51 protein-coding genes and 3 tRNA genes (1 of these 54 running past the window's edge) are annotated in these 56,054 nt (G+C 68.3%); 29 read left to right on the top strand and 25 right to left on the bottom strand.

The features are described 5' to 3' along the window. The 12 genes from urtB to FO470_RS10330 all read left to right on the top strand — a co-directional run. Window positions 1–507 carry the end of an urea ABC transporter permease subunit UrtB gene (gene urtB, locus FO470_RS10385; RefSeq protein WP_144342898.1) on the top strand. Its footprint begins 1,092 nt before the window's first position, so only the last 507 of its 1,599 coding nucleotides appear in the window; its start codon lies beyond the left edge, outside the window; it ends in the stop codon at window positions 505–507. Further along, on the top strand, window positions 504–1,661 hold the full coding sequence (urtC, locus tag FO470_RS10380; RefSeq protein ID WP_144342897.1) for an urea ABC transporter permease subunit UrtC: 1,158 nt from the start codon (window positions 504–506) through the stop codon (window positions 1,659–1,661). The genes urtB and urtC overlap by 4 nt, the downstream gene beginning before the upstream one ends. Before the next feature lie 10 nt (window positions 1,662–1,671). Beyond that, window positions 1,672–2,487, top strand: coding sequence for an urea ABC transporter ATP-binding protein UrtD (urtD, locus tag FO470_RS10375; RefSeq protein ID WP_246659549.1), 816 nt, complete (start codon window positions 1,672–1,674; stop codon window positions 2,485–2,487). A gap of 4 nt (window positions 2,488–2,491) precedes the next feature. Beyond that, window positions 2,492–3,187, top strand: a complete 696-nt coding sequence (gene urtE / locus FO470_RS10370; protein ID WP_144342896.1) for an urea ABC transporter ATP-binding subunit UrtE — start codon at window positions 2,492–2,494, stop codon at window positions 3,185–3,187. Further along, window positions 3,162–4,031, top strand: a complete 870-nt coding sequence (locus FO470_RS10365) for an urease accessory protein UreD (protein WP_144342895.1) — start codon at window positions 3,162–3,164, stop codon at window positions 4,029–4,031. Before urtE ends, FO470_RS10365 begins: the two co-directional genes overlap by 26 nt. Window positions 4,032–4,071: 40 nt before the next feature. After that, complete coding sequence (locus FO470_RS10360; protein WP_144342894.1) at window positions 4,072–4,695, top strand: urease subunit gamma; 624 nt, start codon at window positions 4,072–4,074, stop codon at window positions 4,693–4,695. A 75-nt stretch (window positions 4,696–4,770) separates the two neighbouring features. Further along, window positions 4,771–6,483 (top strand): urease subunit alpha, encoded by a 1,713-nt coding sequence (gene ureC / locus FO470_RS10355; protein ID WP_144342893.1) that lies wholly within the window; start codon window positions 4,771–4,773, stop codon window positions 6,481–6,483. A 54-nt stretch (window positions 6,484–6,537) separates the two neighbouring features. Beyond that, window positions 6,538–7,332 (top strand): urease accessory protein UreE, encoded by a 795-nt coding sequence (locus FO470_RS10350; protein WP_144342892.1) that lies wholly within the window; start codon window positions 6,538–6,540, stop codon window positions 7,330–7,332. Window positions 7,333–7,340: 8 nt separating this feature from the next. Beyond that, window positions 7,341–8,048, top strand: a complete 708-nt coding sequence (locus tag FO470_RS10345; protein WP_144342891.1) for an urease accessory protein UreF — start codon at window positions 7,341–7,343, stop codon at window positions 8,046–8,048. Between the two features lie 32 nt (window positions 8,049–8,080). Next, a complete protein-coding gene (gene ureG, locus FO470_RS10340; protein ID WP_144342890.1) occupies window positions 8,081–8,725 on the top strand; it encodes an urease accessory protein UreG in 645 nt (214 codons plus the stop codon). Window positions 8,726–8,875: 150 nt separating this feature from the next. Then, on the top strand, window positions 8,876–11,164 hold the full coding sequence (locus FO470_RS10335; RefSeq protein ID WP_144342889.1) for a putative bifunctional diguanylate cyclase/phosphodiesterase: 2,289 nt from the start codon (window positions 8,876–8,878) through the stop codon (window positions 11,162–11,164). A gap of 79 nt (window positions 11,165–11,243) precedes the next feature. After that, the gene (locus tag FO470_RS10330; RefSeq protein WP_144342888.1) at window positions 11,244–13,061 is read left to right on the top strand and encodes an ArnT family glycosyltransferase; all 1,818 of its coding nucleotides are present in this window, start codon (window positions 11,244–11,246) and stop codon (window positions 13,059–13,061) included. A gap of 38 nt (window positions 13,062–13,099) precedes the next feature. Here FO470_RS10330 and metC read toward each other — a convergent pair whose 3' ends face one another. Continuing rightward, window positions 13,100–14,290, bottom strand: coding sequence for a cystathionine beta-lyase (gene metC, locus FO470_RS10325; protein ID WP_144342887.1), 1,191 nt, complete (start codon window positions 14,288–14,290; stop codon window positions 13,100–13,102). A gap of 282 nt (window positions 14,291–14,572) precedes the next feature. On the opposite strand from metC, the gene FO470_RS10320 reads away from it, so the two are divergent. The 4 genes from FO470_RS10320 to FO470_RS10305 all read left to right on the top strand — a co-directional run bounded on the left by FO470_RS10320 (window position 14,573) and on the right by FO470_RS10305 (window position 19,096). After that, window positions 14,573–15,595 carry an amino acid ABC transporter substrate-binding protein gene (locus FO470_RS10320; protein WP_186291920.1) on the top strand — a complete coding sequence of 341 codons (1,023 nt, stop codon included), beginning with the start codon at window positions 14,573–14,575 and terminating at the stop codon, window positions 15,593–15,595. Between the two features lie 111 nt (window positions 15,596–15,706). After that, window positions 15,707–16,900 (top strand): amino acid ABC transporter permease, encoded by a 1,194-nt coding sequence (locus FO470_RS10315; RefSeq protein ID WP_144342885.1) that lies wholly within the window; start codon window positions 15,707–15,709, stop codon window positions 16,898–16,900. 9 nt (window positions 16,901–16,909) lie between these two features. Further along, a complete protein-coding gene (locus FO470_RS10310) occupies window positions 16,910–18,286 on the top strand; it encodes an amino acid ABC transporter permease (protein ID WP_144342884.1) in 1,377 nt (458 codons plus the stop codon). 12 nt (window positions 18,287–18,298) lie between these two features. After that, window positions 18,299–19,096, top strand: a complete 798-nt coding sequence (locus FO470_RS10305; protein ID WP_144342883.1) for an amino acid ABC transporter ATP-binding protein — start codon at window positions 18,299–18,301, stop codon at window positions 19,094–19,096. 105 nt (window positions 19,097–19,201) lie between these two features. Here the strand turns inward: FO470_RS10305 and sseA are convergent, their stop codons facing one another. The 4 genes from sseA to FO470_RS10285 form a co-directional block, all read right to left on the bottom strand. Next, a complete protein-coding gene (sseA, locus tag FO470_RS10300) occupies window positions 19,202–20,050 on the bottom strand; it encodes a 3-mercaptopyruvate sulfurtransferase (RefSeq protein WP_144342882.1) in 849 nt (282 codons plus the stop codon). 71 nt (window positions 20,051–20,121) lie between these two features. Beyond that, window positions 20,122–20,835 (bottom strand): alanyl-tRNA editing protein, encoded by a 714-nt coding sequence (locus FO470_RS10295; RefSeq protein WP_144342881.1) that lies wholly within the window; start codon window positions 20,833–20,835, stop codon window positions 20,122–20,124. After that, the gene (locus FO470_RS10290; RefSeq protein ID WP_144342880.1) at window positions 20,835–21,866 is read right to left on the bottom strand and encodes a cysteine synthase A; all 1,032 of its coding nucleotides are present in this window, start codon (window positions 21,864–21,866) and stop codon (window positions 20,835–20,837) included. The genes FO470_RS10295 and FO470_RS10290 overlap by 1 nt, the downstream gene beginning before the upstream one ends. A gap of 77 nt (window positions 21,867–21,943) precedes the next feature. Further along, window positions 21,944–23,386, bottom strand: a complete 1,443-nt coding sequence (locus FO470_RS10285; RefSeq protein ID WP_144342879.1) for a cryptochrome/photolyase family protein — start codon at window positions 23,384–23,386, stop codon at window positions 21,944–21,946. A gap of 153 nt (window positions 23,387–23,539) precedes the next feature. On the opposite strand from FO470_RS10285, the gene FO470_RS10280 reads away from it, so the two are divergent. Then, entirely contained in the window at window positions 23,540–24,355 is an 816-nt protein-coding gene (locus tag FO470_RS10280; RefSeq protein ID WP_144342878.1) for an SDR family NAD(P)-dependent oxidoreductase, read from the top strand. A gap of 7 nt (window positions 24,356–24,362) precedes the next feature. Here the strand turns inward: FO470_RS10280 and FO470_RS10275 are convergent, their stop codons facing one another. From FO470_RS10275 to FO470_RS10245, 7 genes are all read right to left on the bottom strand, one after another. Further along, window positions 24,363–28,622 (bottom strand): translocation/assembly module TamB domain-containing protein, encoded by a 4,260-nt coding sequence (locus FO470_RS10275; protein ID WP_186291919.1) that lies wholly within the window; start codon window positions 28,620–28,622, stop codon window positions 24,363–24,365. After that, entirely contained in the window at window positions 28,622–30,598 is a 1,977-nt protein-coding gene (locus FO470_RS10270; protein ID WP_144342877.1) for an autotransporter assembly complex protein TamA, read from the bottom strand. Before FO470_RS10270 ends, FO470_RS10275 begins: the two co-directional genes overlap by 1 nt. A gap of 384 nt (window positions 30,599–30,982) precedes the next feature. After that, window positions 30,983–31,228 carry a hypothetical protein gene (locus tag FO470_RS10265; protein WP_144342876.1) on the bottom strand — a complete coding sequence of 82 codons (246 nt, stop codon included), beginning with the start codon at window positions 31,226–31,228 and terminating at the stop codon, window positions 30,983–30,985. Window positions 31,229–31,504: 276 nt separating this feature from the next. Continuing rightward, the gene (gene parA / locus FO470_RS10260) at window positions 31,505–32,146 is read right to left on the bottom strand and encodes a ParA family partition ATPase (RefSeq protein WP_144342875.1); all 642 of its coding nucleotides are present in this window, start codon (window positions 32,144–32,146) and stop codon (window positions 31,505–31,507) included. A gap of 84 nt (window positions 32,147–32,230) precedes the next feature. After that, window positions 32,231–32,944 (bottom strand): L,D-transpeptidase, encoded by a 714-nt coding sequence (locus tag FO470_RS10255; RefSeq protein WP_144342874.1) that lies wholly within the window; start codon window positions 32,942–32,944, stop codon window positions 32,231–32,233. A gap of 84 nt (window positions 32,945–33,028) precedes the next feature. Continuing rightward, the gene (locus FO470_RS10250) at window positions 33,029–33,628 is read right to left on the bottom strand and encodes a flavin reductase family protein (protein ID WP_144342873.1); all 600 of its coding nucleotides are present in this window, start codon (window positions 33,626–33,628) and stop codon (window positions 33,029–33,031) included. A 4-nt stretch (window positions 33,629–33,632) separates the two neighbouring features. Next, complete coding sequence (locus tag FO470_RS10245) at window positions 33,633–34,220, bottom strand: nitroreductase family protein (protein WP_144343252.1); 588 nt, start codon at window positions 34,218–34,220, stop codon at window positions 33,633–33,635. A 145-nt stretch (window positions 34,221–34,365) separates the two neighbouring features. Between FO470_RS10245 and FO470_RS10240 the strand changes: the two genes are divergently transcribed. After that, complete coding sequence (locus FO470_RS10240) at window positions 34,366–35,511, top strand: hypothetical protein (protein ID WP_244616582.1); 1,146 nt, start codon at window positions 34,366–34,368, stop codon at window positions 35,509–35,511. Between the two features lie 109 nt (window positions 35,512–35,620). Then, complete coding sequence (locus FO470_RS10235) at window positions 35,621–36,742, top strand: DUF2336 domain-containing protein (protein WP_144342872.1); 1,122 nt, start codon at window positions 35,621–35,623, stop codon at window positions 36,740–36,742. A 24-nt stretch (window positions 36,743–36,766) separates the two neighbouring features. Here the strand turns inward: FO470_RS10235 and FO470_RS10230 are convergent, their stop codons facing one another. Further along, window positions 36,767–37,585, bottom strand: coding sequence for an NAD kinase (locus FO470_RS10230; RefSeq protein WP_144342871.1), 819 nt, complete (start codon window positions 37,583–37,585; stop codon window positions 36,767–36,769). A 62-nt stretch (window positions 37,586–37,647) separates the two neighbouring features. Between FO470_RS10230 and cutA the strand changes: the two genes are divergently transcribed. Continuing rightward, window positions 37,648–37,953 (top strand): divalent-cation tolerance protein CutA, encoded by a 306-nt coding sequence (gene cutA / locus FO470_RS10225; RefSeq protein ID WP_246659547.1) that lies wholly within the window; start codon window positions 37,648–37,650, stop codon window positions 37,951–37,953. 154 nt (window positions 37,954–38,107) lie between these two features. Here the strand turns inward: cutA and FO470_RS10220 are convergent, their stop codons facing one another. The 8 genes from FO470_RS10220 to FO470_RS10185 form a co-directional block, all read right to left on the bottom strand. Then, on the bottom strand, window positions 38,108–38,356 hold the full coding sequence (locus tag FO470_RS10220) for a DUF3297 family protein (protein ID WP_144342869.1): 249 nt from the start codon (window positions 38,354–38,356) through the stop codon (window positions 38,108–38,110). Between the two features lie 102 nt (window positions 38,357–38,458). Beyond that, entirely contained in the window at window positions 38,459–39,451 is a 993-nt protein-coding gene (locus FO470_RS10215) for an MBL fold metallo-hydrolase (protein ID WP_144342868.1), read from the bottom strand. A gap of 112 nt (window positions 39,452–39,563) precedes the next feature. Continuing rightward, window positions 39,564–40,157 (bottom strand): outer membrane beta-barrel protein, encoded by a 594-nt coding sequence (locus tag FO470_RS10210; protein ID WP_144342867.1) that lies wholly within the window; start codon window positions 40,155–40,157, stop codon window positions 39,564–39,566. 122 nt (window positions 40,158–40,279) lie between these two features. Beyond that, window positions 40,280–41,077 carry an ABC transporter permease gene (locus tag FO470_RS10205; RefSeq protein ID WP_144342866.1) on the bottom strand — a complete coding sequence of 266 codons (798 nt, stop codon included), beginning with the start codon at window positions 41,075–41,077 and terminating at the stop codon, window positions 40,280–40,282. Window positions 41,078–41,153: 76 nt separating this feature from the next. Continuing rightward, window positions 41,154–42,191 carry an ABC transporter permease gene (locus FO470_RS10200; RefSeq protein ID WP_144342865.1) on the bottom strand — a complete coding sequence of 346 codons (1,038 nt, stop codon included), beginning with the start codon at window positions 42,189–42,191 and terminating at the stop codon, window positions 41,154–41,156. Then, on the bottom strand, window positions 42,184–43,272 hold the full coding sequence (locus tag FO470_RS10195) for an ABC transporter ATP-binding protein (protein WP_144342864.1): 1,089 nt from the start codon (window positions 43,270–43,272) through the stop codon (window positions 42,184–42,186). The genes FO470_RS10200 and FO470_RS10195 overlap by 8 nt, the downstream gene beginning before the upstream one ends. Window positions 43,273–43,446: 174 nt before the next feature. Further along, window positions 43,447–44,571: an extracellular solute-binding protein gene (locus tag FO470_RS10190; RefSeq protein WP_244616585.1), complete on the bottom strand. Its 1,125-nt coding sequence runs from the start codon at window positions 44,569–44,571 to the stop codon at window positions 43,447–43,449. Window positions 44,572–44,710: 139 nt separating this feature from the next. Next, window positions 44,711–45,820: a transglycosylase SLT domain-containing protein gene (locus FO470_RS10185; protein WP_144342863.1), complete on the bottom strand. Its 1,110-nt coding sequence runs from the start codon at window positions 45,818–45,820 to the stop codon at window positions 44,711–44,713. 199 nt (window positions 45,821–46,019) lie between these two features. On the opposite strand from FO470_RS10185, the gene FO470_RS10180 reads away from it, so the two are divergent. After that, a complete protein-coding gene (locus tag FO470_RS10180) occupies window positions 46,020–46,751 on the top strand; it encodes a TerC family protein (protein ID WP_144342862.1) in 732 nt (243 codons plus the stop codon). A gap of 93 nt (window positions 46,752–46,844) precedes the next feature. Next, entirely contained in the window at window positions 46,845–47,570 is a 726-nt protein-coding gene (locus tag FO470_RS10175; RefSeq protein ID WP_144342861.1) for a sulfite oxidase-like oxidoreductase, read from the top strand. Window positions 47,571–47,649: 79 nt separating this feature from the next. Here the strand turns inward: FO470_RS10175 and FO470_RS10170 are convergent, their stop codons facing one another. Next, window positions 47,650–48,552: a hypothetical protein gene (locus tag FO470_RS10170; RefSeq protein WP_144342860.1), complete on the bottom strand. Its 903-nt coding sequence runs from the start codon at window positions 48,550–48,552 to the stop codon at window positions 47,650–47,652. Window positions 48,553–48,749: 197 nt separating this feature from the next. Next, a tRNA-Thr gene (locus tag FO470_RS10165) sits at window positions 48,750–48,824 on the bottom strand. Window positions 48,825–49,038: 214 nt separating this feature from the next. On the opposite strand from FO470_RS10165, the gene FO470_RS10160 reads away from it, so the two are divergent. From FO470_RS10160 to FO470_RS10145, 4 genes are all read left to right on the top strand, one after another. Then, window positions 49,039–50,265, top strand: a complete 1,227-nt coding sequence (locus tag FO470_RS10160; RefSeq protein WP_186291918.1) for a class I SAM-dependent methyltransferase — start codon at window positions 49,039–49,041, stop codon at window positions 50,263–50,265. A 366-nt stretch (window positions 50,266–50,631) separates the two neighbouring features. Continuing rightward, entirely contained in the window at window positions 50,632–51,051 is a 420-nt protein-coding gene (locus FO470_RS10155; protein WP_144342858.1) for a hypothetical protein, read from the top strand. Window positions 51,052–51,085: 34 nt separating this feature from the next. Next, the gene (locus tag FO470_RS10150) at window positions 51,086–51,712 is read left to right on the top strand and encodes an OmpA family protein (protein WP_144342857.1); all 627 of its coding nucleotides are present in this window, start codon (window positions 51,086–51,088) and stop codon (window positions 51,710–51,712) included. A 111-nt stretch (window positions 51,713–51,823) separates the two neighbouring features. Then, window positions 51,824–52,165, top strand: coding sequence for a RidA family protein (locus FO470_RS10145; RefSeq protein WP_144342856.1), 342 nt, complete (start codon window positions 51,824–51,826; stop codon window positions 52,163–52,165). A gap of 131 nt (window positions 52,166–52,296) precedes the next feature. Here the strand turns inward: FO470_RS10145 and FO470_RS10140 are convergent, their stop codons facing one another. Continuing rightward, on the bottom strand, window positions 52,297–53,970 hold the full coding sequence (locus FO470_RS10140; protein WP_144342855.1) for an MFS transporter: 1,674 nt from the start codon (window positions 53,968–53,970) through the stop codon (window positions 52,297–52,299). Window positions 53,971–54,338: 368 nt separating this feature from the next. Further along, window positions 54,339–55,160: a 23S rRNA (guanosine(2251)-2'-O)-methyltransferase RlmB gene (gene rlmB, locus FO470_RS10135; protein WP_186291917.1), complete on the bottom strand. Its 822-nt coding sequence runs from the start codon at window positions 55,158–55,160 to the stop codon at window positions 54,339–54,341. Between the two features lie 214 nt (window positions 55,161–55,374). Between rlmB and FO470_RS10130 the strand changes: the two genes are divergently transcribed. From FO470_RS10130 to FO470_RS10120, 3 genes are all read left to right on the top strand, one after another. Then, window positions 55,375–55,459 (top strand) — tRNA-Tyr (locus FO470_RS10130). A gap of 30 nt (window positions 55,460–55,489) precedes the next feature. Beyond that, window positions 55,490–55,563: transfer RNA gene (locus tag FO470_RS10125), tRNA-Gly, on the top strand. A 162-nt stretch (window positions 55,564–55,725) separates the two neighbouring features. After that, window positions 55,726–56,054: GTP-binding protein (locus FO470_RS10120; RefSeq protein WP_186291916.1), on the top strand; the 329-nt coding region annotated here is incomplete at its 3' end.

Below are 56,054 nucleotides of genomic sequence, written 5' to 3'. Positions count from 1 at the left end.
TGGATGTCGGGCTCCTTCGAGATCGGCCAGCTCTCCATCACCTATGGCCGGCTCTGGATCATCGTCTTCGCGCTACTGGTCTTCGTCGCCCTGCTGGCCGTGCTGCGGCTCACCCGCATCGGGCTGGAGATGCGCGCGGTGACGCAGAACCGGCGCATGGCCGCCTCCATGGGCATCCGCACCAACTGGGTGGACGCCATGACCTTCGGCCTCGGCTCCGGCATCGCCGGCATGGCGGGTGTGGCGCTGAGCCAGATCGACAACGTCTCGCCGAACCTCGGCCAGAGCTACATCATCGACAGCTTCCTCGTCGTGGTGTTCGGCGGCGTCGGCAATCTCTGGGGCACGCTGGTCGGCGCCATGTCGCTCGGCGTCGCCAACAAGCTGCTGGAGCCCTATGCCGGCGCGGTGCTCGGCAAGATCGCGCTGCTGGTCATCGTCATCCTGTTCATCCAGAAGCGCCCGCGTGGCCTCTTCGCCCTCAAGGGGAGGTCGATCGAAGCATGAGCACGAGCGAAACCCGCCCGCCGGCCCTTCTCACCACCAGTGGCCTCGTCTTCCTCGGCGTGCTCGGCGCCGCGGTGGTGCTCGTGCCGGCGCTCAATCTGCTGACGGCGCCGGACAGTGCCCTGCACGTGCCCACCTATGTCGTCTCGCTGCTCGGCAAGTACCTCACCTATGCGCTGCTCGCCCTCTCGGTGGATCTCATCTGGGGCTATGTCGGCATCCTCTCGCTCGGCCACGGCGCCTTCTTCGCGCTCGGGGGCTACGCGATGGGCATGTACCTCATGCGCCAGATCGGCCCGCGTGGCGTCTATGGCGATCCGGTGCTGCCGGACTTCATGGTGTTCCTCAACTGGAAGGAGCTGCCCTGGTTCTGGTACGGCTTCGACCTGTTCCCCTTCGCCGCGCTGATGGTGCTGCTGGCGCCGGGCATCCTGGCGCTGGTGTTCGGCTGGTTCGCCTTCCGCTCGCGCGTCACCGGCGTCTATCTGTCGATCATCACCCAGGCGATGACCTTCGCCCTGCTGCTGGCCTTCTTCCGCAACGACATGGGCTTCGGCGGCAATAACGGCCTGACCGACTTCAAGGACATTCTCGGCTTCAACATCCAGGCGGATGGCACGCGCGTCGTGCTGTTCGTGCTCTCCGCCGTGGCGCTCGGGCTCGGCTACGTGCTGTGCCGCTTCCTCGTGCGCTCGCATTTCGGCAAGGTGCTGGTCGCCATCCGCGACGCGGAAACCCGCGTGCGCTTCACCGGCTATAGGGCGGAGAACTACAAGCTCGTCGCCTTCGTGGTCTCCGCCATGCTGGCGGGCATCGCCGGCGCGCTCTACGTGCCGCAGGTCGGCATCATCAACCCGTCCGAGTTCTCGCCCGCCAACTCCATCGAGATCATCGTCTGGGTGGCGGTGGGCGGGCGCGGCACGCTGGTCGGCGCGGCGCTGGGGGCGGTGCTGGTGAACTACGCCAAGACCTACTTCACCTCCGGCCTGCTCGCGCCCTACTGGCTGTTCATGCTCGGCGGCCTGTTCGTCGCCGTCACCCTGTTCCTGCCCAAGGGCATCGTCGGCACCTTCTATGACTGGCGGGCCCGCCGCCGGGCGAGCGACGACATTCCCGGCGCCGAGCCGGCCGCCGCGCCGAAGCCGGCCGAGTGAGGGGAAAGCGATGAGCGATACCGAAACGCTGGTCCGGGACATCGAACCCGACGACGGGCTCGGCGCGGCGAAGAAGACGCTGACCGAGGCGCTGCTCTACCTCAACGCCGTGACCGTCACCTTCGACGGCTTCCGTGCGCTGAACGAGCTGTCCTTCACCGTCGATCCCGGCGAGATGCGGGCCATCATCGGCCCGAACGGCGCCGGGAAGACCACGATGATGGACGTGATCACCGGCAAGACCCGCCCCGACAAGGGCGACGTCTTCTTCAACGGCGGCACCACCGACCTGACCCGGCTCGACGAGACCGAGATCGCGACGCTGGGGATCGGCCGCAAGTTCCAGAAGCCGACCGTGTTCGAGAGCCACACCGTCCTCGACAATCTGCGCCTGGCGCTGAAGGGGCAGCGTTCGGCGCTGCCCAACATCTTCCGCCGCGAGACGGCGGCCGAGCGCGAGTGCATCGACGCGATCTTCGAGACCATCCGGCTGACCGAGCATCGCGACCGCCTCGGCGGGGCGCTGTCGCACGGCCAGAAGCAGTGGCTGGAGATCGGCATGCTGCTGGCGCAGGACCCCAAGCTCCTCCTCGTCGACGAGCCTGTCGCCGGCATGACGGATGCCGAGACTGCGCAGACCGCCGAATTGTTGCGCGAGATCAACGCCAACGGGCATTCCGTGGTCGTGGTCGAGCATGACATGACCTTCGTGCGCGATCTCGGCGTCAGGGTCATGTGCCTGCACGAGGGCTCCGTGCTGGCCGAAGGCACGCTCGATCAGGTCAGCGCCAATGAGCGCGTCATCGAAGTCTATCTGGGGCGCTGACGGCATGCTCGAAGTCGACGACATCAACCTGTTCTACGGCGCGGCGCAGGCCCTGCGCGGCGTCTCGCTCACCGCCGAGCCCGGCAAGGTCACCTGCGTGCTCGGGCGCAACGGGGTGGGCAAGACCAGCCTCATGCGCGCCATCGTCGGGCAGGCGCCGGTGGCGAAGGGGGCCATTCGCTTCAACGGCGAGGACATCACCGCCATGGCCCCATCCGAGCGGGCGCGGCGCGGCATCGCCTTCGTGCCGCAGGGGCGCGAGATCTTCCCGCTGCTCACCGTGGCGGAGAATCTGGAGACCGGCTTCGCGCCGGTCAGGCGCGCCGACCGTTTCATCCCCGACGACGTGTTCTCGCTGTTCCCGGTGCTGGATTCGATGATGCGCCGGCGCGGCGGCGACCTGTCGGGCGGTCAGCAGCAGCAGCTCGCCATCGGCCGGGCGCTCACCATGCGGCCGAAGGTGCTGGTTCTGGACGAGCCGACCGAGGGCATCCAGCCCTCGATCATCAAGGATATCGGCAATGCCATCCGCTACTTGCGCAGCAAGGGCGACATGGCCATCGTGCTGGTCGAGCAGTATTTCGACTTCGCCAGGGAACTGGCGGACCATTTCATCGTGATGGAGCGCGGCGCGGTCGTTCTGTCGGGCGACGGCGCCGCACTCGAGGACCCCGATGTACGCAACCGAATTGCCGTTTGAGCCCGCTCCCGCCTCGATCCCGGTCGAGCGGCGGGGGCAGGGGCGGCTCTCGGTCGAGGTTCGGGCGCTGGAAGGGCGCACCGTGCGCGGACGCATCGAGGAGGCCGGCTTCGCCCGCGTCCGCTTCCCGCTTTCCGGCCGTCGCGGCCGCTCGCTGGAAGCGGTGATGATCAACACCGGCGGCGGTCTCGCCGGGGGCGACAGCGCGCAGACCTGCCTGCGCGCGGGGCGCGATGCCCAACTTGTGGTCACGACCCAGGCCGCCGAGAAGGTCTATCGCTCGGATGGCGCGGTCTCGCGCATCGGGGTCGAGCTGGCGGCGGAGGCGGGCGCGTCGCTCGACTGGCTGCCGCAGGCCACCATCGTCTTCGACGGCGCGCGCATCGAGCGCTCCATCGCCGCCGATATCGCGCCGGACGCGCGTCTGCTGCTCGTCGAGCCCGTGGTGCTTGGCCGCACGGCGCGGGGCGAGCGCCTGTCGCACGGCCGGCTTCACGACAGCTGGCGCATCCGCCGCGGCGGGCGTCTGGTCTATGCGGACGGCCTGCAGCTCGACGGCGACATCGCTTCGATGCTCGACCGCCGCGCCACGGCCGGCGGCTGGGCGGCCTTCGCGACCATCCTCCTCTTCGCGCCCGATGCCGAGGGCCGGCTGGAAGCGGTCCGCGAGGCGCTCGGCCTGCCGGACGAACTGCCGGAGAACCTCGACGCCGGCGCCAGTACGTGGGACGGCATGCTCTCCGTCCGCCTGCTGGCCCGCGACGGCGCACCGCTCGATTCCGCCATCCGCCGCGTCGTCGGCGCGCTCGGCGTCGCCGAGATCCCGCGCATCTGGCATTCCTGATGCAAGTACCGTTCGCTTTTGCAGAGCCGGAGACGTACCGATGAATCTGAGCCCGCGCGAGAAGGACAAGCTCCTCGTCGCCATGGCGGCCATGGTGGCCCGCCGCCGCCTCGAGCGCGGCGTGAAGCTGAACCATCCCGAGGCGGTGGCGCTGATCACCGACACGGTGGTGGAGGGCGCGCGCGACGGCCGGACGGTGGCCGAGCTGATGACGCTCGGCACCACCGTGCTCTCGCCCGAGCAGGTGATGCCCGGCGTCGCCGAGATGATCCACGAGATCCAGGTCGAGGCGACCTTCCCAGACGGCACCAAGCTCGTCACCGTGCACGAGCCGATCGCCTCCGCCGGCCACGCGGCCGGCGCGCCGGGCGAGGTGCTGGTGGACGAGGGCGAGATCGAGCTGCTGGCCGGCCGCGAGATCGTCGCCATCACCGTCGCCAACACCGGCGACCGGCCGATCCAGGTCGGCAGCCATTACCACTTCTTCGAGACCAACCCGGCGCTCGCCTTCGAGCGGGAGAAGGCCCGCGGCATGCGCCTCGCCATCCCCTCCGGCACCGCCGTGCGCTTCGAGCCCGGCCAGAGCCGCGAGGTGAAGCTGGTCGCCCTCGCCGGCAAGCGGGAGGTCTACGGCTTCCGCCAGGACGTGATGGGCGCGCTGTGACGCGCTGAACGCGGCCCGCCCTTCGCCCCGCCTCCCGCCCTTCGCCCGAACGGATCGTCTCGAACGGAATTCCCCATGTCCATCAAGATTTCCCGCGCCGCCTATGCCGACATGTTCGGCCCGACCACCGGCGACCGCGTCCGTCTCGCCGACACCTCGCTCGTCATCGAGGTGGAGAAGGACCTCACCGTCTATGGCGAGGAGGTGAAGTTCGGCGGCGGCAAGACCATCCGCGACGGCATGGGCCAGTCGCAGGTGACGCGCGCCCAGGGCGCCGTCGACACGGTGATCACCAACGCGCTGATCCTCGATCACTGGGGCGTCGTGAAGGCCGACATCGGCCTGCGCGACGGGCGCATCGCCGCCATCGGCAAGGCCGGTAACCCGGACATCCAGCCCGGCGTCGACATCGTCATCGGCGCCTCGACCGAGGTCATCGCCGGCGAGGGCAAGATCGTCACCGCCGGCGGCTTCGACAGCCATATCCATTTCATCTGCCCGCAGCAGATCGAGCACGCGCTGATGAGCGGCGTCACCACCATGCTGGGCGGGGGCACCGGCCCGGCGGCGGGCACCAACGCCACCACCTGCACGCCGGGCGCCTGGCACATCGAGATGATGCTGCGCGCCTTCGACAGCTTCCCGGTCAACCTCGCCATCTCCGGCAAGGGCAACGTCTCGCTGCCCGGCCCGCTGGTGGAGATGATCGAGGCCGGCGCCTGCTCGCTGAAGCTGCACGAGGACTGGGGCACCACCCCGGCGGCGATCGACAACTGCCTGTCGGTGGCCGACGACTACGACATCCAGGTGATGATCCACACCGACACGCTCAACGAGAGCGGCTTCGTCGAGGACACCGTCGCCGCCTTCAAGGGCCGCACCATCCACGCCTTCCACACCGAGGGCGCCGGCGGCGGCCACGCGCCGGACATCATGAAGGTGGTCGGCCTGCCGAACGTGCTGCCGTCCTCCACCAACCCGACGCGGCCCTTCACCGTGAACACGCTCGACGAGCATCTCGACATGCTCATGGTGTGCCATCACCTCGATCCGCTGATCGCCGAGGATCTCGCCTTCGCCGAGAGCCGCATCCGCAAGGAGACCATCGCGGCCGAGGACATCCTGCACGATCTCGGCGCGATCTCGATGATGAGCTCGGACAGCCAGGCCATGGGCCGGCTGGGCGAGGTGATCACCCGCACCTGGCAGACCGCGCACAAGATGAAGCTCCAGCGCGGCCGGCTGCCGGGCGATACCGAGCGCAACGATAATGCGCGGGCCAAGCGCTACATCGCGAAATACACCATCAACCCCGCCATCGCTCATGGCGTGTCGCGCCATATCGGCTCGGTGGAGAAGGGCAAGCTGGCCGATCTCGTCGTCTGGTCGCCGGTCTTCTTCGGCACCAAGCCGGACATGGTGATCAAGGGCGGCGCCATCGTCGCCGCGCAGATGGGCGATCCCAACGCCTCGATCCCGACCCCGCAGCCGGTGCATTACCGCCCGATGTGGGGCGCCTATGGCAAGGCGCGGACGGCGACCAGCCTCACCTTCGTCTCCCGCGCGGCGGCGGAGCTCGACGTCGGCGGCCGGCTCGGGCTCGAGAAGTCCGTCGTGGCGGTGGAGAACGTGCGCGGGGGCATCGGCAAGGCGTCGATGATTCACAATGGCGCGACGCCGCAGCTGGAGATCGACCCGGAAACCTATGAGGTGCGGGCGGATGGCGAGCTGCTGACCTGCGCGCCGGCGACAGAGCTGCCCATGGCGCAGCGCTACTTCCTGTTCTAAGGATCGGGGTTCAGGCTGCGCGCCAGCCGAAGCCTTGCTCCGAAGGAGACCATCATGATCCGTGCCCGTCAGGTTCTGCCCGCTGGTAGCTGGGACGTCGCGACCGCCGCTGATCGCGTCGTGCTGCCTCATGACGGGCGCTATCGCCGGCGCATCGCCATGCGCGGCGAGGGCGATGTCGCCTTCCTGCTGGACCTCGACGAGGCCACGCGGCTGAAGGACGGCGACGGGCTGGCGCTGGAGGACGGGCGCACCGTCGCGGTGGTCGCGGCCGAGGAGCCGGTGGCGGAGATCGTGGCCCGCGACGCCCATCATCTCGCCCGCCTCGCCTGGCACCTGGGCAACCGCCATGTGCCCGCCGAGCTGCTGGCCGACCGCATCCGCATCGCCCGCGACAGCGTGCTGGAGGAGATGGCGCGCGGCCTCGGCGCGAGCGTGGACGTGGTGGAAGCGGCCTTCGAGCCGGAGGGCGGCGCCTACGAGGCCGCCGAGGCGCACGGCCATCACCACGAGCATGATCACCACCACGGCGAGGCGTGCGGCTGCGGCCACGATCATCACGATCACGACCACCATCATGGTCACGAGCATCATGACCATCACGGCCATGAGCACGGGCACGAGCATGGTCATAAGGCCCGCGAGCGCGACCTGCTGCACGTCCATGGCGAGGGCCATGGTCACGAGCATGCCCATGAGCACGGCCATGAACACGCCCACGAGCACGGCCACGCCTGCGGTTGCGGCCATGACCACAGCCATGATCAGCACGGCCACGATCACGAGCATCACGACCACGAGCACCACGGTCATGAGCATCATGGCCATGGCCACCGGCACGGCCACTAGGATACGGGATGAGCGAGGCCGCCACAGCGCCGGGAGGCGCCTCGCCCGATCTGCTGGCGCTCTTCGTCTGGCTGTCGCCGGCCTATCCGGTCGGCGCCTTCGCCTATTCGCACGGTCTCGAATGGGCCGTCGAGACGCAGGACATCCGTGACGTCGCGTCGCTGATCGGCTGGGTCGACGACCTCCTGCGCCATGGCGGGCCGTTCGCCGATGCCGTTCTGCTGGCCCATGCGTTCCATGCCGTGGAGGCCGGAGACGAGCCCCGCCTCGTCGAGGTGCTGGAGCTGGCAGCCGCCTTCGCGCCATCGCGGGAGCGGCAGATGGAGACGCTCAACCAGGGCGATGCCTTCGTCACGGCGACCCGCGCTGCCTGGCCCGCGCCGATATTCGAGCGGCTGGCGGCCATCTGGGACGGGCGCGTGGCCTATCCGGTGGCGGTGGGCATCGCCGCCGCCGCCCATGGCCTGCCGCTGGCGCCGACACTGGCGGCCTATCTCAACGCCGTGGCGGCGAACCTCATCTCGGCGGCGGTTCGCCTCGTGCCGCTCGGCCAGACCGATGGCAACAAGGCGCTCGCCGCCGCGACGGCCGCCGTGCGCGAGGTCGCGCGGCTGGCGGACGCGGTGCCGCTGGAGCGGATCGGCGGCGCGGCGCTCAGGTCCGACATTGCATCCATGCGTCACGAGACGCAGTACACGCGGCTGTTCCGCAGCTGAAGGCAAGGGGGAGTTTCATGGCGGGAGGTTCCATGGCGAGCGAGACCAGCGGCCCGCTCCGGGTCGGCATCGGCGGCCCCGTCGGCTCGGGCAAGACGGCGCTGATGGAGGCGCTGTGCCGGGCCTTCCGCGACCGCTACGACCTGTGCGCCATCACCAACGACATCTACACCAAGGAGGATGCCGAAATCCTCACCCGCGCCGGCGCGCTGCCGGCTGAGCGCATCATGGGCGTGGAGACGGGCGGCTGCCCGCACACCGCCATCCGCGAGGACGCCTCCGCCAATCTGGCCGCCATCGCGGAGATGCGCGGGCGTTTCCCGAAGCTGGACCTCATCCTCATCGAATCCGGCGGCGACAACCTCGCCGCGACCTTTTCGCCCGAGCTCGCCGACCTCACCATCTACGTCATAGACGTTTCCGCCGGCGAGAAGATCCCGCGCAAGGGCGGTCCCGGCATCACCCGTTCGGATCTTCTGGTGATCAACAAGGTGGACCTCGCCCCGCTGGTCGGCGCCTCGCTGGAGGTGATGGACCGGGATTCGCGCCGGATGCGCGGCCGCCGGCCGTTCGTCTTCGCCAATGTGCGGGCGGGCGACGGCGTCGCGGAGGTGGCGCGCTTCATCGTGGAGACCGGCGGTCTCGCCGAGAGCCCGGCCGAAGCCGCGGCGCACTGACCGGAGCGGAGTACTTCTAGACTCCCGCTCGGCGATGCGCTGGTATACGGGAATATCGGCCTTGCCGTGGGGGCCTGGCCGGGTCTGAGCGGGTCCAGCACCTTCTCTTCGCGTTGGTCCTCACGCTGCTGCCGACCCACCGGGTGTGCGATGGCATTTCCGACGCCGGACAACGAGGCCGAACGGCTGGCCGAGCTGCATGCGCTGGAGATTCTCGATACGGGAGCCTCCACCGCGCTGGACCGGGTGTGCATGCTCGCCCGCGAGATGCTGGGCGTGCCCTGCGTCGCCGTCGGGCTGGTCGACCGCGACCGGCAATGGTTCAAGGCGAAGGCGGGCATCGACTGGGAAGGCACGTCGCGCGAGCATTCCTTCAGCACCTGGACCATCATGTCGTCCGAGGTGATGGTCGTGCCGGATGCGAGCCGGGATCCTCGCTTCACCCAGAACATCTTCGTCACCGGCGAACCGCATATCCGCTTCTACGCCGGCGTTCCGCTGGCCCTGCGGGCGGGTCTCAATATCGGCTCGCTGTGCCTGTGGGGGCCGGAGCCGCGCACGCTGACGGATTTCGAGATCGAGCTGATCTCGCATCTGGCGAGCGTGATCGTCGACCAGTTCCGGCTGCACGAGGCGACGCGGCGCACCAAGCGCGAGCTCGACCATCGGCGGATCAGCCAGAGCCTTCTGGAAATGCAGAGCCGCGAGCTATGGCGGCGTCAGAGTCTGCTCGCGCAGACCGAGCGGCTGGCCCGCATCGGTGGTTGGGAGTTCGACGTGGCGACCGAGCGCCTGAGCTGGTCCGACGGCGTCTATCGCATCTACGGGCTGGCGCCGGGCGTCGAGACCGACATGCAGGTGGCCTTGTCGCACTTCCCGCCGGAGGCGCGGCATCATTTCCAGAAGAAGTTCGAGACGGCCCTGCGCAACCGCGAGCCCTTCGACATCGAGCTGCCCTTCGTCGACGCCCTCGGCAACCATCGCCTGGTGCGCAAGTCCTGTCAGGTGGAGACCGAGGCCGGGCAGGTCGTCCGGGCCTTCGGCATCCTGCAGGACGTGACCGAGCAGAAGGAGACCGAGCAGCGCATGTGGCACATGGCCAATCATGACGCGCTGACCGGTCTGCCGAACCGCGGTCTGATGCGGGAGCGCCTGGAGGCGGCGTTGCGCCGCTCGCGCCGTTCGCACCGCCATGTCGGGGTGCTGCTGGTCGATCTCGACCAGTTCAAGGACGTCAACGACACGCTCGGCCACGACGCCGGCGACGCGCTGCTGATCGAGGCGGCAAGGCGGCTCACCGCCTGCGTCGGCGAGGTCGATACGGTGGCGCGGCTCGGCGGCGACGAGTTCATCGTGCTACTCAACCGCATCGACACTGCTACCGATGCTACCGTTGCAGCCCAGCGCCTCCTAACCACCCTCCGCCAACCTTTTAGTTATCGGCGGACGGCGCTTTCTTGCCGTGGTAGCATTGGAGTAGCAGTTGCGCCCGATCACGGCACCGATCCCTCGACATTGCTCAAGAATGCCGACATCGCACTGTATCGCGCGAAGGCGGCGGGGCGGGGGGTGGCTGTCGAATATGACACGCGGATGCAGCAGGCCACCGAGCAGCGCATCCAGCTCTACACCCGCGTCCGGGTCGCGCTGGAGAATGGCGAGTTCCAGCCCTACTACCAGCCGAAAGTGTCGCTGCGCACCGGCGCCATCGTCGGCTTCGAGGCGCTGATGCGCTGGCGGCACCCGCGGCGCGGGCTGCTCGGCCCGCAGGAGTTCGGGCAGGCCTTCGACGACCCCGATCTCGCCGGCATCATCGGCGAGCGCCTGCTGGCGCTGACGACGCGGGACATGGCGGGCTGGGTCGCGCAGGGGTGCGAATTCGGCCATGTCGCCATCAATGTCGCCTCGTCGGAGTTCATCCGCGGCGGGCTCGCCGAACGGGTCCTCGCGGCGCTCGACAGCTCGCGCATCCAGCCCGAAAGGCTCGCCATCGAGGTGACGGAGACCGTGTTCCTCGGCAGGGGGACGGAGACGGTGCGGCACAGCCTGCAATCGTTGAACCATGCCGGCGTGCGCATCGCGCTGGACGATTTCGGCACCGGCTACGCCTCGCTCTCGCACCTCAAGCAGTTCCCGGTCGACCGCATCAAGATCGACCGCTCCTTCGTGCACGACATCGAGCACGACATCGACGACGCGGCCATCGTACGCGCGGTGATCCATCTCGGGCAGAGCCTTGGCATCGAGACGGTCGCGGAAGGTGTCGAGACGGTCGCACAGGCGTCCTATCTGCGCGCCAATGGTTGCGATCTGGCGCAGGGCTTCCTCTATTCCAAGGCCCTGCCGCCCTCGCGGATTCCCGCCCTGCTGCGGGCCTGGAACCCCGCCGACGTGGTGGCGCCCGGCAACGCCGCCGCCGTGGTGAGCGTCGCCGGCTGACGCGGCGGTGCGCGGGGGGAACACCATCCCGGCGAATCCTCTGGTATGATCAGCCGGCTTGGGACGGGGATTCCACCAGATGAAGTCAGTGAGTGCGGGCCGGAGCGGACGGGACGCGCCGCTTTATGCCCGAGGCGGTCTGCGTCTTCCCGACCGGATCGTCGAATTGTTCGATGCCGGCAGCCGCTCCGACCGCCATGCGTGTCTCTTCCTCGTGCTGCTGTGCCTCGCCGCCCTGCTGCCGGGTTTCTTCTCGCTGCCTCCTGTGGACCGCGACGAGGCGCGCTTTGCCGAGATCACCCGTCAGATGGTGGAAACCGGCAATCTCGCCGAAACCCGTCTGGGCTGGGAAGGAAAGCGGACGCGGGCCTTCGGCCAGCACTGGGTCCAGGGGGCGATCGTCGCGGCGGCGGACGCCGTCGGCGTGCCATCGGCGATGCAGCGGATCTGGTTCTACCGGCTTCCGTCGCTGCTCGCCGCCATTGCCGCCGTTCTGCTGACCTATTGGGCCGCACTGGCCTTTACCGGGCGGCGGGCGGCGCTGTTCGCCGGCAGTCTCCTGGCCGGCAGCGTGGCGCTCGGCGTGGCGGGGCGTCTGGCCGTACCGGAAGCCGCGCTGCTCGCGGCCATCGCGGCGATGATGGGGGCGATGGGACGGCTCTACCTGGCCGAGCGCCATGTTGCCTTCCGTGATGCCTCTGCCCTCGATGTTTCGGCGCGCCACGACGCCGCGCCCGATGACGTCACCGGCAGACAGCGGGACCGGAGACTGGCCCTGATCTTCGGGGGAGGTCTGGCGTTCGGGCTGTTCGCCAAGGGCCTGCTGACCCCGCTTTACGTGGTGCTGCCGCTCGTCGCGCTCGTCGCCGTCGACCGCTCGGCGCGTTTTCTCCGCCGGGTGCGATCGATGGGGGGACTGGCCCTTATCGTCGCCGTGGCCGTGGGATGGTTCCTGCTGCGGCGCTACGGGGCGTTCGACACGCAGGAGGGGCTGGTCGCCCGGACGCTGCTCGGCCGCGTCGCATCGGACTATCAGGGCTTCAGCGGCTTGCCGGGAGTCTATTTCCTGCTGTTCTGGGGGCTGTTCTGGCCGGCCGCGCCGCTCGCCGCGCTCGCCGCGCCCATCGTGTGGAGGGCCCGCCGGCTGGGTTCGGTGCGCTTCCTGCTCGCCTGGGTCCTGCCGGCCTGGCTGCTGTTCGAGCTGCTGCCGACCAAGGTGCCGGCCTATGTGGTTCCGACCCTGCCAGCGATCGCGATCCTCGTCGCTCTCGCGGTGGAACGGGGCGCGCTGGCGCTCGGCAACACGAAGCTGGCGCGGCTGCTCTGGCTGTGGCCGCTGATCGGCGCGGTCATCGCCGTGGCCGCCCTGCTCGGCCTCGCCGTGCTCGACCGCACGACGAGCGTGCTTGCCTGGCCGCTGCTGCTCATCGGCTTCTTCGCGCTGGTCATCGCGGCCGGCTCTGTGCGGGAATACGGCATTGAGAAATCGGCGCTGGTGGCCATTGTCGGCATGCTCGTGTCCGGCTTTGGCGTGATGCAGCTCGTCTTGCCGCGGATCGAAAGCTTCTGGCTGTCGCCGCGCCTCGTCGCCGTGGCGGCGCAGGAGCGCTGCGCCGTCCAGAGCGGGAGCATTCAGGTCGGGGCGGCCGGGTATGACGAGCCGAGCCTCGCCTTCCTGCTGCCGACGGCCCCACGCTATTTCGACGGGGCGGGGGCGGCCGATTTCCTCAAGGCGGGAGGCTGCCGCATCGTCTTCGTCGAGCGGCGGCAGGAAGCGCGTTTCGCCCGCCGGGCGGAGGCGCTGGGCCTGCGCATCCAGCGCGGCGCGGACATACGCGGCTTCGACTATAACGGCCTGCGCGAGATGCGGCTGACGCCCTATCGCAGCGGTTCCTAGGGCATTCCCGAGCGAACGCCCGGAACCGCTGCCGGCTTTCAGCGCGCCGTCGCGAGCACGGCAAGGCCGCGTTCGAGGTCGGCGATGAGGTCCGCCGGGTCTTCCAGCCCGATATGAAGCCGCACGCCGGGGCCTCCCGGCGCCCAGCGCGTGGCGGTGCGATAGCTGGAGCAGTCGAACGGGATGGCGAGGCTCTCGAAGCCGCCCCAGCTATAGCCGAGGCCGAACAGGTCGAGGCTGTCGAGGAACGCATCGACCGCCGCCTTGGGCGTGGGCTGCAGGATGATGCTGAACAGGCCCGAGGCGCCCTTGAAGTCACGCTTCCAGAGCTCATGACCGGGACCGCCGGGCAGGGCGGGATGCAGAACCCGCAGCACTTCCGGCCGGCCGGCCAGCCATTCGGCTACCGTGATGGCGGATTGCTGGTGGCGGGCGAGGCGCACGCCCATGGTGCGCAGCCCGCGCGCGGCGAGGAAGGCATCTTCCGGCGCCACGGTGATGCCGAGGTCGCCATGGGTGAGATGCACGCGCCGGAAGGCGCGGTCATTGGCGGAGATCGTGCCGATGTTGAGGTCCGAATGGCCGCCGAGATATTTGGTGCCGGCCTGGATCGAGATGTCGACGCCGAAATCGTGCGGCCGGAAGAAGAGCGGCGTCGCCCAGGTGTTGTCCATCAGCGTGAACAGGCCGTGCTGCGCCGCGACGGCCACGATGGCCGGCACGTCCTGGATTTCGAAGGATTGCGAGCCGGGCGATTCGAGGAAGATGGCGCGCGTGTTCGGCCGGACGAGATCGGCGATGCCGCCGGCTATGAGCGGATCGTAATAGGTGGTCTCGATGCCGTAGCGCCGGAGGATCTCGTTGCACACGCGGCGCGTGGGCTGATAGGCGCTGTCGACCATGAGCAGGTGGTCGCCGGCCTCGAGAACCGAGAGCAGGGCGAGGCTGACGGCGGAGAGGCCGGAAGGGGTGAGCACCACGCCCGCGCCGCCTTCGAGCCCGGCCAGCGCGACCTCGAGCCCCTCCAGCGTCGGGTTGCCGCGCCGGCCATAGGTGTAGCGGCCGGTATGGCCCTCCAGATCGGCGACGGTGGGGGAGAGCACGGTCGAGCCGCGGACGACCGGGGTATTCACGAAGCCGTCAAAACGCTGCGGGTCGCGGCCGGCGGTGACGAGTTCCGTATCGACGGAGTACCTGCGGGCGTTCGAGCCTTCTGGTTGTTTTACCATTCCTAATGCCTGTTCACGCGTTCAGCCGAAGGTCGATTGAGAGAGGACGGGAGGGCCGGCGTCAAGCGCTTGACCGGACCCGTTTGCGGCGTTCTGATGACGTCCGCGTCTGGCGCGGCGGAGAGAGGGGTCGATCCGCCGCTACCGTCAGACGAAGGAAGTAGGCATGCTCCGCTCCCTCACCGTCGTCACGGCATGCGAATTGCTTTTCCTTTCGCCCGTGCTGTCCGCGCCGTCGCGGCGAGTACGTCAGCTCAAATCCGAATGAAGAAGGCTGCCATCATGAAACGCCTCCTCTCCACGTTCGCCCTCGCGGGGGCCTTCGGGCTCTGCGCCGCCGGCGCGCAGGCCGCGACCAAGCTCGATCAGGTGAAGGCCAAGGGCTTCGTCCAGTGCGGTGTCAGCCAGGGCCTGCCCGGCTTCTCGTCGCCCGACGACAAGGGCAGCTGGACCGGCCTGGACGTGGACTTCTGCCGCGCCGTCGCCTCCGCGATCTTCAACGATCCCACCAAGGTCAAGTTCACGCCGCTCTCGGCCAAGGATCGCTTCACCGCGCTGCAGTCCGGCGACATCGACATCCTGTCGCGCAACACGACCTGGACGATCACCCGCGACACCTCGCTGGGCCTGAATTTCACCGGCGTCACCTATTATGACGGCCAGGGCTTCATGATCCGCAAGGACAAGAAGGTGAACTCGGCCCTGGAGCTCTCCGGCGCCTCGGTCTGCACGCAGACCGGCACGACGACCGAGCAGAACCTCGCCGACTATTTCCGCGCCAACAACATGACCTACGAGGTCATCGCCTTCGCGACCAATGACGAGGTGGTCAAGGCCTACGACGCCGGCCGCTGCGACGTGCTCACCACCGATCGTTCCGGCCTCGCCGGCGAGCGCCTGAAGCTCACCAACCCCGACGACCACGTCGTGCTGCCGGAGATCATCTCCAAGGAGCCGCTCGGCCCGGTGGTCGCCCATGGCGACGACCAGTGGTTCGACATCGTGAAGTGGGTGCTCTTCGCCCAGATCAACGCCGAGGAGCTCGGCGTGACCTCCAAGAACGTCGAGGAGCAGCAGAAGTCCGCGACCAACCCGGAGATCAAGCGCCTGCTCGGCACCGAGGGCAAGTTCGGCGAGGGCATGGGCATCGGCAACGACTGGGCCTTCCAGATCGTCAAGGGCGTGGGCAATTACGGCGAGATGTACGACCGCAACGTCGGCCCCGCCACGCCACTGAAGCTCGAGCGCGGCGCCAATGCGCTGTGGACCAAGGGCGGCCAGCAGTACGGCATGCCGATCCGCTGACGCTTTTCTGACGGGCTCCCGGCGAAGGCCGGGGGCTCCTTCTTCCCCGGCAAGCTGGCGGCAAAGTCCGGCACCGGACGCTAATCGGCCTCGAAAGAGGCGAGGGGGATCATGTCGGATCTGGTCGAGCCCGTTCAGGGGCATTCAAAAGGCGCGTCGTTCATCAACGACCCGAAAGTACGCAGCATCGGCCTGCAGCTCGTCGCACTGATACTCGTCGTCGTGTTCGGCTGGATGTTCATGGAGAACGCCCGCGACAACCTCGCGGCGCAGAAGATCGCCACCGGCTTCGGCTTCCTCGACAACACCGCCGGCTTCGGCATCAGCCAGACGCTGATCCCCTACACCGAGACCTCGACCTATGGCCGCGCCTTCGTCGTCGGCCTGCTGAACACGATCCTCGTGGCGGTGGTCGGCATCTTCCTCGCCACCATCATCGGCTTCCTGGTCGGCATCGGCCGCCTCTCGAAGAACTTCGTGGTGCGGCTGATCTCGACCACCTATGTCGAGGTGCTGCGCAACCTGCCGCCGCTGTTCCAGATCCTGTTCTGGTACCTCGCCGTGCTCAGCGCCCTGCCGAGCCCGCGCGACAGCATCAGTCTGTTCGGCGAGGTGTTCCTGTCCAATCGCGGCATCATCATCCCGCGCCCGCTGTTCGGTGACGGCTACGGCATCGTGCTCTGGGCGATCGGGCTGGCGCTGCTGCTGGCGATCCTGTTCGGCCACTGGGCGGCCGGGCGGCAGGAGGAGACCGGCCGCCGGCTCCCGGTGCTGTGGATCAACCTCGCGATGCTGATCGGCATTCCGCTGATCGCCATGATCGTCACCGGCTTCCCGATCACCTTCGAGCGGCCGGAGCTCAAGGGCTTCAATTTCGCCGGCGGCATGCGGGTGATCCCGGAATTCGTTGCGCTCACCCTGGCGCTGGCGACCTACACCGCCGCCTTCATCGCGGAGAACGTGCGCGCCGGCATCCAGTCGGTGAGCCACGGCCAGACCGAGGCCGCCCACTCGCTGGGCCTGCGCAACGGGCCGACCCTGCGGCTCGTCATCATCCCCCAGGCCATGCGGGTGATCATCCCCCCGCTCACCAGCCAGTATCTCAACCTGACCAAGAACTCCTCGCTGGCGGTGGGCATCGGCTATCCCGACCTCGTGGCGGTGTTCGCGGGCACCTCGCTGAACCAGACCGGCCAGGCGATCGAGATCATCGCCATCACCATGGGCGTGTACCTGCTTCTGTCGATCATCACGGCGTTCATCATGAACGCCTACAACAAGCGCGTCGCGCTGGTGGAACGGTGAGGGCCGGCCATGAGCATGACCTTTGACGACGGAACCTTCATCCGCACCGAGATGGTGACACCGCTTCCTCCGCCGGTGCGCCGGGTCGGCGCCATCGGCTGGATGCGCGAGAACCTGTTCTCCAGCGTCCTCAATACGATGCTGACCATCGTGGGCATTCTCGCCGTGCTGTGGCTGGTGCCGCCGCTGGTGCGCTTCATGCTGATCGACGCCGTATGGACCGGCGAGAACCGCGAAGCCTGCCTCGGCCCGGGTGTCGGCGCCTGCTGGCCCTTCATCAAGGCGAAGTTCGGCCAGCTCATCTACGGCTTCTACCCGATCGACCAGCGCTGGCGGCCCAACATCGTCTTCGCCGCCGGCCTTGTGCTCATGGTGCCGCTGCTGGTGCCGAGCTGGCCGCTGAAGCGGCTGAATTCGCTGCTGTTCTTCGTGGCCTACCCGATCATCGCCTTCGTCCTGCTGACCGGCGGCAACATCAACGCCTCGGCGTTCCTGTTCGAGCGTTTCGGCCTCGTGCACGCGATCACCGGCGATGTCACGGTCGCCGGCGTGAACGTGGCGTTCTGGGTCGATTACGTGCTGACCGCGCTGCTCGTCATGGCGGTGGTCGGCGGGCTCATCGCCGCCCTCGGCGGCAATGGCCGGGCGGCGGCCCGCGCCGCCATGTGGGTCTTCCTCGCGTTCGGCGCCCTTGTCCTCGTCTGGGACATCGACTTCGGCCTCTCCTATGTCGAGACCCGGCAATGGGGCGGGCTGCTGGTGACGCTGGTGATCGCGGTGACCGGCATCGTCGCCTCGCTGCCGCTCGGCATCCTGCTGGCGCTCGGACGGCGTTCGCAGATGCCGATCGTGCGGCTGCTGTCGGTGATCTTCATCGAGTTCTGGCGTGGCGTGCCGCTCATCACCGTGCTGTTCTTCGCCACCTACATGCTGCCGCTGTTCCTTCCGCAAGGCACCAATCCCGATGCCCTGCTGCGCGCGCTGGTGGGTGTCGCGCTGTTCTCCGCCGCCTATATGGCGGAGGTGGTGCGCGGCGGCCTGCAGGCGATCTCGAAGGGACAGTACGAGGGGGCGATGGCGATGGGGCTGACCTGGAGCCAGATGATGCGCCTCATCATCCTGCCGCAGGCGCTCACCCTGGTCATTCCGGGCATCGTGAACAGCTTCATCAGCCTGTTCAAGGACACGACGCTGGTGCTGATCGTCTCGATCTTCGACTTCCTCGGCCAGCTCCGGGCGTCCTTCACCGATCCGAACTGGGCGAGCCCGGTTACGCTCTACACCGGCTTCGCCTTCGCGGGCCTGGTCTATTTCCTCTTCTGCTTCGGCATGTCGCGCTATTCTCTCTTCGTGGAGCGGCGGCTGAACACCTCTCACCGGCATTGACGGAGGCCTCTCATGACCGAAGCTCATTCGATCGTCCCGAGCGATGAATTGCCTGCCGTGCACACGCCGCCGAGCCGGGAGGTCGCCGTCGAACTCGTCGGTGTTCACAAATGGTACGGCGAGTTCCATGTGCTGAAGGACATCAACCTGCGGGTGCTGCGCGGCGAGCGCATCGTCATCTGCGGCCCGTCCGGCTCGGGCAAGTCGACCATGATCCGCTGCATCAACCGGCTGGAGGAACACCAGCAGGGCACGATCATCGTCGACGGCATCGAGCTGACCAACGACCTGAAGCGGATCGACGAAATCCGCCGCGAGGTCGGCATGTGCTTCCAGCACTTCAACCTGTTCCCGCACCTCACCGTGCTGGAAAACCTCACTCTGGCGCCGATCTGGGTGCGCAAGATGCCCAAGAAGGAGGCCGAGGAACTCGCCATGCACTTCCTGCGCAAGGTGAAGATTCCCGAGCAGGCCAACAAGTACCCGGGCCAGCTCTCCGGCGGCCAGCAGCAGCGCGTCGCCATCGCCCGCGCGCTGTGTATGAAGCCGAAGATCATGCTGTTCGACGAGCCGACCTCCGCCCTCGACCCGGAGATGGTGAAGGAGGTGCTGGAGACCATGGTGAGCCTCGCCGAGGAAGGCATGACCATGCTCTGCGTGACGCATGAGATGGGCTTCGCGCGGCAGGTGGCGAACCGGGTGATCTTCATGGATGCCGGGCAGATCATCGAGATGAACGAGCCGAACGCGTTCTTCTCCAACCCGCAGCACGAGCGAACCAAGCTGTTCCTCAGCCAGATCCTGCACTGAGGCGCCCGCGCATCCTTCGTCGTCCCGACGCCGCCTCACCGGGACGACGTCATGGCCGGGCCAAGCCCGGCCATGACGGGACAAAGGCTGTGGGTCGTGCCGCGCTCAGTCGGCCGGGCCGGTCGCGACCGGCTTGTCGGACGAGCCCCACTCGGTCCACGAGCCGTCATAAAGGGCCTGCGGCGGCGTGCCGATGGCATCGAGCGCCAGCCACAGAATGGCGGCCGTCACGCCCGAGCCGCAGCTGGTGATGACCGGCGCGGACGGGTCGATCCCCGCGTCCTTCACCGCGGCGCGGATCGCCGCCGGATCGGCGAGGCGGCCGTCCTTGACCACCTCGGAGACCGGCAGGTTGCGCGCGCCCGGAATATGCCCCGGCCGCACGCCGGCGCGCGGCTCGGGCACCTCGCCGCGGAAGCGCTCGGCGGCGCGGGCGTCGAGCACCTGCGCGCTGCCGTCGGCGAGCCGCCGGGCGACGTCCTCGATGCCGGCGACCCAGGCGCGGTTGAGCTTTGCGTCGAAGCGGGCGGGCAGATACGGCGCCTCGCCGGATTCCGTCGGGCGGCCCTCGGCCAGCCATTTCGGCAGGCCGCCGTCGAGGATGGCGACGTCGATGGCGCCGAAGGCGCGTAGCGTCCACCACACGCGCGGCGCGGAGAACAGGCCGACACTGTCATAGACGACGATCTTCATGTCCTTGCCGATGCCGAGCGCTTCCATCGCCGCGGTGAAGATGGTCTCGGAGGGCAGCATGTGCGGCAGGCCGCTCGACGTATCGGCAATGGCGTCGATGTCGAAGAACACGGCGCTGGGAATGTGCGCCTTGAGGTATTCCTCGCGCCCCTTCCGGCCGGTCGCGGGCATGTGCCAGGAGCCGTCCACGATGACGAGGTTGGGCGCGCCGAGATGGGAGGCGAGCCATTCGGTGGAGACGAAGCGGCTGTCGGTGGGCATGGGAGGTTCCTCGCGGAGCTTGGGATGGCGCCTGCGCCACCGAGCCGGGGTGGCAGGGCCGGGACGGCAGGTCAGGCCCAGGCGACGCGCACGCGGCGGTTCTGCTGGCCCTTCTTCTCGATCTTCGTCACCTGCACGGGGCCGATCTCGTCGAGGCCGCGCACATGGGTGCCGCCGCAGGGCTGGAGATCGAGGCCCTCGATCTCGACGAGGCGCACCCGGCCGGTGCCCATGGGCGGCTTGACCGCCATGGTCTTCACCAGCCCCGGATTGGCGAGCAGTTCCTCGTCGCTGATCCAGCGCTCGCCCACCCGGGCGCCGGTGGCGATCATCTCGGCCAGCCGTGCGGTCAGTTCGTCCTTGTCGACGCCGGCTTCGGGGATGTCGAAGTCGAGCCGGCTTTCCTCCTCGCCGATCGAGCCACCCGTGACCGGGTAGGGCAGGGCGACGGAAAGCAGGTGCAGCGCCGTGTGCATGCGCATCCGCCTGTAGCGCGTCGGCCAGTCGAGCCGCAGAAACACCGCCTCGCCCGGCTCGGGCAGGGGCGAGCCGACCGCCGCAACATGGATGACGTCGACCTTCGACGGGCCGTAGACGGCGGTCTCGATGGCGATCTCGCTGCCGTCCGCGCGCACCAGCGTCCCCCGGTCGCCCGGCTGGCCGCCGGCGGTGGCGTAGAACACCGTGCGGTCGACGGCGATGCCGCCGTCCGGTGTCAGCGCCGTCACCACGGCGGAGGTTTCCTTCTGGTAGGCGTCGTCGCGGAAGAGGAGAATGGTTGCCATCAGACCAATACGTTGGGGACGTCCACGCTGCGTTCCAGCCAGCCCGGCACGGGCAGGCCCTTCTCGCGCAGGAAGTCGGGGTTGAACAGCTTGGACTGGTAGCGCGTGCCGTAGTCGCACAGCACGGTGACGATGGTGTGGCCCGGGCCGAGTTCCTTCGCCAGCCGGATGGCGCCGGCGACGTTGATGCCGGTGGAGCCGCCGAGGCACAGGCCCTCATGCTCCAGAAGATCGAACACGATCTGCACCGCCTCGGCGTCGGGGATCTGGTAGGCGGTGTCGATGGGCGCGCCTTCCAGATTGGCGGTGATGCGGCCCTGCCCGATGCCCTCGGTGATCGAGGAACCCTCGGCCTTCAGCTCGCCCGTGGTGTAGTAGCTGTAGAGCGAGGCGCCGAACGGGTCGGCGAGCGCGATGCGGATCGCCGGGTTGCGTGCCTTGAGCGCGATGGCCGTGCCGGCCAGCGTGCCGCCGGTGCCGACCGCCGCGACGAAGCCGTCGACCTTGCCGTTCGTCTGCGCCCAGATCTCCGGGCCCGTGGTCTCGATATGGGCCTGCCGGTTGGCGACATTGTCGAACTGGTTGGCCCAGACGGCGCCGTTCGGCTCGGTGGCGGCCAGCGCCTCGGCGAGGCGGCCGGACACCTTCACATAGTTGTTCGGATTCGCGTAGGCGACCGCCGGGACCTCGACGAGGGTCGCGCCGGCGAGGCGCAGCATGTCCTTCTTTTCCTGGCTCTGCGTGTCCGGGATCACGATCACCGAGCGGAAGCCGAGCGCGTTGCCGACCAGAGCGAGGCCGATGCCGGTATTGCCGGCGGTGCCCTCGACGATGACGCCGCCGGGCTTCAGCTGGCCGCGCGCCACGGCGTCCTGGATGATGAAGAGGGCGGCGCGATCCTTCACCGACTGTCCGGGATTGAGGAACTCCGCCTTGCCGAGGATGGTGCAGCCGGTGGCTTCCGAGGCGCGCTTGAGCTTGATGAGTGGCGTGTTGCCGACCGCCTCGACGAGACCGTTGCGGATATCCATGGCGCTTGTGTCTTCTACGCTTATGAAAGGTCCACGAAGTTAGTGGGCCATTACCGGCTCGGCAACCGGATTGAGCGTCAATCCCCGCGAATGCGCGCGAAGCGGGCGAGGGCGCGCTCGCGGGCGGCGGGGTGCTCGACGATCGGGAACGGATAGGTCTCGCCGAGCACCACGCCGGCGCGGCGCAGCACCTCGGGCGCCGCCGTCCAGGGCTTGTGGATGATCCCGGCCGGCAACCCGGCGAGTTCCGGGACGAAGCGGCGGACATAGGCGCCGTCCGGGTCGAAGGTCTCGCCCTGGGTCACCGGGTTGAAGATGCGGAAATAGGGGGCGGCGTCGGCTCCCGAGCCGGCGACCCATTGCCAGCTCGCGGGATTGTTCGCCGGATCGGCGTCGACCAGCGTGTCCCAGAACCAGGCCTCGCCGCGCCGCCAGTCGGTCAGCCCGTGCTTGATGAGGAAGGAGGCGGCGAGCATGCGCACGCGGTTGTGCATCCAGCCGGTCTGCCAGAGCTGGCGCATGCCGGCATCCACGATGGGATAGCCGGTCCGCCCCCTGCGCCACGCCCGCTCCAACGCCGGATCGTCCTGCCACTCGAAGGCGTCGAAGCGGCGATTGACGTTGGTGCCGGCGAGGTCCGGGAAATGGAACAGCAGGTGGTAGGAGAACTCGCGCCAGTAGAGCTCGCTGATGAGCTTCTCCGTGTCGGCGGGCGATGCCGTGCCTGCGTCGGCCGCGTGGCGCACGGCGGCGAGCACCTGATGCGGCGAGATTTCGCCGAAGCGCAGATGGGGCGACAGGCGCGAGGTGCGCGCGAGGTCGGGGCGGTCGCGCAGCGTCGCGTAGCCCGCGAGGTCGTCGTCGAGGAAGGCGGCGAGGCGGTCGCGCGCGCCGCGCTCGCCCGGTGTCCAGCTTGCGCGCAGGCCGGCGGCCCAGTCCGGCGCCGTCGGCTCCAGAGCCCAGTCGTCGAGCCGGTCGCTCCGGGCGGAACCGGCGAAGGACCATGCATCGTCCGCACGCGAAGGCGTCCGCACCGCCTGCCTGCCGGCGCTGCGATAGAAGGGGGTGAAGACCCGGAAGGGATCGCCGGCCTGCGTGCGTACCGTCCACGGCTCGTGCAGCAGGCTGCCGCCGAAGCTCTCCACCGCGACGCCCCGGCCGGCCAGGGCGCTCTTGAGAGCGGTGTCCACGGCGATCTCGGCGGCGCCGTAGCGGCGGTTCCAGTAGACGGCGGCGGCGTTCAGCTCCTCGACGAGCGCCGGCACGATGTCACCCGCCCTGCCGCGCTGCAGGATCAAGCGGCCGCCCTTCGCGGCGATGGCGGCGGAAAGGAACGCCAGCGAGCGCCCCAGCCACCAGCGCGCCGCGCCGCCGAGCGGGCGCAGCCTCTCGCTTTCCTCGTCGAGAACATAGGCGAGAGCCAGCGGCCGGCCGCTCGCCTGCGCCGCCTTCAGGGCGGGATTGTCGTCGAGGCGCAGATCGTCGCGGAACCAGACGAGGGCGCAGGAGGGGGAAGACATCACGGGACACCAGCGTTGCCCGCATTTTACCGGAAAGCAGGGCGGGGAGATCAAGCCGGCTGTTCGGCGGTCGCCGGATATATTAATGATGATCGTCATGAAAAAGGATTGGCCGTCCGTGCGGGCGGCCATCGGCAACCATGGAGCCTTCTCATGACCTCCGTTTCATCTCCCGGCACCGCCCTGGTCACCGGTGCTTCCAGCGGCATCGGGAAAGTCTATGCGCAGCGGCTGGCCCGGCGCGGCTACGACGTCCCGCTGGTCGCGCGCGACGGTGCGCGGCTGGAAGCGCTGGCGGCCGACATCACCGCGAAGACCGGACGCAAGGCCGAGTTTCTCGTCGCCGATCTCGGCAATCCGGCCGATACCGGGGCGGTGGCGGCCCGCATCGCGGCGGACCCGGCCATCACCCTGCTCGTCAACAATGCCGGCATGGGCGTGGAGCGGCAGATCGTCGGGGCGGATGCCGACAAGGTGGACGCGATGGTGCAGCTCAACGTCGCCGCGCTCACGCGCCTTTCCGTGGCGGCGGTGAACGCCTTCACGGCGCGCGGCCGGGGCACGCTCGTCAACATCGCCTCGGTGGTCGCGCTGATCCCGGAGAACTTCCTCGGCGCCTATGCGGCGACGAAGGCGTATGTGCTCGCCCTCACGCAGTCGCTGCAGAGCGAGCTGAAGGACAGCCCGGTACGGGTGCAGGCGGTGCTGCCCGGCCTGACCGCCACGGAATTCTTCGACCGCGCCGGCATGGACAAGGCGGCCCTGCCGCCGGAAATGGTGATGTCGGCGGAGGATCTGGTCGAGGCAGCGCTCGCCGGGCTCGATCTCGGCGAGACGATCACCATTCCCGCGCTGCCGGATGCCGCCGACTGGCAGAGGCTGGTCGACGACCGGGTGCGGATGGCGCCGGGGCTCTCCCTCCGCCATCCCGCCGCGCGCTACGGGGTCGGCACGGCCGTGCCGGCCTGATGCCCCGTCAGTAGTCCCACTGGGCGCCGATGCCGACCTCGGCCGAGCCGTCGGCGCCCGTCGCGCCTTGCAGGCGGATGTTCTTGGTGACGTCGACATCGACGGTCACGCGGCTCGATCCGGCGGTCGTGCCCTGGCGCACACCGAGATAGATGTTGTCGTTGAGCCGCCGGCCGACGCCGACCTGACCGCCCGTGCCCTCGGCATTGGCGCCGACTTCGAGGCTGTCCACGCCGAGCGAGCGGCGCACGTTCTCGAGCACGCTGGCGCCGCCGGAGAACTGCGCGATGACCTGCGCGAGCTGGATGGCCTGACCCGAGTTGAGCGAACCCGCATCGCGGCCGAACAGCAGCCGGGAGACCACCTCGTCCTGGGGCAGGGTCGGCGTCGAGCTGAAGCTCACAGTCGGGCGCGACGCCGGGCCGGAGACCAGCACGCGGGCGGTGATGTCCGAGGAGGTGGTCTCGGCGATGAAGTCGAGCTCGGGATCGGTGGTGCCGGTGAAGGTGATGTCGCCGCGGGTGAAGGTGAGGCGGCGGCTGCCGAAATCGAAGGTGCCGCGCCGCATCTGGAAGGCGCCCTGCGTCACCGGGGCGCGGCTGGTGCCGGTGAGCTTCAATTCGCCGCCGAGCTGGGCCTCCATGCCGAGGCCGCGCACGAAGACGTTGTTGTTCGGCGCGGAGACGACGAGGTCGAGGGCGATGCCGTTGCGGTTTTCGGCGGTGGCGCGCTGGTTGGCCGGGGCGGTGCGGGTGCTCCGCTTGCCGGCGTTCACATGGCGGACGTTGAGGTCCTGCACGCCGCCGGGGAAGCGGTCGGGCACGTTGATGTCCAGCGCGCGCAGCACCAGCCGGCCGGTGAGGCGCGGCCCGTTGAGGAAGGCGCCTTCGACGCCGACGCGCCCTTCGGCGACGAGGCGCATCAGGTCGCTGTTCACCAGCGCCGCATTGGCGAGGTCGATGTCGATGCGGCCGGGATAGCCGGCGTTCGGATCGAGCGCGACATTGCCGCGCCCCGTCACGCTGCCGCCATTGGTGGTGCGGGCGCGCAGGGTGGTGAGGGTCACGGAGCGGTCGGTGCCGGTGATGACGGCCTCGATCTGGTCAAGGGCGACGCCGTTCACCGCATCGTCGAAACGCCCGCCGCTGAGCCGGACGGTGCCGCCGGCGCGGGGAGCCGCCGCCGTGCCGCGCACGGTGGCGTCGACATTGGCGGTGCCGGTGACGCGCGCGCCTGTGGTGGCGAGCATCGGGTTGGCGATGGCGAGGTTGATCGCGCCGCGCAGGGCGAGATCGAGCTCGCCGGCCCCGAGCGGCGCCGAGCCGGTGATGGTGAAGCCCTGGACATGCTGGCCGGCGATGGTGGCGCGGATCTGCGCCCGCCCGCCGCCGAGCGTGCCGTTGGCGGTGATGTCGAACGGGCCGGCGCCGGAGCTGGCGATGTCCGGGTTGCTCAGCCGCGTCACCCGCAGCTCGTAGGTGCCGCTGGGATCGGCCGCGCTGCCGCGGAGGCGGGCATTGCCGGCCAGCGTGCCGGAGAGGTTGAGCCCCGGAGAGGCGAGGTTCGCCAGCGACAGCGGCAGGGCGCGCAGATCGACGGCGAGGTCGAGATTCTGCCCGGCCGAGCCGGAGACGGTCGCGGTGCCGCCGCTGGCGGCGAGGGCGAAGCGGTCGATGGCGACGGTGCCGCCGGAGAGGGTGAAGGTGGCCGGACCCGTCGTTGCGGCATTGACGCCGCCGCGCGCGGCGGTGAGGCGGTCGAGGCGGAAGCGCGCGCCGCCCTGCAGGGGCTCCAGCCGCCCGTTCGCCCGCAGCGTGGTGCCCTGCGCCAGCGCGTCGAGGGTGAGGTCGGTGCCGGAGGCGTTGCCGTTGGCGCGCAGCGAGGCGGTCTCGATGGTGACGCCGGAGAGGTCGACGGCACGCAGCTCCGTCGTGCCGTTCAGCAGCGGCACGCCCAGCGCATCGCGCACCGTGGCGTCGATGGTGGCGGAACCGACGGAGCGGCCGAAGGCGCGCAGATTGGCGGCGTTGGCCTTCACATTGGCGTTCTGCCGGCCATCGGCGACGGAGAGGCCGATATCGGCGTTCAGCCGGCCGGCCATCTCGGTGAGAGCGAGGGCGGCGATATCGGCGAGGTCGCCGGCGGCGAGGATGAGCTGACCGTCCGCCAGACCCGCGGGGGAGACGGAGACGTCGCCGCGCGCGCTCACCGAGCCGATGGCGAGGTCGAGGCCGGAGACGCGCCGCGCGCCGTCCGGCTGGGTCGCCAGCGCCGCGGTGCCGCGGGCCGGCTTGCCGGCGATCTGGCCGGAGAGGTTGAGCGTGCCGGCGAGCGCGCCGGTGAGATCGCTCGCGGCGATGTCCAGCGCGAGATCGCGGATGGGGCGCCCCTCGGCGACACCCTGCGGCACCAGAACCCTGGCGGTGACGCCGAGCTTTTCCAGCGTGCCCGAGAAGGCCGCATTGGCCTGAAGCGCGCCGCCGAGGCGCTTGTCGAGGCGGGAGAGGTCGTCGAGCGCGAGATTGGCGGTGAGGTCGGCGAGATCCGTGGCGATACGGCCGTCCACGACGAGCGCCAGCCCTTCGGCATCCACCTTCAGGTTGCGGACGGACAGGGCGTTCGCTCCGTCGCGCGCCAGGGCGCCCCCCGCGTTGAGCTCGCGGCCGATGAGGGCGTCGACCTGCGCGATGCCGGTGGCGATCCCGCGGGCGTTGGCCTTCAGCTCGATGCTCGCGCGGTTGAAATCGTCGCTCGCCGCGATCTTCGCCGCCAGCGTCGCCTGTCCGGCGAGGGGGCGGCCGGCCAGCGGGGAGAACGCGGCGAGGTCGAGCCGGGACACGTCGAGGTCGCCGTCCGCCGCGCGGGTTCCGGCGCGGCCCGAGAAGGTCGCGGTGAGGGCGGCGAGGCGGATGGTGAGGCCGGTCAGGGCGGGATCGCCGCCGGCCGGCACCTCGGCGCTGGCCTCGAAGGTGCCGCCGGTGCCGAGGGCGCCCGCCACCTTCGGGTCGCTCGCCGTCAGCCCCTGCACGTCGCCGGCGGCGGTGATGGCGAGGCTGCCGTCGGCGGCCGGGATCGTGCGCAGCGTGGCGGCGAGGGTGGAGGCCCCATAGCCGGCGCCAGCAAGCGCCTCGCCGGTGAGCCGCGCCTCGACGGCGGGGGCGTTCAGCGCTCCCTTCGCGGTGCCGTTGACGCGCACGCCGCTCCAGGTCGCGCCGGGCGCGAGGGCGGAGAAGCGGCGCGCCTCGCCCAGCGTCAGGTCGAAGGCGAGATCGGCGTTGGCGGCGGCATCGAGCGTGCCGTTGGCGGCGGCGTTGAAGCCGGCCGCCTGCGCGGTGGCCTTCTCGATGGCGATGTTGCGCCCGGCATCGATCGTCGCCGCGCCGGCGAGCTCCGTGCGCCCCTCGAACAGCGGGGCGATGTTCGCCGGCAGCACGCGGGCGACATCGGCGTCGATGGCGAAGGTGACGCGGTGGCCGGCGGGAATGGCGCGGATGCCGGCGGCGCCGCTCGCCTCGGCGATGTCGCCGACGGTGAGGCGAAGCTGGCCGTCCCAGGCGTCGAGCGGGCCGGCGCCCTTCAGCGTGGCGGCGAGCTCGGGCAGCCCGTCGAAGCCGGCCGCGCGGGCGATGAGGCCGCCGGCCGGCTCGCGCGCGCCGATGTCGAGATCGAGCCGGCCGCTTTCCGGGGCATAGGCGACCGAGCCGGAGACGCTGCCCGGCGCGTCGCGGCGCTCCAGCGCGAAGGTGAGGGACAGGCCCTGCGTGAGCGAGGCGAGATCGGCGGAGGCGTTGAGCGAAAGCCGGGCGGCATGGCCGACCACCGGCTCGCCGAGCACGATCTCGGGGATGGAGAGATTCTCGACGCGCACGGGGAAGGCGAGGGAGGAACTGCTGGAGGAGGATTCCGCCGCCTCGGAGGGCGGCAGCTCGGGACGGCGCTCGACCTCCACGCGCGCGGCGGAGAGCGTGGTGACGTCGAGCCGGCCGGCGAGGAGCGCCAGCGGCCGCCAGGCGAGCCGGGCCTGCTCGACCCGGCCGAAGGGACCTTTGGCGTCGGCCAGCTCGATCGCGTCCACGCTCATGTCGAACGGCACTAAGCCACCGATGCCGCTTATGCCGACCTTGAGGTCCGGGGAGGAGGCGAGGGAGGAGCCGAGGCTCGCCAGCAGCGCCTTACCGGGCGGCGTCTGCAGCACGCCGAAGGCGGCCAGCAGCAGGGCTGCCAGAGCGAGGACGAGGATGCCGAGATAGCGGAGTGCGCGTCGCATCAGAAAGCCTGCCCCAGACTGACATAGACGCCGAAGTCGCCGTCTTCGGGTCCCGGGTTGAGCGGGAAGGCGAGATCGAGGCGCAGCGGCCCGATCGCCGTATAGTAACGCAGGCCGACACCGGCCGAGTACTTCATGCCGTCGAAGTCCGGCCATTCGGACGCGAAGGCCGAGCCCATGTCGAAGAAGGGCACGATGCCGATCGTGTCGGTGACGCGCACGCGCGCCTCCACCGAAGCCTCGAAGAAGCTCCGGCCGCCGATGATGACGCCCTCGGCGTTGCGCGGGCTGGCGGACTGGTAGTCGTAGCCGCGCAGCGAGCCGCCGCCGCCGACATAGAAGCGCCGCTGCGGCGGCACGTCGTAGAGGTCGGTTCCGAAGATGCTGCCGGCGGAGACGCGGCCGGCGAGGATGAAGCGCTTGTCCTCGTCGAAGGCGTGGTAGGTGGCGAAGGAACCCTTGATCATTGCCGGGCCCGCACCGGCATCGCCGAAATAGGCGAAGGGCTCGACCACGCCGGAGGCGCGGATGCCACGCGAGGGGTCGAGCTTGTTGTCGGTGCTGTCGTAGGTCAGCTCGAAGGGGATGCCGACGATGGTGTAGTCGCGGGTGCCGGTGGTGTCCTCGACGCGCGACTGTTCGAGGTCGAGGCTCACCTGCAGGTTGAGCTGATCACTGTAGCGGTGGCGCACGCCGGTGAGCAGGGTGGCGGCTTCGCGCACATAGGCGTTCGTCACCTCGCGCAGGATGGCCGCCTGCGCCACGAGGTCGTCCTGTGCCGTGTAGATGCCGGGTTTCACGAAGGCGGCGGACAGCTTGTAGCCGAACGGGTCGGCGTCCGGCACGGCTTCCGACTTCTCGCCGAACCAGGAAACCTGCGCGTCGAGCCGCAGCGTCTCGCCGCCGCCGAACAGGTTGCGGTGGCCCCAGAAGGCGTTGATGGCCGACCCTTCGGTGGAGGAATAGGTGGCGCCGAAGCCGACATAGCGGGGCTTGCGGGCGGACACCTCGATATGGATCGGCAGGCTGCCGTCGGCGTCCAGCTTGTCGGCTTCCTGGATGCGCACGCTGGCGATGGCCTCATATTCCAGCAGCCGGCGCCGCAGACGATCCAGCACCTCGGGCGAATAGGGCGTTCCCGCCGGGATCTCGATCCGCTCCTCGATGAAGCCCGGCGTGAGGAAGTCCGCACCCGAGACGGTGAAGCGGCCAAAGGTCGCCACCGGGCCGGGAGAGACGTAAATGGAGACATCGACCGACTTCGTCGCATGGTCGGCGGTGACCTGCTTGTCGGCGATGCGGGCGAAGGGGTGGCCCGCCCGGCGCCAATGACCCACGAGAGCGCTTTCCGCGTTCACGACGGCGGTGGCAAGCGCCGGTTCGCCGGGCACGAGGCGCAGCCGCTGCAGTGTCGGCGCGTCGGGCAGCGGGCGATGGGTGGCGGCGTCGAGAATGGCGACGCGGCCGAAATGGAACTGCGGACCGGGCGTCACCTCGACGCGGACCGGCACCGGCCCCTGCCGACGGGCGGCCTCCACGACCTCGAAGACATTGGGCGCATCCGGCGGGCTGCCCGCCAGGGTGATGCGGATGTCGCCGGCGTAGTAGCCCGCCGAATAGAGCGCGGCATTGATGTCGCGCCGATCCGCCAGCGCGCGGCGGACGAGGCCGGCGGCGCCGGAGGGCGGGCGCTGGCTGAGGGATTCGAGATTGGACGCGCTCGTCACCGCGTCACGCAGCGAGCTGTCGCCGCCCTTCACCTCGATCGTCACCTTGTACGGCGTCGCGTCGGGGGCAGGCTTGCCGGCATCGCCCATCGGGCGGGGGCTGAACAGATTGACCAGCGGGCCGAACAGGCCGGAGTTGGATTCCTGGCTGGAAGCGTCCTGGTCGCCGCCGAAGATCTGGGCGGAGGCCGGGACGGCAGGCACGGCGAAAGACGCCACCGCGACCAGTGTCGCGAGCGGGCGCCGCATGGGCCACAGGCACAGGAGCCACGTTTTTTTCTGGCTCGCCAACAAATTCCCCCCGACCGACGGTTCCGACCACAGGGGTACCGCCGCAGCCGGTATCCCGATGAAGCCGCGAACCTACCGCCACGGCAGTGAATATTAGCTTGCCAAAGAAAGGCAGCCCTCTGATTGCCGTGGCGGACCCCTAGCGTCAACCTTGAGGCGGTACTTGGGTTCCCCTTGTGGTGCCGTGTTGCCGTATCGTTGCCGGAAACATCCCGGCAACAGCCGAATATGCCGGGAAAAAGCAAAAAGGCGCGGATGTTGCCATCCGCGCCTCTCGGCAGCAGCGCCCGGGGGGCAGGCGCCGCTATCTCATGCCCAGCATCGGCTCAGCCGATGAACACCTCAGCGGGTGCTGCGGCTGTTCTGCTCGATCTGCTGCTGGATATAGGGCTCGACGCCGGTGGTCGGCGCCGCCACAGCGGCGTTGCGGCCTTCCACGAGGGCCGCGCCGGGAACGGCGTGCTGGGCCGAGGTGCGGATGGTCTCGTTGTAGGCGGCACGTTCGGCCGGATCACGCGACTCGGCATGGGCGGCGACGGTGAGGCCCAGCGTGGCGACAGTAGCGGCGGCGAGAATGAGCTTGTTCATTGTTCCGTTTCCTTATCTTTCGAGGGGGGCGACCGTCGAAGGCGGCCCGCCATTTGGTGAAACGGAAGCTATGTCCGGCATTGGTGCATTGCACGATGTTGATTTGCATCCGCTGATTTGCGTGAATGCAATAACATGTCGGTGAGCGAGACTTGATCGTACGCGATCTAATCCCTACTCAATAAGTGGCTCAAAAATACGTGAGCCGGCTAAAGCTTTTTATACAAACGATCTGCGGCGATGCGGTCCGGCAGCCGTGCCGGCCGGCGCGGTGGGTCAGTCGCCCAGATATCGCCGCAATTCGGCGGCGAGCGTCTCGATTTCCAGCGCCCCTTTCGAGCCGGGAGCGGTTTCCATGACCGTCAGCCCGTCGCCCATGCTGGCGGCGAACGCTACCCTGTTACCGAGGCGTGTCTGGGCGGCCGGATGGCCAAGGGCGAGAATCGCCTCGCCGATCTCCTGCGTGAGCGCGGCGCGGGACTGGGCACGGTTGATGACGAGCAGGGAGGGCGTGCCTTCCTTGGCGATCATGTCGAGCGTCGGCTGCGTGGCCCACAGATCGATCGGCGTAGGCTGCACCGGCACGGCGACAAGGCTGGCGGCCTCGATGGCCGGGCGGGATTCGACATCGGATTTCGGCGGCGTGTCGATGACGACGAAGCCGTAGTCGCGCGCCAGGCTGCGCGCTTCGCGGCGCGCGCCCCAGCCGGAGGCCGTGCGGAAGGAAAGGCCGGTCCGGTCCTCGCCGAGCGTCTGCTCGCGCGCCTCGAACCATTCGCCGAGGCTGCCCTGGGGGTCGCAGTCGAGCAACGCGACGCGGGCTCCGTCGAGCGCAAGGGCAATGGCAAGATGGGCGGCGAGCGTCGTCTTGCCCGATCCGCCCTTCTGCTGGGCAATGGTGATGATTCGGCCGCTCATCGCTGGTGCCTCCCGCCGGGTTCAGGTTTGCACTGCAACCAGCGGGCGGCAACCGTTTAGTGACGCGAGGTCAGCGGCATTTCCTCACGCGCCGGCGGAGGAGCCGCCGAGGACGACCACCTTGGCGCCGACCGGAACGCGATTGTACAGGTCGATGGCGTCCTGATTGATCATGCGGATGCAGCCGGAGGAGACGTTGGTGCCGATCGAATAGGGCTCCAGCGTGCCGTGGATGCGGTAGAGCGTGTCCTTGCCGTTCTGCCACAGATACATCGCCCGCGCGCCGAGCGGGTTCGACGGCCCGCCGGCGACGCCGAGGCCGCTCTGCAGCTGGGAGAGCTGCGGCTTGATGTCGGGGCGGCGCGCGATCATCTCCTTCGGCGGATACCAGTCCGGCCATTCCTGCTTGGAGTTGATTGTGGCGGAGCCGGACCAGCCGAAGCCTTCCTTGCCGACGCCGACGCCGTAGCGCATCGCGGTGCCGCCGGGCTGCACGTAGTAGAGGAAGTGCTCGCGCGGATCGATGACGACGGTGCCCGGCGCGTGCGGCGTCGAATAGGGCACCTCGCGGCGCAGATAGATCGGGTTGATCTTCGAGGTGTCGACCGCCCCGATGGGGAACTTGTCGGAGACCGGCCCGTAGGTGCCGGTCGGCGCGTAGGCGGTGACGGGCGTCGCCGGCGCGATCGGCGTGACGGGCGCGCTCGCCGTCGTCGTGCGGGGCTTGCAGCCTCCGAGGGCAAGGGCCGCTCCGGCCAGGGAAAGACCGAGCACGGCACGACGATCAAGGTTAGGCATGGTTCGCAACCCTCCGCACGTTCACTTCGCACATATTAATGCGATTATGGTGAACAAGTTCTTGCCGAGCGCGTGAGCGGACGTTCAGACGGGACGGGGGAGGGAGCGGACCTCGTCGACCCACGAATAATCGAAATAGCCGTCGCGGGCGAGCGCGTGCAGCTTGTCCGTGCGCACCAGCCCGTTCTCGATGAAGGCGTCGTCGATGTGGACGCCGACGATCTCGCCGAAGGTGATGTGCCGGCCGGATGGGATGCCGTGGCGGTCCTTGACGTCGAGCGTCTCGATCCAGACGCATTCGAGCGCGCAGGGGCTGGCGGCGACACGCGGCGGCTTGACCAGACGCGAGGGGGCCTGTTCGAGCCCGGCAAGATCGAATTCGCTCTCGTCTGACGAGATAGGCTTGGAGGTGAGGTTCACCGCCTCGATCAGTTCGAGGGTGGCGAGGTTGCAGACGAAGGCGCCCGTCGCCATCACGTTGCGCACCGTATCCTTCAGGCCGGCGCTGGAGAACATGACGATGTCCGGCTGCTCGCTCACCATGTTGAAGAAGGAATAGGGCGCGAGATTCGCCACCCCGTCTTGCGACAGGGTGGAGATCCAGCCGATGGGACGCGGCGCGACGATGGCCTTCAGCGGATTGTGCGGCAGGCCGTGATTGCGCCGCGCGGGCTCGTAGAACATCGCGTCAGAACCTCGTCACGATGTCGGCGAGCGCCGGGCGGGGGCGGTCTTCCTGCGGGCGGCCGAGCGTGCCGATATGGACGAGGCCGATGAAGCGCTCGTTCTCGGCAAGACCCAGCGCGGCGCGCGTGCGCGGGTCGTAGGCGTACCATTCGGTGAGCCAGGTGGCGGCATAGCCGAGGGCGTGGGCGGCCAGCACCAGCAGCGTGCAGGCGGCGGCGCCCGACAGGGTCTGCTCCCATTCCGGGATCTTCACATGCGGGCCGGCCCGGGAGACCACGCCGACCACCAGCGGGGCGCGCGACAGGCGCGTGCGCTCGATGGCGACGCGGTCGGCGTCGGCTTCCGGGTGGTCCTGCGCGAAGACGGCGGCGATGGCCTCGCCGGCCCGCTCGCGCGCCTCGCCCTCGAAGACGACGAAGCGCCAGGGGGCGAGCTTGCCGTGATCGGGCACGCGGGAAGCGATGGCGAGCATCTCGGCCAGCTCGGCCGGCGACGGGCCGGGGGAGGCGAGGTCGAAGATCTTCGGGCTCTTGCGCGTCTTCAGCAGGGTCAGCGCGTCGATCCTGGAGGCGGTCTTTGCGTCGGACATGTCGTTCATGGCAATCCTCGTCGTTCCCTTGCGCGTAGCATGGCAGGCCGCCGGCCACCAAGACGCGGAGGTGTGATCGTGCGACCGCGCGGGGTATGCTTGGGCGACTTGAATTTGCCGCCGTTTGGGGGCACCAACGGCCCCCATGTCACACGCGAGCCGCCATCCGGTCTTCCCTGTCCCCGTCCGTCGCGATCGGGCGGGGCATGGCGCTGTCCGGGCGCTGCGGTTCTCCGCCGTCGCGATCGGCGCGCTTCTGGCGAGCCTGCCGGCGCAGGCCCAGACGCGCACGCCCCTCGACCAGCTCGGCGGCTCCATACCCCATGCGCAGGCGCTGCCGTCGCAGGCCATGCCTTTCGTCGGTTCTCCGCCCCCGGCGGGCAAGCCCTCGGGCAGCGCCGGCCCGGCGGCGCGGCTGCCTTCGGGCGGGCAGGAGAGCGCGGCGGCCGATCCGCACACGATCCTGCCGCAGCCGCCGGCCGGCAAGGTCGCCATCGGCATGAGCGCGCGCTTCGGCGACAAGGAGCCGCTGATCCCGCGCGGGCTGGTCTGGCGCGTCTTCGCCGACCGGCCGGAAGCCTCCGGCGCCTATCCGCTGGTGGCTGAGGCGGCCGATCCGGCGCCGGTATTCTTCCTCTCGCCCGGCGGCTACGTCGTGCACGTCGCCTACGGCCTCGCCAGCGTGGCGCGGCGCATCGTGGTGGGCGAGGAATCGCGGCGCGAGCAGCTCGTTCTTCCCGCCGGTGGCGTGACCCTGCACAGCGACGTGAACGACAAGCCGATCCCGGCGCAGAAGGTGACCTACGATATTTTCGAGGGCAGCTTCCTGCAGGGGCGCGCTTCCAGCCGGCCCTATTTCCGCGGCGCCAATTCCGGCGACCTGATCATCCTTCCCGCCGGCGACTATTACGTCGTCTCGACCTATGGCGAGGGCAACGCGGTGATTCAGGCGGATGTCGCCGTGGCGCCGGGCAAGGTGACGGACACGACGCTGCACCACCGCGCCGGTGAGGTCTCCCTGCGGCTGGTGAAGATCGCCGGCGGCGAGGCTCTGGCCGACACGCAATGGTCGGTGCTGACGCCGGGCGGCGACAGCATCAAGGAATCGATCAACACCCTGCCGGTCTTCGTGCTTGCCGAGGGCGAATACACGGCGGTCGCCCGCTATGACGGGAAGACCTACACCAAGGAATTCACCGTCGAGGCGGGCAAGGACGGTCCGGTCGAGGTGCTGCTCGGCGAGCAGGTGACGGCGCCGAGCCTCGATGTTCAGGAAGGCAGCGGCGACTGAGCCGGGGTCGGAAGCGTCGATCCGACACCCCCGGCGATCATGGTCAACGTTTTCTTAATCGGGCGACACCCATCATCGGGCATCCATCGGATGCAGCCGGGAGTCGGCCATGATCGTGCGTCAGTTTCTCGAATGGGCGCGTACGGCGCCAGAGGACGCCCGCGCCAAGGCAGTGGCCGCGCTGGCGCGAGCCTATGTCATGCCCGATCTCGGTGCCGACGACCGTGCCGAGATGGATGCGGCCCTGCCGGAGATCGCCGCCGATCCCTCGCCGCTGGTGCAACTCGAGCTTGCCGCCGCGCTGAGCCATCACCCGCTGGTGCCGGCCGATCTGGTTCTCCAGCTCGCGGGGCTTCCCGGCGAGGCGGGCGAGGTGGTGCTGGCCCAGTCCCCCGTTCTGAACATGCGCGAACTCATCGGCTTCTGCACCTCCGGCACGCCCGCCCGTCAGGCCGCGATCGCCCGCCGTGCGGACCTGCCCGCGCCCATCGCGGCGGTGATCGCGGAGGTCGGCAGCTTCGACGCATGCCTCGCACTTGCCGGCAACGCGACAGCCGATGTGCCCGGCTTCGCGCTGGGCCACATCGTCGCCCGCTTCGGCGACGTGCCGGAACTGCGCGAGGCGCTGCTCGCCCACGCTGATCTGCCGGCCGCCGCGCATCACGCACTGATCCGGGCCGTCGCCGGCACGCTTTCGGCCTTCGTCGAGGAACGCCAGTGGCTGGCGCCGGGCGAGGCGGCCCGCGTGACGCGCGAGGCCTGCGATCAGGTGACCGTGACGGAAGCCGCCCGCCGGCAGAGCGAGGATGTGCGGGCGCTGGTCGAGTCGCTGCAGGAACGCGGCGAACTGACCTCGGCGCTGGTGCTGCGCTCGCTGCTCTGCGGGCAGGTGCGGCTGTTCCTCGAGGCGGTGTCGGTGAGCGCGGGAATTCCCGTCGATCATGTCGCGGCGCTCTCGGCCGACCGCTCGGGTGAGGCGTTCGACCTGCTCTATGACCGCATCGGCCTGCCGGCCGGCGCGCGGATTGCTTTCCGTACGGCGCTGAAGGTGCTGCAGGCGGAGGCCTATCTCGACGAGCTCGACGAGACGCCGGGCCTCAAGCAGCGGATCATCGACCGCGTGTTGGCGGAATATGACGCGCTTGGCGAGGGTCCCGAGGATAACCGGGTCGTGGGCCTGCTCCGCCGCTGGCAGGTCGAGGCGCGCGCGCAGGACGCCCTCGCGGCCTGACGCCGCCGCGTCGGCCCCACGCGATCAGCCGAACTGTTCCGCGAGGATGCGTTCCTCGATGGAATGATCGCGGTCGACCAGCATGGTCATGGACGAGTTCCGGTCCAGCTTCGCCCGGACCGCCACCACGTTCAGCACCTGGAAATGGTCGGCGGTGGCGTTCACCGGCCGCTTCTCGAATTCCAGCACGGCGATGTCGACCCGCGCGCTCTCCGGCACCAGCGCGCCGCGCCAGCGGCGGGGCCGGAAGGCGGAGATGGGCGTGACCGCGAGCAGCGGCGTGCCGATGGGTAGGATCGGGCCCTGCGCCGAGAGATTGTAGGCGGTCGAGCCGGCCGGGGTGGCGACGAGGACGCCGTCGCAGATCAGCTCCTCCATCCGCACCTTGCCGTCGATGGCGATGCGCAGCTTGGCGGCCTGATAGGACTGCCGGATGAGCGACACCTCGTTGATCGCCCAGGCGCGGTGCTGCCTTCCGTTCACATCGGTCGCTTCCATCATCAGCGGGTGGATGACCACGCGCTGCGAGGCGGCGAGGCGCGCGGGCAGGTCCTCCTCGCGGAAGCTGTTCATCAGGAAGCCGACCGAGCCGCGGTTCATGCCGTAGATCGGCTTGCCGCTGTCGCGGAAGCGATGGAGCGTCTGGAGCATGAAGCCGTCGCCGCCCAGCGCCACGACGACCTCCGCCTCCTCCGCCGCGATGTTGCCGTAGCGCGCGACGAGGCGGGCCTGGGCCTGCACCGCGTCGGGCGCCTCGCTCGCGACAAAGGCGATTCGGCCATATGCTGGCGCGGAGTCGGCTTCCACGCTGCTCTGACCGGCGGGGCGGGCGACTTCGTTCATGCTGGACGGCCCGATGCGTGGTTGGGGGGAAGGCGATGCCCGAAGGCGGCTATAGCACAGTCATGATCTATACGACGTGGCCCGGCAGCGTCGAGGCGGAAGCCGCAGGCCATGCCATCGTGGCCGACGGGCTGGCCGCCTGCGTCAATATACTGCCCGGGATGGTGTCGATCTATCGCTGGCAGGGCGAGATCGAGCGCGCGAACGAGGTGGTGATGATCCTCAAGACCCGCGTCGACCTTGCCGAGGCGGTGGCGCAGGCGGTGCGCGCCCGCCATCCCTACGAGACGCCGGCCGTACTGTTCCTCCCCGTCATCGGCGGCGACGCCGATTATCTCGACTGGATCGCCGACGAGACGGAGGAATGAGGGACGGGCAGGACGATTTGCATGAAGGTTGCCGTCATGCCCGGGCTTGGCCCGGGCATGACGTGGGTGGATCGACGGGCGCTGCCGTAGAATGAGCGACGCCGGCCAGCGCCGCGAACGCACTCCGCTTCAGGCATCCGGGACACAAGGGACATCAGCCCTCGGCGCCGCGCAGATAGGGTTCCACCGGACCCTTCAGCATCACCGTCATCGGATTGCCGGCGCGGTCCTTGGCCTTGCCGACCGAGACGCGGATCCAGCCCTCGCTGACGCAATATTCCTCGACATTGGTCTTCTCGGCGCCCTTGAAGCGGATGCCGATGCCGCGCTCGAGCAGCTCGGCGTTGTAATAGGGGCTGCTCGGGTCGCTCGACAGGCGGTCGGGAAGGGTGGTGTCGGTCATGGCCGTCCTCGGGCTGGCGATGGAAAATCGGCGGCGAGACATAGCCGCGCCGCCGCTCCCTGCCAAGCGCCGAGGTTCACCCGGCGCGGGAAGCGCCCGTCCTCAGAGCACCGGGCTCCAGATCGCCGGCACCGCCGCGTAGCCGTTGCCGTCCTTGCGGATGAAGCCCGTGGCGGGGAAGGGGTAGTGGTAGCCGGTGAGCTGGAGGCGCTCGGCGGCGAGCATGTCGTAGATGCGCCGCCGGGTCTGCGCCGCCTTGTCGCCGTCCATGTCGAACTGCACCTGCCAGTCCGGATTCGGGGCGAAGAGGATCGGCGTGTTGGTGACGTCGGACTGGATGAACAGCTTGCCGTTGCCGGAAGCGAGCACGAAGGCGGTGTGGCCCGGCGTGTGGCCGGAGGCGTCGACCGAGGTGAGGCCGGGCGCGATCTCCTTGTCCCAGCCGTAGCGGGTCACCTTGCTGTCGATATCCTTGAACACGCGGCGCACGTTCTCGAAGTTCGCCTTGAGCCCTTCCGGCGCGCGGCTCATCTCGCCCTCGTCCATCCAGAAGGCCCATTCGGCCTCCGGCACGAGGATCTCCGCATTGGGGAAGGCGAGGCCGCCATCCTCGGCGCGCAGGCCGTTGATGTGATCGCCGTGGAAATGGGAGATGACGACGGTGTTGACGTCCGCCGGCTTCACCCCCGCCCAGGCGAGGTTGGTGCCGAGCTTGCCGACCGTGGACGTGCCGGGCTGCGGGCCGTTGCCGGTGTCGATCAGGGTCAGCTTGCCGCCATTGTTGATGAGCAGCGGGTTGAACTGGATCGACATCTGGTCCTTCGGCTGGAAAGCGGCTTCCAGCGCGGCGTTGACCTGATCGCGCGAGGCGTTGCGCACGAAGCCGTCGGCCAGCGGGAAGCTGCGCACGCCGTCGTTCACGGCCGTGACCTCGATGGCGCCGACCTTGTAGCGGTAGAGGCCCGGCACCTGCTGGCCGGTCGCCGTCAGCGCCTCGGCGGGCGTGGCGCCGACAAGCGCCGTGCCCGTGAGGGCGGCTGCGGCGGGCAGCGCGCCGGCGCCGAGCATGAGGCCGCGGCGGGACAGGCGGGGCATGGGCGGGTTTTCCATGGGACAGGCTCCGTGGCGGGAGAATCTCGCGGGCGGAAGGCTAGGAGCCTGCTCCCCGCCGGTCACGCCGCCGGGAGTCACGTTGGCGTGAGAACGCTCAGAACCGGTAGCGGTAGCCGATCTCGATGCCGGTGTAGCTCGGGTTCCCGTTCGACCAGTCGCGCTCGATCATCACCGACATGCTGTTGTGCGGGTCGAAGCTGTAGCTCACGCCGGTGGCAATTTCGGGCGTGTCGTAGTCGTTCGAGGTGTCGAAGTCGTTGCGGTAGCGCAGGCGGAAGATGTTCCACGTCCATTTCTCGTCGATCGGCGTGGAGCCGGCGAGCATCAGGTAATAATAGGGGAAGTCCGTCGAATCGTCCGACTGGATGAAGTGCTGGCCGATGCCGACCGTGCCCGTCAGCGACAGCTTGCCGATGTCGTAGGTGTAGCCGATGCCGAACTGGAGGTTGGCCTTCCAGTCGCTGGTGCCGGCCGTGTCGTAATACTTGGCCGAGCCGGACAGTGTGACCTTGTTGTCGAAGGTATGGGCGACGTCGAGCTGCCAGTCCGAGCCGGTGGTGGCGCCGAAATCCTCCGGGCCCCGCTCGGTGGTGAAGGCGCCGCCGATGCTAGTGCTGCCGGCCGCGGCCGGGGCCGTCGCCGCCGCGAGCGCGGCGATGCCGGTGAGCATGATCAGGCAGTAGCGCATCGTCCCCCACTTCCCGCCGCCGGAGTGGAGCGCCTGCTGCTCCACGACACGCGGTCGGTTTCTGTCATGCCTGGCGTCGGCGTCGGGTCCCGCGTTTCCTCGAAGCACGGCCGAAACCCGCGTCAGCGCTTCGGCTTGCCCTTCAGCAAAACATAGCCGGTGGCGGCGACGAGGGTAAGCACGACGAAGATGACGCCGACGACGTTGATCACCGGCGACAGGCCGAAGCGCAGCCGCGAGGCGATCTCGGTGACCAGTGTCCACTCGCCGCCGATGGCGAAGACGGTCGTATTGTAGTTCTCGAAGGATTGCAGGAAGGCGACGACGGCGGCGGTGAAGCAGGTCGGCGCCAGGAAGGGCAGGGTGATGCGGCGGAACACCATCGTGTGGCTCGCGCCGAGGTCGAGCGCCGCTTCCTCCAGCGTGCGGTCCTGGCGTTGCAGCCGGGCGAGGAAGAGCAGCATCGCGTAGGAGGCGATGAAGCTCGACTGCGCCATGACGGCGACGAACAGCCCGCCCGGCACGCCGAATTCGCGCCAGAAGATGAGGCTGGAAATGCCGAGGATGATGCCCGGCGTCAGCACCGGCGAGACCAGCACCGAATAGAGGAAGGTGCCGGAGCGCTGGCCGAGCCGGGTGAGGATCAGCGCGCCCGACAGGCCGGCGGGGATCGACACCGCGATGACGCCGAGCGCCACCAGCACGGAATTCACGAGGCCCTGCAGCAGCCGCTGGTCGTTGGCGAGCGCCACGAACCAGTGCAGCGTGAAGCCGCGCCACTGGGTGACAGACGGGTAGTCGTAGGAGTTGAAGGCGGCGGCCGACATCACCGCCAGCGGCAGGAAGAGGTAGAGGACGAACAGGCCGATATAGATGTTCAGCACCAGCCGCGCGCCCGCGCTCTCGGTGGCGGTGCTCATGGGCAGGCTCCGGCAATGCCGACATTCGGCTGACGGTATACGGGCTGGATGAGGCTGGAGGGCAGCGGGATCGCCGTCATTTCGCGATGTCCCTCAGGCCGACGCCGAACAGGCGCATCATGATGAGGATGAAGGCGGTGCATACGACGAGCAGCGACACGGCATAGGCCGAGCCCATGTTCCAGTTGTTGCTCTCGTAGAACTGCCGGTAGACGAGCTGGCTGAACCAGTCGCCGCCCTGGCCGCGCGTCATGATCGCCGGCACCGAATAGGAGCCGGCCGACAGCATGAAGGTCATGATGCAGCCGACCGCGATGCCCGGCTTGGCGTGCGGGATGATGACCCGCCGGTGGATCCGGGCGGTCGAGGCGCCGAGGTCGCGCGCGGCCTCGATCTGGTTGCGGTCGAGCGTCTCCAGCGTGTTCACCATCGGGAACACCATGAAGAGCACATAGGTGTAGATCATCGCCAGGAACACGGCGGACGGGTTTTCGAGGAACGGAATCCAGCCGCGATTGTCGAGGTCGACGACGCCGAACCAGCCGAGGATGCCGTTGATGACGCCGCGATAGTCCAGGATCATCAGCCAGGCATAGACGCGCAGCAACTCGTTGATCGCATAGGGCACGATCAGCGCCACCATCAGGATCACCGCCTTGCGCGGCCCGCTGGCGAGCGCCACCACATAGGCGACGGGATAGCAGACCACCAGCGCCAGGGCCGTCACCAGCAGCGCGTAGAGGATGGTGCGCACGAAGATGTAGAAGTGCAGGGCGCTCATCCGCGTGAAGTTGGCGAAGCCGTAGGTCTTCGGCGGGTTCTTCTCCTCGGCCTCGAGCGTCGCGACCTCCGCCTGCTTCTCGGCGAGCGCCTTGTCGAAGGCGGCCTGCTTCGCCGGGTCGGTCTCGGCGTTGCGGTCGAGCTCGATCAGGGAGATGTCGTTGTAGAGCCGGTCGATGGCGAGCGAGACATCGCCCTTGGAGTCCCGCCACCACAGCGACTGCTCGACCATGGCGCCGAGGGGCACGAGGATCAGCACGAGGATCCACAGCAGCGTGATGCCGGTGATGAGGGTGGCGAGCGGCCGGCCATAGGCGCGGGCGAGGCTACCCATGGGCGAGTGCTCCGACCGGGAAAACGAGGGCGTCGCGCGTGCCGAAGGAAAGGCTCAGCTCTTCCGGCAGCTCGCGGACATTGGGGCCGTTCGGCACGGTGACGGTGAGGTTCTGGCCGGCGGCGGCGCAGACGAGGTGTACCGAGGCGCCTTCGAGGCTGCGCGAGGCGAGGCGGGCGGCGATCACGTTCTCGCCGGCCGGCGCGCCTCCCACGCCGAGCGCGATCCGCTCGGGGCGCACCAGAACCAGCGCGGCCTCGCCCACGGCGAGCGGACCCTTCACCCGGCCGCTGAGGCGCCCGACCGGCGTGTCGACCTGCACGATGTCGTCCGTGAGGCCGGCGACGGTGCCGTGCAGCACGTTCTGCTCGCCGACGAAGCTGGCGACGAAAGGGGTGGCGGGATCGGCGTAGAGGGTGTCGGCATCCGCCACCTGCTCCAGCCGGCCGCGGCTCATCACCGCCACGCGGTCGGACATGGCGAGCGCCTCGCCCTGGTCGTGGGTGATGTAGATGAAGGTGATGCCGACGCGCCTCTGGATGGCGCGCAGCTCGGTGCGCATGTGCTGGCGCAGCTTGAGGTCGAGCGCCGAGAGCGGCTCGTCCAGCAGCAGGACGGAAGGCTCGACGGCGAGCGCGCGGGCAATGGCGACGCGCTGGCGCTGGCCGCCGGAAAGATCAGCCGGCTTCTTGTCGCCGAAACCTTCGAGCGCGACGAGTTCCAGCAGCTCGCGGGCCCGGCGCTGCCGCTCGGCCCTGGGGACGCCGCGCGCCTCCAGCCCGAAAGCGACGTTCTCGGCCACGCTCATGAGCGGGAAGAGAGCGAGATTCTGGAAGATGAGGGCGGTGGGACGCTCGTTCGGCCCCTTGCCGGCCATGTCCTCGCCGCCGATCAGCACCCGCCCTTCGGTCGGCTGGATGAAGCCGGAGATGGTGCGCAGAAGGGTGGTCTTGCCGCAGCCGGACGGCCCGAGGATGGAGAAGAACTCGCCGGCGTGGATGGCGAGGTCGGTCGGCTGGACGGCGATGGAATCGCCGAAGCGGATGGAAACCTTGTCGAGACGGACGTCCTTGCCGCGCATGGGCGATGCTTTCGATCTCGGGGCGACGCAAGTGGCGGCGGGGCTGCTGGGGGAGGTGCCGGGCACGCACCCGGCCCTTCATGTCGTGGGCTCATGAAGGGAAGCCGTCATCCCCGGAGAGGCCCGGGGATGACGCTCATCGACGCTGCGACAGCGATCTGTCGCGCGGTCTGCTCAGCTGTTGGTGAGCTTCTCGACGTACTCGCCGCGCAGCTTGGCGTAGAAGTCGGTCTGCATCGGCCACCAGAACAGGTTGTCGATGGTGCCCGCCGGATAGGCCGCCTGGAAGGCCGCGCGGGCTTCCTCGGAGAGGAAGTTCTCGGCGCCCACGGCGCAGCTGTTGTAGCCGGTGGTGTTGGAGAAGCGGGCGCCGACTTCCGGCTGGTACAGGAAGTTCGCGAAGGCGTAGGCCTGCTCGACATTCTCCGCTCCCGAGGGGATGGCGAGCGTGTCGGTCCAGGCGAGGCCGCCTTCCTTCGGCATGCCGAAGCGCCACTTCTTGTCGGTGTTGCGGTGGAGCAGGATGCCGGTCGTATCCCAGGTCTGGCCGATGGTGCAGCCGGCATCGGTGAAGGCGGCGGTGGCCTCGGTCGCGTTGTTCCAGAAGGCGCCGATATTGCCCTTGTGGGCGACGATGTACTTCAGCACGCCCTCGAAGACGCGGCGGGAATCCGCCTCGGACTTGTAGAGGTCGAGGCCACGGTCGGACGGCAGCTCGCCGGTGGCGTCGAGATACAGCGCCACGCCGTTGAATACCGACTTCTGGCGGATGGCGGTCTGCTTGGGATTGGCCGCCAGCCACATGTCGCCATAGGAGATCTCGCCCGACTTCTTGTCGAACTTGGTCGAATCCCAGGTGATGCCCTCGGTGCCCCAGTCGAAGGGCACGAGATAGCGCTTGCCGCGATGGGCCGCGCCGAGCTTCAGCGAGTTGCGGTAGATCGACGGGATGATCTGCGCCGCCTTGAATTTGGCCTCGTCGATCGGCTGGAGCAGGTTGTCCTTGTAGTAGTTCGGGCCGGTGTCGACGGACGGGAAGATGATGTCGAAGCCCTTGCCGCCGGCGGCGCGCAGCTTGTTCTCGCACTCCTCGTTGGAGCCGTAGGTCGACAGGTTCACCTTCACGCCGCTGGCGTTGGTGAAGTCGGCGAGAAGGGTGTTCTTGTCGAAATAGTCGCCCCAGGCATAGACATTCAGCGAGCCGGAGCTGGCCAGCGCGTCATGGGCGCGCAGCACGGCCGGCGCGGCAAGCGCGAAGGCGCCGGCCTTCATGAGGTCGCGACGGGAAAAGCGGGTCATCAGTACCTCCCATAGCCCCCGGAGGGCGAAACGGCGTTCGCTCTAGTTCCGGGCCATGAACGGACGATGACACGCGCATGCGGGGCGAGGAAGCCTGTGTCGTCCAGCGACAACAGATTTGTCGCACTCGTTCAAAATGTCAGCTCGGCAGCACGATGCAGGCGCCTCCGGCGGCGCGCAGCCGGCTGCACAGGGCGGTCGCCGCCTGGCGCGAAGGCTGGGCGACGCGGACCCGATAGAAGGCGCGCGAGCCGCGCGAGCGCAGTCGCGTGCCGATGATCATCGGCTGGGTGCCCTCCAGCAGCGCGGCGAAGCGCTTGTGCGTCCGCTGGTAGCTGTTGAGGGCGCGGGTCTTGGAGAAATTGCCGGACAGCTGCACGCCCCACGGAGCGGTGACGGTGGCGATCTCCTGCGCCACCGCGCCGCCGCCGCGCCGCAGGGCGGCCGTCACGGTGAGGCAATCGGTCTTCGGCGCGGGTGGCGGAGCGGCGGCGATCTGCGGGGCAGTGGATGGCGGGGGAGCGGATGGCGGGGAGGTCGGCGCTTCCGCCGCTGGCGGCGCAGTCGGCGCAGGTGTCACGGGCGAGGAGGGCGGGTCGTTCGGCGTGAACGCTGTCGGCGCCTCCGGGGGCTGGGAGGCGGCCGGCACGGCCGCGGCGATCTGCGCCGCGCGCTCCGCCGCCCAGTCCTCGGCGGCCCGGCCGGTGATGAAGAGCAGGTAGTCCTGCGTCTCCAGCGGCAGCCCGCTCTGGCCGGCGAGCCAGCGCTCCACGCGCGCCGGGCCGGCATTGTAGGCGGCGGCCGCAAGGCCGAGATTGCCGAAGCGCGTGCGCAGGTCGGCAAGCAGCGCGGCGGAAGCGGGCAGGGCGGCTTCGGGATCGAAGGGGTCCTCCAGCCCCCGCTCGGCGGCGGTGCCGGGCATGAACTGGGCGATGCCCTGCGCGCCCTTGGGACTTACCGCATCGCCGCGGAAGCTGCTCTCACGCCAGATCAGCCGCGTGAAGAAATCGACCGGCAGGTCGTGGCGGTTGGCGGCGCCCTCGATCATCCGGCACAGCGCCTGCTCGACCGTTTCGCCGTTCCCTCCGGCAGCGGAGGGGGACGCGGGAATGCGCGAGGGCTCGGAGGTGGCGGGGACGCACAGGGCGAGCAGGAGCGCCAGCACGGAGAAGGCGCGCCGGGGCGCCGGGGTTCCGCCCGAGCGTCCTTCCTTCGACCGATCCCATTGCGATGCGCCGAACACTGCCATAAATTGCTTCTACCCGATCCGGGCCCCTCTGACGCGAGCCAAGCCGGCGTTCGCGTGATGTCGGATCACTTCCCGACATCCGTGCCGGCCAGAGGACCCTGTCTTGCAGTCCATTGTCGTTCAGTCATCGGGTGCCGCTCCGGCGCACGCCCCGATTCCGCTCGTCTCCGTCGTGCTCCTTAATCCGGCAGAATGACCCATGGATTATCTCATTGAACTCGCCGCCAGCCCCGCGGCCTGGGCGGCGCTCGTCACGCTGATCGCCATGGAAGTGGTGCTCGGCATCGACAACCTGCTCTTCATCTCCATCCTGACCAACAAGCTGCCCGAGGACATCCGTCCGCGCGCGCGGCGCATCGGCATCGGGCTGGCGCTGATCATGCGCCTCGGGCTGCTCAGCACGGTGGCGTTCATCGTGCAGCTTACCGAGCCGGTGCTGACGGTGTTCGGACAGGCCTTTTCCTGGCGCGACATCATCCTGATCGCCGGCGGTCTCTTCCTGGTGTGGAAGGCGACCAAGGAGATCCACCACAACATGGCGCCGCCGGAAGAGCAGCATGCCATGGAGGGCGGCTCGCTCAAGATCGGCTTCGGAGCAGCGATCGTGCAGATCCTGATCCTCGATCTGGTGTTCTCGGTCGACAGCATCATCACCGCCGTCGGCATGACCGAGCACATCCCGATCATGGTGATCGCGGTCGTCTTCGCGGTGCTTACCATGCTGCTGGCGGCGGGTCCGCTCGCCAACTTCATCAACCGCAACCCGTCGATCGTGATGCTGGCGCTCGGCTTCCTGCTGCTCATCGGCACGACGCTGATCGCGGAAGGCTTCGGCGCCCATGTGCCGAAGGGCTACATCTACGCCGCCATGGCCTTCTCGGCAGCGATCGAGGGACTGAACATGCTCCAGCGCAAGCGGAGCGTGGGCTGACCTAGCCAGCCGGCCGGCCGGCGGCGTGTCATCCGACAAGGACGCGCCGCCGGTCGATGCTATGATGGGCTCCCACCTCCGAGGAGCCCGGTCATGAGCGACGACGCCGACCCGCGTGCCACCCCGAAAGGCGACATTCCCGGCGCCGGTCCCGGCGAACCCGCGAGCGCCCCTTCGCAGACCAAGCTCACCCTGACCAAGCAGCGCTGGGCGCGTGAGGGAAAGTTCCTCACCGGCCGCGTGGCGCGCCCCGAATCCGATCGCCTGCCGCCCGGACAGCATCTGGTGCGCGACTGGCCGGTGCTCGATCTCGGCATGCAGCCGCGAATCCCCCTGGAGAGCTGGCGTCTCGACGTCACCGGCGCGGTGGAGCACCCGGTCTCGTGGGACTGGACGGCTTTCCGCGCCCAGAAGCAGACGCAGGAAACCACCGACATCCACTGCGTCACCACCTGGTCACGCTACGACAATCGCTGGGAAGGCCTGGCGACGCGCGACCTGCTCGACGCGGTGATGCCGCGCGAGGACGCGCATTTCGTCATGCTGCATTCCTATGACGGCTACACCACCAATCTCGCGCTGGAAGACTTCGCCGCCGAGGACGCGCTGATCGTCCATAGCTGGGAAGGCAAGCCGCTCACCATCGAGCATGGCGGCCCGGCGCGGCTGGTGGTGCCGCATCTCTATTTCTGGAAGAGCGCGAAGTGGATCAAGAAGATCGAGTTCCGCAGCTTCGACAAGCGTGGCTTCTGGGAGGAGAACGGCTACCACAACCACGCCGATCCGTGGCTGGAGGAGCGCTACTCCGCCGATGAATGAGGCATCGCCGGCAGCGGCGCAAAGAAAAAGGCCCGGACGGGAGTGCCGTCCGGGCCTTTTCTCGTCGTGGAAGGGAGGCTCAGCGCGGGCGCAGGGCGCCGGTGCGCAGGAAGGAATTCGGCTGGCGCGCCGGCTCGGTGGCTCCGGCCGTCTTGCGCGGTGCCGTGCCGTTGCCGGCGGTTCCGTAGGTCGCCAGCAGCGAGCCGCCATTCTGGCTATAGCTGCCGAGCGTGTAATTGCCGGGCTTGCTGGTGCCGGTCGCCGTCTGAGGCTTGGCCGGGGCGGCCTTCTGGGCGGGCTGGCGCAGGAAGGTGGGGCCGGCCGGACGCTGGGTCTTCGGATCGGGCGTGCGGGCGAACTGGGCGTTGCGCGGCAGGTCGGGCGAGACCGCCGGACGCGACGGGCGATTGATCGACAGCTCGGCGCGCAGCTTCGCCCAGGTCTCGGCAAGCGCGGTCGGATCCCAGCTCGGCTCCTTCTCGTCGATTTCCCACTTCTCCATCTTGGAGGGCGTGGGCGCACCGGCATCCACGCGATGGCGGGGCTCAGGTTCGGCCAGCGTGGGGAGGGCGGTGACTTCCGCGACCGGGGGAACCGGCACTTCGGCTGCGGCCTGCTGCATCGGCGCGGCCTGCTGCGGCATTGTCTGCGCGGGAGCGTACTGCATCGGCACGGGCTGCATGGGCACGGCCTGTCCGGCGGGCTGCATGACCGGGACCATCTGGGTGGGAACACCCTGGAAGGCCATGCCGGCATACTGGGGAACAGGCTGCCCGGCAGCGGCCGCGAAGGCCGGCTGGACGGACAGCGTCACGTTCCACTTTCCGGTTTCCCACTCGTTGATCGCCCACATCACGGCGGCCCCGATGCCGGCGCCGGCGGCGACGTCCACGAGGTTCACACCCGGCACGACAATGAGGTAGACGGCGCAAAGCAGAGCAACGCCGACATAGCACGCGGGCGCACGCCATTTTGGATGCATGACAAGATCCCCACCAGATCCTGAGAAATTTGAATCAACATAGCTGATTCGTAGGAATCTGAGCGGTTTGTGCAAAATAAATAATGTCGAAACCGGGGTGGTGACGTTAACTATTCAGTAATGGATAGTCGAAGTCGGCAACGGCAGGTCGAGCGGGGGTGACTCGCTGTCGTTCCGCCGCGCGAGGCGAGGGGGAATGGTGCCGGCTGAGGGGATCGAACCCCCGACCTTCGGTTTACAAAACCGCTGCACTACCGCTGTGCTAAGCCGGCGACAACATTGCATTCTCAAGGTAAAGCAGGCACTTAACAACGTCTCGTCACGCCGCAAACCGATTGTCGCGTGCCGTCTTGTGTCTATCGTGCCGAAGCCACCTTCTTGCTCTCTTCGCCGATGGCCCGGCCACGGTCAAGGCCCCCGCTTTGCGGCTTCCGCTTCCTTGGCGGGGCGGAACTCCAGATACAGCTCGGCCATCTTAACGGACGAGTGCCGAAGGTGCTCTTTCAGGGGCGGATCGCTATCGTTCTGAAGGTACTCCACGGCGAACAAGTGTCGCATGTCGTGGAAGAGGAGCCCCCAGAAGGAGCTACCTTCCTTCTGTACCGTCCGGCGTGCGCGAGAGAAGACGAGGGCGCGCGGGGCGCTGGCCTGCAGTGCCTCGTTGACGGTACCTTGTTGCTTGTGCCACACCTAAAAGTTGAAGTCGCATCGACTTCGATGGTATTTGGTGGCGGCATTATGGTTGCGTCGAGCTCGCGGCTTCATGTGGTTCAAAAGAGCACAGCAGAAGATTTCTATGAGCCTGGATACACGCTATTTAATTCGGATATCCGCACACATGTGGAACGCGGTGGGAGCGCAGAAGAACACTTCCGGCAGCATGGTGTGAACGAAGCCCGATTCCAATTCACCGAAGCCTTCGTCCGGCTTCTAGAGGGTGACAAGCGGCGCGCCAGATTTGAGCGCTATCGTGATGCTCTGGGGCTGACGAACGACTCTCATCGTTTCATTGATCGAGAGGGTTCATTCCCAGTATCGGTATCGAATCAACACTATAGCCGAGATGACTATGCTGCTGGTGAGAGCGCCAACGACAGCTACGGTCCGTTCGAGCGAGATATTGAGGAGAACCCCAGCGGTTTGTTTATGGATCTGGGGTGCGGCCTGCGGAAGGTGATCTACGAAAACTGCATCTACGTCGAGGTTTATCCGTCGATGACGGCGGACGTGGTTGTCGGAACAGAGTGCGAGTATCCATTTCCGGACAACACCTTTGACGGAATCGGCTGCTTTTCTGTTCTGGAGCACACTAAGAACCCATGGAAGGTGGCGCAGGAAATCCATCGCATGCTGAAGCCGAGCGGCCGGTGCTACATTGATTGGCCGTTCCTCGCCCCCGTGCACGGTTACCCATCGCACTATTTCAATGCCACGCGAGAGGGGCTGATACGGGCCTTCAGCGAAGGATTCGACCTCGTGCGCGTGCAGACAGAAGACAGCCAGGGTCCCGATTATGCGGCCCTCTGGTTCTTCAAGAGCATGATGGCGCAGCTCCCCGATGACGTGCGCGCTGATATTTCGGGGATCACGTTGGGCGAGCTCGTGCAGACGATGCCACAAGATGTTTTCTGGAAACGCATCCTCGGCGCGCTTCCTGCTAGCGCCATCGAAGAGCTCGCAGCCGGCAACACCCTGATCGCGACCAAGAAATAACTTCTACCGACCACGTCTGACGACCTTAAGCCGCCCCGCCGGGCGGCTTTTTTGTTCCGGGGACTGGCTTGTCCGGGTGGACCGTCCGGCCATGGCTAGTGCCCGTAAGGCGAAGCCATCACACAATCTGGAAACAGCGATGACCGCCTCGAACATGACAGGGCGCTTAAAGCGCGTCCTCGTCCATGACGGGCGTGCTGCCGTGGATGACCACAGGATGACGCGGATATCTCTGCGTCGCGGCAAGTCAACGTTGCGTCAGGCACTTGGTTCTGCGAGAGGAAGCGCAGGGGAGGTGCCCCATGGTGGTGCGCCTTCCGGGCCGTCGGCGTCGTCGACGGTGCACCTGCAATGGAGGCGGAGAGAATGTTCCGATTTGCATTCGCATCGGCGGCGCTGCTGCTGTCGGTCATGACCGGCGCTGCGTCGGCCCAGACCATGAGCTACGCCGAGGCTGGCGCGCTGATCGCCAAGAGCTGCGGCCCCTCGATCGAGCGCTTCTGCGCCAAGGACAATCTGGGCAGCGGCGATCTCTATCAGTGCCTGCAGAAGCGAGGCAACCAGGTGCCGGACCAGTGCGGTGCGGACTACCAGAACGCTCTGGCCTCCATCGCCAAGCGCGTGGCCGCCCAGCGCGATGCTTTCCGGATCTGCGAGCCCAGCATCCGCGAATTCTGCGCCGGCGTGCAGCCGGGCGACGCGCGCCTCCTCGACTGCCTGCTGACGGCCTCCAAGGTGGTGGCGCCGACCTGCAAGCAGGTGCTGCTCGACGCCGGCTGGCAGTGAGCCGCGACGCAACGCTCAGGGAAAGAGACAGATCATGACCCGTATGACCCGTTTCGTCGGAGGGCTCGCCCTCGTCGCCGCGCTCTCGGCGCCGCTCGCGGTCGCCCAGGCGCAGACCGCCACCAGCGACCGCCAGATCATGCAAGGCCTGTCGGCCGTCGTGAATGACGACCCGTCGCTGACCGCGCAGGTCCTGCGCCAGATGGCGCAGAACGCCGTGGACAAGAACCTGCCGCTGACGCTCGACAAGTCCGAGATCGCCAAGCGTCTCGACAAGCTCGCGCAGATCACCGTGCAAATCCAGTTCGCGCTCGGTTCCGCGATCATCCGGCCGGAATCCTACGGCACGCTCGGCGCTATCGCCGATGCGATGCATCACCCGATCCTGCTGAACTACCGCTTCATCGTGGTCGGCAACACCGACACGACCGGCACCCGCGCCGTCAACCTCAAGCTCAGCCAGCAGCGCGCCGACGCCATCGTCCGGGCGCTGGTGACGGTGTTCGACGTCTCGCCGGATCGGCTGGAGGCCGTGGGGCTCGGCCAGGAGGCGCTGCAGGTGCCCTCCAAGCCGCAGGATCCGATCAACCGGCGCGTGCAGATCTTCACCATCGGCACGGTGGGCGCGATGCCCAAGCCGGTGCCGACCAACGCACCGTGAGCGCGACACCCGCGCCGCTCCTGTGATAGCTAGGCCGGCCGGCGCCTCAAGGGCGCCGGCCGGCCTTTTCTTTTCGGCCGTCATTCCACCGACGAATCCAGAGTGTCAGCAATGAGCATCAAGAGAATTGAGGTCGGCCCGCGCATGAGCCAGGCCGTGGTCCACGGCTCGGTCGTCTATCTCGCCGGCCAGGTCGCCAAGGGCGAGAGCGTGGCGGCGCAGACGCAGGCGGTGCTCGCCGACATCGACGCGCTGCTGGCGCAGGCTGGCACCGACAAGACGAAGATCCTCGCGACCACGATCTATCTGTCGGACATGAGCACCTTCGGCGAGATGAACGCGGTGTGGGACACGTGGGTCTCGCCCGGCAACACGCCGGCGCGCGCCACGGTCGAGGCGGCGCTGGCGACCCCGGAATACAAGGTCGAGATCGTCGTCACTGCGGCGATCTGAGCGATTGCGCCAAACCGACGGCCGGTCGCACTGAGCGCCAGACATGGCGCCGGACATGAAAAAGGCCCCGTCCTGCGACGGGGCCTTTGTTTTTTGGGCGGCTCCGCCGGGAGGGCGGAGCCGGAACCGGCTCAGTGCCAGTTGTCGATGTCGCGGTTCTTGGTCTCCGGCAGGAAGATCAGGCCGATGACCACCGTCATGAGGGCGATGATGATCGGGTACCAGAGGCCGGAGAAGATGTTGCCCGTGGCCGCCACGATGGCGAAGGCGGTGGGCGGCAGGAAGCCGCCGAACCAGCCGTTGCCGATGTGGTAGGGCAGCGACATGCCGGTGTAGCGGATGCGGGTCGGGAAAAGCTCGACCAGCAGCGCGGCGATCGGGCCATACACCATCGTCACGTAGAGGACGAGGACGAACAGCAGGCCGATGACCGAGAGCGCGCGGGGATCGGTCAGCACGCCGCTGACGGAGGGCTGCTTGAGGATGCTGGCGTCACCCGCCTTCGGGTAGCCCGCTCCCTGCGCCGCCGCGATGACGCTGGCGCCCGTCTTGTCGGTGTCGGGGATCACCACCTCGGTGCCGTTCACCGTGGCGACGAGGGGCGTACCCTCCGCGCCGGGCTTCAGCTCGTAGTGCATCGAGTTGGTCGCCAGCGTGCGGCGCAGGACGTCGCACGGCCGGGTGAAGACGCGCACGCCCACCGGATCGAACAGCGTGCCGCAGGTGGCGGGATCGGCGGTGATGTCGATCTTCACCGTTTCCGTGGCCTCGATGAGCTTCGGATTGGCGATGCGGGCGATGTTCTCGAACAGCGGGAAGTAGGTCATCGCCGCGATGAGGCAGCCGGCGAGCAGGATAGGCTTGCGGCCGATCTTGTCCGACAGCCAGCCGAAGAACACGAAGAACGGCGTGCCGATCAGCAGGCTGAAGGCGATGAGCAGGTTCGCGGTTGTGCCGTCGACCTTCAGCGTCTGTGTCAGGAAGAACAGCGCGTAGAACTGGCCGCAGTACCACACCACGGCCTGGCCGGCGGTGCCGCCGAGCAGGGCGATGATCGCGATCTTGGCGTTCTCCCAGCGGCCGAAGGCCTCGGTGAGCGGCGCCTTCGAGCGGCGCCCCTCTTCCTTCATCTTCTGGAAGGCCGGCGACTCGTTGAGCGAGAGGCGGATCCAGACCGAGAAGGCGAGCAGGATGATCGACAGCAGGAACGGAATGCGCCAGCCCCAGGCGTTGAAGTCTTCCGGGGTCATGGAAAGGCGCAGCGACAGGATCACCAGCAGCGACAGGAACAGGCCGATCGTGGCAGTCGTCTGGATCCACGAGGTGTAGAAGCCGCGGCGGCCATGGGGGGCGTGCTCGGCGACATAGGTCGCCGCACCGCCATATTCGCCGCCGAGGGCCAGGCCCTGCACGAGGCGGCAGACGATGAAGATCACCGGGGCCGCATAGCCGATGGTCTCATAGCTGGGCAAAAGGCCGACCAGGAAGGTGGCGATGCCCATGAGCGTCATGGTGATGAGGAAGGTGTACTTGCGGCCGATGAGGTCACCGAGGCGGCCGAACACCAGGGCGCCGAAGGGGCGCACCGCGAAGCCGGCGGCGAAGCCGAACAGCACGAAGATGAACTTCGCCGTGTCGTTGGTACCGGGCACGAAGGTGGCGGCGATGTTGGCCGCCAGCGAGCCCGCGAGATAGAAGTCGTACCATTCGAAGACGGTACCGGCGGAGGAGGCGATGATCACCTTCCTCTCTTCCCGGGTCATCGGCGCCGCCTTTCTGGCGGGCGCTGCCGTGGTTACACTCATTGTCGTTCCCTTCCCCAAAGTAAGTCGCGCCGATGGCCAGACGCGCGGCGTCCGGCATGCGTGCAAAAGGGACGCGCCCGCTGAGGAGCGACGTCGGCTGTCATGATCGAGTTTGGGAGTTCCTACGGGAACACCTTCCGCTCGGGCTGTTTCCTCCCGGAGGGGCCGCAAAAGACTGGAGCGGCACCATTCCCCGGTGTTGCGGCGCGCGGAATTCTACGATTCCTGCACTGCCTTATCGGAAAGCTTGACGAAAGCGGCCGGATTTGACGATTGGCAATTGGTCGTAACCTCCCGTTGTGCTGCGTTGCGGGAGGAAATGCTGTGAATGCGAAGTATAGAGCCCGGATCGGCAGGGGCGGCTCGAGCTAGCCGGCCTGGGCGATGGCGCGGCGGGCGATGTAGAGCGCCAGCGCGGCGGCGTTCGACACGTTGAGGCTCACGATGGCGCCGGGCAGGTCGATGCGCGCGAGCGCGTCACAGGTCTGGCGGGTGAGCTGGCGCAGGCCCTTGCCTTCGGCGCCGAGGACGAGCGCCATGGGCGCGCGAAGCGTGGTATCGGCGAGATCGGCCGGGCCTTCGCTGTCGAGGCCGACGACCTGCACGCCGCGCTCCTTCAATTCTTCCAGCGCGCGGGCGAGGTTGCCGACGAAGCAGAGCGGCACGTGTTCGAGCCCGCCGCTCGCGCTCTTGGCCAGCACGCCGGTGGCGGCCGGGCTGTGGCGCGCGGTGGTGACGATGGCGCCGACCTTCATGGCGGCGGCCGAGCGCACGATGGCGCCGACATTGTGCGGGTCGGTGATCTGGTCGAGCACCAGCAGGAGGTCGCTCTCCGCCGCCTTTGCAAGGCTCAGGGCGGGCAGGGGATCGCATTCGGCGAGCAGGCCCTGATGCACGGCGTCGGGATCGAGCAGGCGGTCGATCTCGCCCGGGCGCACGATCTCCGGCTTCACCTTGAGCGGAATCGATTCGTCTTCCAGCCGCTTGGCGGCGTTCTCGGTGGCGAGCAGCCGGCGAATCTTGCGCCGCGGGTTGCGCAGGGCCTCGCTGACGCTGTGCCAGCCATAGAGGATCGCCACATCGTCCGGCCACGCGCCGAAGGGACGCCCGGCGGGGCGCGGGCGAGGCTGGCGGGGACGACCGGCAGGGCGCGAGGGCCGGCCGGCGGGGCGGTTGGGGCGATCGTTCATGGCGCGCGTTCTGTCACGGCGCGTGCGGCTTGGCAATTTGCGCTTCGCCACGCCCGATGCGCATACGGCCGGGGACGGTGCCGCGAGCGGGGTTGACAGGGCAGGGGCACCCCACCATAAAGCCGGCCGCACGGGGAACCGCGCTTTGCGCCGGTAGCTCCCCGTGGGGTCGAAGACGGTACGTTCCGACGTGCCGGAAGCGGCCGGCGTGCGAGGGGGAGTGTCCCGAGCGGCAAAGGGGGCGGACTGTAAATCCGCTGGCTATGCCTTCGTAGGTTCGAGTCCTACCTCCCCCACCACGTCGCCTCCCGCTATATTACCTTTGCCTCGCGGGTGTAGCTCAATGGTAGAGCAACAGCCTTCCAAGCTGATGACGAGGGTTCGATTCCCTTCACCCGCTCCACTTCCGCTCCCGAACCCTATATAGGCGACGGCGCAGGTACTGCGGCAGGCCGGCACGGCCGTCCGCGCCGCCCGTCAACGCGGCACTTGCGGAAACAGCCGAAACCGCCTATCCCACGCCCGATTTTTCGCGACCTCGGGATGTCGCTGAAGGAAACGAGTTATGGCCAAAGAGAAGTTCAACCGTTCGAAGCCTCACTGCAACATTGGGACGATTGGCCATGTTGACCATGGCAAGACGTCGTTGACGGCGGCGATCACGAAGGTTCTTGCGGAGACGGGCGGCGCGACGTTCACGGCGTACGACCAGATCGACAAGGCGCCCGAGGAGAAGGCTCGCGGGATCACGATCTCGACGGCGCACGTCGAGTACGAGACCAACAACCGTCACTACGCGCATGTCGACTGCCCCGGTCACGCGGACTACGTGAAGAACATGATCACGGGCGCGGCGCAGATGGACGGCGCGATCCTGGTCGTGTCGGCGGCGGA

The sequence above is a fragment of the Ancylobacter moscoviensis genome, assembly GCF_007559435.1.
Classification (GTDB): Bacteria; Pseudomonadota; Alphaproteobacteria; order Rhizobiales; family Xanthobacteraceae; genus Ancylobacter; species Ancylobacter moscoviensis.
This window is presented reverse-complemented; position numbering and strand designations above follow the sequence as displayed.

What these genes read in the sequence shown, in the direction of transcription:
- urtC (WP_144342897.1), top strand. Translation starts at nt 504, where the DNA reads ATGAGCACGAGCGAAACCCGCCCGCCGGCCCTTCTCACCACCAGTGGC.
- urtD (WP_246659549.1), top strand. Translation starts at nt 1,672, where the DNA reads ATGAGCGATACCGAAACGCTGGTCCGGGACATCGAACCCGACGACGGG.
- urtE (WP_144342896.1), top strand. Translation starts at nt 2,492, where the DNA reads ATGCTCGAAGTCGACGACATCAACCTGTTCTACGGCGCGGCGCAGGCC.
- FO470_RS10365 (WP_144342895.1), top strand. Translation starts at nt 3,162, where the DNA reads ATGTACGCAACCGAATTGCCGTTTGAGCCCGCTCCCGCCTCGATCCCG.
- FO470_RS10360 (WP_144342894.1), top strand. Translation starts at nt 4,072, where the DNA reads ATGAATCTGAGCCCGCGCGAGAAGGACAAGCTCCTCGTCGCCATGGCG.
- ureC (WP_144342893.1), top strand. Translation starts at nt 4,771, where the DNA reads ATGTCCATCAAGATTTCCCGCGCCGCCTATGCCGACATGTTCGGCCCG.
- FO470_RS10350 (WP_144342892.1), top strand. Translation starts at nt 6,538, where the DNA reads ATGATCCGTGCCCGTCAGGTTCTGCCCGCTGGTAGCTGGGACGTCGCG.
- FO470_RS10345 (WP_144342891.1), top strand. Translation starts at nt 7,341, where the DNA reads ATGAGCGAGGCCGCCACAGCGCCGGGAGGCGCCTCGCCCGATCTGCTG.
- ureG (WP_144342890.1), top strand. Translation starts at nt 8,081, where the DNA reads ATGGCGAGCGAGACCAGCGGCCCGCTCCGGGTCGGCATCGGCGGCCCC.
- FO470_RS10335 (WP_144342889.1), top strand. Translation starts at nt 8,876, where the DNA reads ATGGCATTTCCGACGCCGGACAACGAGGCCGAACGGCTGGCCGAGCTG.
- FO470_RS10330 (WP_144342888.1), top strand. Translation starts at nt 11,244, where the DNA reads ATGAAGTCAGTGAGTGCGGGCCGGAGCGGACGGGACGCGCCGCTTTAT.
- metC (WP_144342887.1), bottom strand. Translation starts at nt 14,290, where the DNA reads ATGGTAAAACAACCAGAAGGCTCGAACGCCCGCAGGTACTCCGTCGAT.
- FO470_RS10320 (WP_186291920.1), top strand. Translation starts at nt 14,573, where the DNA reads ATGAAACGCCTCCTCTCCACGTTCGCCCTCGCGGGGGCCTTCGGGCTC.
- FO470_RS10315 (WP_144342885.1), top strand. Translation starts at nt 15,707, where the DNA reads ATGTCGGATCTGGTCGAGCCCGTTCAGGGGCATTCAAAAGGCGCGTCG.
- FO470_RS10310 (WP_144342884.1), top strand. Translation starts at nt 16,910, where the DNA reads ATGAGCATGACCTTTGACGACGGAACCTTCATCCGCACCGAGATGGTG.
- FO470_RS10305 (WP_144342883.1), top strand. Translation starts at nt 18,299, where the DNA reads ATGACCGAAGCTCATTCGATCGTCCCGAGCGATGAATTGCCTGCCGTG.
- sseA (WP_144342882.1), bottom strand. Translation starts at nt 20,050, where the DNA reads ATGCCCACCGACAGCCGCTTCGTCTCCACCGAATGGCTCGCCTCCCAT.
- FO470_RS10295 (WP_144342881.1), bottom strand. Translation starts at nt 20,835, where the DNA reads ATGGCAACCATTCTCCTCTTCCGCGACGACGCCTACCAGAAGGAAACC.
- FO470_RS10290 (WP_144342880.1), bottom strand. Translation starts at nt 21,866, where the DNA reads ATGGATATCCGCAACGGTCTCGTCGAGGCGGTCGGCAACACGCCACTC.
- FO470_RS10285 (WP_144342879.1), bottom strand. Translation starts at nt 23,386, where the DNA reads ATGTCTTCCCCCTCCTGCGCCCTCGTCTGGTTCCGCGACGATCTGCGC.
- FO470_RS10280 (WP_144342878.1), top strand. Translation starts at nt 23,540, where the DNA reads ATGACCTCCGTTTCATCTCCCGGCACCGCCCTGGTCACCGGTGCTTCC.
- FO470_RS10275 (WP_186291919.1), bottom strand. Translation starts at nt 28,622, where the DNA reads ATGCGACGCGCACTCCGCTATCTCGGCATCCTCGTCCTCGCTCTGGCA.
- FO470_RS10270 (WP_144342877.1), bottom strand. Translation starts at nt 30,598, where the DNA reads ATGCGGCGCCCGCTCGCGACACTGGTCGCGGTGGCGTCTTTCGCCGTG.
- FO470_RS10265 (WP_144342876.1), bottom strand. Translation starts at nt 31,228, where the DNA reads ATGAACAAGCTCATTCTCGCCGCCGCTACTGTCGCCACGCTGGGCCTC.
- parA (WP_144342875.1), bottom strand. Translation starts at nt 32,146, where the DNA reads ATGAGCGGCCGAATCATCACCATTGCCCAGCAGAAGGGCGGATCGGGC.
- FO470_RS10255 (WP_144342874.1), bottom strand. Translation starts at nt 32,944, where the DNA reads ATGCCTAACCTTGATCGTCGTGCCGTGCTCGGTCTTTCCCTGGCCGGA.
- FO470_RS10250 (WP_144342873.1), bottom strand. Translation starts at nt 33,628, where the DNA reads ATGTTCTACGAGCCCGCGCGGCGCAATCACGGCCTGCCGCACAATCCG.
- FO470_RS10245 (WP_144343252.1), bottom strand. Translation starts at nt 34,220, where the DNA reads ATGTCCGACGCAAAGACCGCCTCCAGGATCGACGCGCTGACCCTGCTG.
- FO470_RS10240 (WP_244616582.1), top strand. Translation starts at nt 34,366, where the DNA reads ATGTCACACGCGAGCCGCCATCCGGTCTTCCCTGTCCCCGTCCGTCGC.
- FO470_RS10235 (WP_144342872.1), top strand. Translation starts at nt 35,621, where the DNA reads ATGATCGTGCGTCAGTTTCTCGAATGGGCGCGTACGGCGCCAGAGGAC.
- FO470_RS10230 (WP_144342871.1), bottom strand. Translation starts at nt 37,585, where the DNA reads ATGAACGAAGTCGCCCGCCCCGCCGGTCAGAGCAGCGTGGAAGCCGAC.
- cutA (WP_246659547.1), top strand. Translation starts at nt 37,648, where the DNA reads ATGATCTATACGACGTGGCCCGGCAGCGTCGAGGCGGAAGCCGCAGGC.
- FO470_RS10220 (WP_144342869.1), bottom strand. Translation starts at nt 38,356, where the DNA reads ATGACCGACACCACCCTTCCCGACCGCCTGTCGAGCGACCCGAGCAGC.
- FO470_RS10215 (WP_144342868.1), bottom strand. Translation starts at nt 39,451, where the DNA reads ATGCCCCGCCTGTCCCGCCGCGGCCTCATGCTCGGCGCCGGCGCGCTG.
- FO470_RS10210 (WP_144342867.1), bottom strand. Translation starts at nt 40,157, where the DNA reads ATGCGCTACTGCCTGATCATGCTCACCGGCATCGCCGCGCTCGCGGCG.
- FO470_RS10205 (WP_144342866.1), bottom strand. Translation starts at nt 41,077, where the DNA reads ATGAGCACCGCCACCGAGAGCGCGGGCGCGCGGCTGGTGCTGAACATC.
- FO470_RS10200 (WP_144342865.1), bottom strand. Translation starts at nt 42,191, where the DNA reads ATGGGTAGCCTCGCCCGCGCCTATGGCCGGCCGCTCGCCACCCTCATC.
- FO470_RS10195 (WP_144342864.1), bottom strand. Translation starts at nt 43,272, where the DNA reads ATGCGCGGCAAGGACGTCCGTCTCGACAAGGTTTCCATCCGCTTCGGC.
- FO470_RS10190 (WP_244616585.1), bottom strand. Translation starts at nt 44,571, where the DNA reads ATGACCCGCTTTTCCCGTCGCGACCTCATGAAGGCCGGCGCCTTCGCG.
- FO470_RS10185 (WP_144342863.1), bottom strand. Translation starts at nt 45,820, where the DNA reads ATGGCAGTGTTCGGCGCATCGCAATGGGATCGGTCGAAGGAAGGACGC.
- FO470_RS10180 (WP_144342862.1), top strand. Translation starts at nt 46,020, where the DNA reads ATGGATTATCTCATTGAACTCGCCGCCAGCCCCGCGGCCTGGGCGGCG.
- FO470_RS10175 (WP_144342861.1), top strand. Translation starts at nt 46,845, where the DNA reads ATGAGCGACGACGCCGACCCGCGTGCCACCCCGAAAGGCGACATTCCC.
- FO470_RS10170 (WP_144342860.1), bottom strand. Translation starts at nt 48,552, where the DNA reads ATGCATCCAAAATGGCGTGCGCCCGCGTGCTATGTCGGCGTTGCTCTG.
- FO470_RS10155 (WP_144342858.1), top strand. Translation starts at nt 50,632, where the DNA reads ATGTTCCGATTTGCATTCGCATCGGCGGCGCTGCTGCTGTCGGTCATG.
- FO470_RS10150 (WP_144342857.1), top strand. Translation starts at nt 51,086, where the DNA reads ATGACCCGTATGACCCGTTTCGTCGGAGGGCTCGCCCTCGTCGCCGCG.
- FO470_RS10145 (WP_144342856.1), top strand. Translation starts at nt 51,824, where the DNA reads ATGAGCATCAAGAGAATTGAGGTCGGCCCGCGCATGAGCCAGGCCGTG.
- FO470_RS10140 (WP_144342855.1), bottom strand. Translation starts at nt 53,970, where the DNA reads ATGAGTGTAACCACGGCAGCGCCCGCCAGAAAGGCGGCGCCGATGACC.
- rlmB (WP_186291917.1), bottom strand. Translation starts at nt 55,160, where the DNA reads ATGAACGATCGCCCCAACCGCCCCGCCGGCCGGCCCTCGCGCCCTGCC.